This is a genomic window from Paenibacillus glacialis (assembly GCF_001637205.1).
Lineage (GTDB): Bacteria > Bacillota > Bacilli > Paenibacillales > Paenibacillaceae > Paenibacillus_AQ > Paenibacillus_AQ glacialis.
Genome location: NZ_LVJH01000070.1, coordinates 346,029 through 403,699, shown reverse-complemented (window position 1 = coordinate 403,699; position 57,671 = coordinate 346,029). Strand labels below are relative to the sequence as shown.

The following is a 57,671-nucleotide window of genomic DNA, read 5'->3' as shown; positions in this document are numbered from 1 at the left end:
GATTCCACTTCCTCCGAATTCTAAGAACATAAAAATTTATGCAAAAGAATGTACAGGTCTTGCGTGGGATTGGTGGAGAACAATTATAAATGAAACGAACGTTCCATTATCCAGCAATATAAAAGTTTCAATTGGAGGAACGACGTTATACCCGTCAGCTACGATTAGTCAATGATCATTTATGAAAGGGCCGTCTCAAAAGCCATGAAAATGGTCGAGGGACAGGCCCTTTAGTTTTAGGGTTGATCTTCTTTACTAAAGAAAGATAAAATCTTAGCACAAACTTGTCTGCTGACGGAGTTTTCTTTCTTGAAATTACGAGAAAGGTATGCCCTTTTGTATCCTAAGCTGTCACACATTTGTTCGATACCCAACGGTAACGCCACGGTTCTTCTGCATCTGAGATAGGACCATGCTATTCTGTTAATGTGCGATATACTGGAGTATAAACATATATCATTCCGTAACGGTTCTCACAAGTTAGTAATTGGTAATACGAATAAACGCTTGGTGCACGGATGACAGGAGCGGGATTTGGTGGTTGTACAGTGTCTTTAGTACATGAAGATTCCGTTGAGCAATTCTTGCAACAGGTCAGCGTTAAGTATCATGAAAGAATAAGCTTCAGAGCTGATTTCTATGTATGTAGCGTGGGCGATGGCATAACAGTAATCAAGGAGGAGATGTAATATGGCAATCTTAGTGACTGGTGGAGCAGGTTATATTGGTTCACACACCGTGGCAGCATTACTTGATCTTGGGGAAGAAGTTGTCGTGATTGATAATTTACAGACAGGACATCGCGAAGCCTTGCTTGGAGGCAAGCTTTACGAAGGAGATTTGCGAGATAAAGAATTACTTGCGAAGTTGTTCATTGAGAATGATATTGATGCGGTTATTCATTTTGCAGCGAGTTCTCTCGTAGGAGAGAGCATGCAAAACCCGGTTAAATATTATGATAACAATGTACTTGGTGCGTTATGTCTGCTTGAAGCAATGGATGCTGCTAACGTTCGTAAAATTGTATTCTCCTCTACGGCAGCTACCTATGGTGAACCTGAGAAGGTACCTATTGTCGAAGGTGATCGTACTGAGCCTACCAATGTGTATGGAGAGACCAAGTTGATGATGGAGCGCATGATGTCATGGTTCGATAAAGTGTTGGGCATTAAATATGTGGCACTGCGTTATTTCAATGCGGCAGGTGCACATGCGAGCGGCCGAATTGGTGAAGATCACCGCCCAGAGAGTCATCTTATCCCCTTGGTATTGCAAGCTGCACTGAAGCAAAGAGAGAACATTGCTGTATTCGGTGAAGATTATCCTACGCTAGATGGAACTTGTGTCCGTGATTACATTCACGTGAGTGATCTCGCTGATGCACATTATCGCGGGGTGAATTACCTGAGAAACGGTAATGAAAGTAACGTGTTTAATCTAGGTAATGGACAAGGGTTCTCTGTTAAAGAAGTCATTGAAACAGCGAAGAAAGTAACAGGTCTTGATATCCCCGTTGTGATGCAAGAACGCCGTGCAGGAGATCCTGCCACACTTGTTGCTTCATCGGATAAAGCTCGTACCATACTTGGATGGAATCCATCTCACGATAATTTAGACAGTATCATTCAAAGTGCTTGGAGTTGGCATCAGTTTCATCCACAAGGATATGAAGAATAAGGGGGATGAACATGAATATCGCAACAACACGAGCGCCTGAACAAGATGAAGCTTTACATGGGATGGAACGGTTAGTCCGTTTTGCCGTTGATCACCTTTTAATTAAAGAAGAGTATGACGCATGATCATTTCCAAGGTGGTCGTCATACGTTCCCGATTCAGAATGCTCCAAAAGAAGCAGTGTTTACGCATCATGAGTATCCTGGAGTTACGGTAAGTATTGTGAAATGGGTTGTTCATCGTACTGAAGATGGTGCTTATGAGAAGGATCTCGTACTACGTAACAATCGTACTAACGAACTGTATCAGGATGATATTTTCCACCCGCATAGAGAGATGCATCACATCAGGAAAGGTAATATAAGCAATCCTAATCTAATATAATAAGAAATCACGACCGTTCTTCCTCTAGAGGGAGGGCGGTTTGTTCATCTACTAGGAAAGGTTTATACTATAGAAATGATGTAATATCAGTCCAAGCGAATTGGTAATCTATCTGGAACTAAATAAATTTCATCATCGGAGGCGAAATATTTAATGATAGCATTTGAATTTAATAATCCTACTAAGCTAATCTTCGGAAGAGGAACGCTTGATGCACTTAAAACTGAGGTGCCTAAATACGGAAATAAAGTATTGTTTCTATATGGTGGAGGTAGTATTAAACGAAGTGGTCTTTACGACAATGTCATGACATTGTTGAATGAGATTGGGGCTGAAGTTACTGAGCAAGGTGGAGTAGAGCCTAACCCACGTTTGTCTACTGTACACAAAGGTGTAGATCTATGTAAAGCGAATGGAATTGAACTTATTCTAGCTGTTGGTGGCGGAAGTGTGCTTGACTGCGCTAAAGCGATTGCTGTAGGTGCGAAGTATGATGGGGATATGTGGGACTTCCTAGAACGTAAAGCAGCACCGAAGGCAGCTCTTCCTCTAGGGACTGTATTAACGATGGCGGCAACTGGTTCAGAAATGAACGGTGGGTCTGTAATCACCAATGAAGTGACACAAGAGAAGATGGGCTGGGGCAGTCCGTACGCGTATCCAGCATTCTCTATTCTAGATCCAGCACATACATTCTCCTTGCCTAAGGATCAGACGGTGTATGGTATGGTAGATATCATGTCTCATGTATTAGAACATTACTTTCATTCGGAGAGTAATACACCTGTACAGGATGGATTCTGTGAGACGATTCTACGTACAGTTATCGAGACCGCACCTAAGCTTATTGAAGATCTAGAGAATTTTGAATTACGTTCGACGATTATGTATTGCGGTACAATGGCATTGAATGGTGTATTGAATATGGGGATGACCGGCGACTGGGCTACTCATAACATAGAGCATGCGGTATCAGCTGTTTATGATATTCCACATGGTGGTGGATTGGCTGTCCTGTTCCCGAATTGGATGAAATATAACCAGAACGTTGATATTGCGCGCTTCAAACGATTAGCTATTCATGTATTTGATATTGATCCATCAGGGAAAAGTGATGAGCAGGTTGGAGCTGAAGGCATTGAGGCATTACGTGCATTCTGGAATTCCATTGATGCGCCAAGTCGCTTAAGCGATTATGACATTGATGCAAGTCAGATTGAAGTCATGGCGGATAAGGCGCTACGCTTTGGTCCTTTTGGTAACTTCAAGAAATTGAATAAAGAAGACGTGATTGAGATATACAACATGTCACTTTAATTGTTATAGTTGAATAAATTAAACTATTGATAGATGTTAACAAAGAGGGACTGATCCCCAAGGTCTGAATAATGACCTGCGGGATCAGTCCCTCTTATATGCAATGCATCTTCTATCGTATGTTGAATTCGTTCTGTACATGGTCACCTATCCTCGACTTGAACAATAATACTTCCGAACCACAACTTATTTATATAAACCATTAGCCTTACCTGCTTCGTAATCTCCTCCAGGATAAGCCTCCAATATGATGTTATCGCCAATGGAATAGGACGCATGAGGTTTCCATTTATCAGAAAGTTCGACGGCTTACTGACGATTACTTCCAAAGACAATGACGAAAAATAGAGCAAGAGATATAACTGAGGCTCCAATAATGGAACTAATAAAGATAGTTGTAGATCGGTCGCCAGGCTCTTTTTTATGGATGGGAATATCCCACATTATTAGGTTCATCATTTCTGTTGTGAACTGGGGACTATTGAATGGGGAAGATGATAGTTCGTTGTACCATTCTGGTTTCGCCTTATCTTTTTCTCCTTTCAATAAAAGTTCTACTTTTGCTCGGGCACGACGAAGTCTTGACTTCACTGTACCTTCCGCTATACAAACCATAGATGCAATCTCAGTATAAGAAAGTTGATAACGCGCCTCTAATACGATTATTTCTCTATATTTTGATAGGAAGTTGGAGTACACAATCCCATATTTGATTCACATTAAGTCGGTCTAATGCTTCTTTTTCAGCAGAAATTCCATTATAACGATGAGTAACGATGTCGGTTAAGGTCACCCTCTTCAGGAAGGAGGAATTTAAATAATTTAGTGATCTATTCCGAGTTATGGTTAGTAACCAAGTTTTAACAGAGCTACGATGTTCAAAGCGAGAAAGATATTTAAAGGCATTGAGAAACACATCTTGTGATATATCATCGGCATCAATCTTACTTTTGGTCAAAAAGTAGAAATAGTTCCATGGTTATTTACAATAGAGGAAATATTTGAAACAATAGGGTTGTGTAAACGTATAAGATAATATAGACATATAGAAATTCGACAGGAGGATACAAGATGGAGGCGCTTTATTTAAGTTGTCTAGCAGGAGGGGTGCTGTTTGCCATAGTAAGTGTGTTATTTGGAGACGTACTAAGTAACGCATTAGATGGTATTTTGGATTTCATGTCGGTAGATATTCTGAAGCCTATGGTAGTAGCGAGTGCAATTACGGTATTTGGAGGAGCGGGTGTTTTAATAACTCGGTATTCCGGATTTAGTGTGATACCGAACTTGTTATTATCAATCCTAATCGCCATCTGCATCTCTCTTCTCGTGTATTTTCTATATGTCAAACCGATGGAAAATAGTGAGAACTCTACCGGTTACTCCATCCATGATCTGGTCGGAAGAATTGGAGAGATCACCATTCCACTGCCTGAGCAAGGGTATGGTGAGGTGATGGTGAAGATGGGCGCAGGAAACGTGTTACATATCGCTTCAAGTCTTGAGGAACGTGTATTGTCCGCAGGTACACGTGTAGTTATTGTCGATCAAATAGACGGTGTGTTAAGTGTTGCGGAATTCGATGAGAACAGAGGAGATGACGTATGATGGAATCAATACCAGATTATTTGATTATTCCAGCTATTGTAGTTGCTGTCATTGTTGTGCTTGGATTGGCTTTCTGGGCACGTTACAAGACAGTGGGACCAGATGAGGCAATGATCGTTACAGGTTCTTTCTTAGGAAATCACAATATTTCAGACGAAGATGGTCGTAGAATTAAGATCGTTCGTGGAGGTGGAGCTTTCATTATTCCAATATTCCAGCAGTCGCAATTCATTTCACTTCTTTCTCATAAGCTAGATGTCTCAACCCCTGAAGTATACACCGAGCAAGGTGTACCCGTTATGGCTGATGGTGTAGCGATTATCAAAGTAGGGGGATCAATTGAAGACGTAGTAACAGCATCTGAACAATTTATAGGTAAACCTGTTGATGCGCTCAGAAGTGAAGCACAGGAAGTGTTGGAAGGGCATCTTCGAGCAATCTTAGGTATGATGACCGTAGAAGAAGTTTACAAAAACCGTGACAAGTTCGCGCAAGAAGTACAGGGTGTAGCTGCAAGGGATCTTAAGAAAATGGGTTTGCAAATTGTCTCTTTTACAATTAAAGATTTACGTGATAAGCACGGATACTTAGAAGCACTGGGTAAACCTCGTATTGCCACGGTTAAGCGTGATGCAGAAATTGCAGAAGCCGATGCTGTACGTGACGCACGGATTCAGAAGGCCAATGCAGAAGAGCAGGGGCAGAAAGCCGAATTACTGAGAGATACGAATATTGCTGAAGCATCGAAAGAGAAAGAACTAAAGGTAGCTTCGTTTAAGAAGGAGCAGGACACAGCTAAGGCTGAGGCTGACCAAGCCTATCATATTCAGGAAGCACGTGCTAAACAGATCGTGGTGGAAGAGCAGATGCAAGTAGAAATCGTCCGCAAAAACCGTGAGGTCGACTTGCAAGAAAAAGAGATATTAGTTCGTCAGTTGCAATATGACGCTGAAGTGAAGAAAAAGGCCGACGCGGATCGGTATTCCGTTGAGGTTGGAGCAGAAGCAGATAAGGCGCGTAGAATGCTTGAAGCGGATGCTTTGCAATACTCTATAGAGACACAGGCAAAGGCATCTGCATCACAGAAACGCTTGGATGGTCAGGCGATGGCCGATTCGGAACGGGCCAGAGGTACCGCAGATGCGGATGTTATCCGCCTTCGGGGGCTAGCAGAAGCAGAAGCGAAGGAGAAGTTGGCTGAAGCATTCCATAAGTATGGAGAAGCAGCAATACTCGACATTGTGATGAAGATGCTGCCTGAATTGGCAGGCAAGATTGCACAGCCACTAGCTTCTATTGATAATCTGACTGTAGTCGATACAGGCAAAGGTGAAGGAGCTGCTCGAGTAAGTAATTATGTGACAGAATTAATGGCCACTGCTCCGGCAATGCTAAAGAGTGTTTCTGGCCTCGACATAGAGAGCCTGATTAAAGGGTTTACTCAAAAGCAACCTGTAGTGCAACAATTAACACCAGTGCCTACTGATCCACCGACACAAGAATAACGGATGTACAACAAGCTCATGTAATGGTAAACATTACATGAGCTTGTTTCATATTTAGACCTCATCTTCTTTTTGTAGTTGACGAATGAGTAGATATTTGTTAATATCTCATAGCTTAAGGGTATATTAATGGGGTGCTAAATATGAGCAATATACAAGTATTTAAAGTTCTAAATAACAACGTGATTATTGCAAATCATCCACAATTTCAAGAAGTTGTAGTTATTGGTAAGGGAATAGGTTTTAACTGTAAAGTTGGTGACGATTTACCACTAGCGTCCGTTGAGAAAATGTTTATTTTAACCAATGAGCATGAACAAGAACAGTATAAACAATTAGTCCCTCAAGTAGCAGAACACCTAATAGAAATAGTGAATGAAGGTATTCTATACATTAAAGAGCATAGTAAGGTCCCTCTGAATGAGCATATACACATCGCATTAACGGATCATATTTCGTTTGCTATTAAACGTTATGATCAGGGCATTGTACTACAGAATCCGTTTATATTCGAAACAAAAGAAATGTATCCTGAAGAATACGCAATGGCCGAATACGTGGTTGAGTTAATTCGTAAGGGATTTAATGTAGATTTGGAAGAAGATGAAATCGGTTTCGTAGCGCTACATATTCACAGTGCGCTTACTGACCAACACGTTAATGAGGTTAAAAAACAATCGCAACTTGTTGCTTATTTGGTTGAGCTTGTCGAAAAAAGCATGGACTATAATATTCCGCGTGACTCATTGGACTATTCAAGGTTTATAACGCATTTAAGGTTTGCCTTAGAACGAGTACGTAGCGGTAAGATCGAAAAAGAGATTAGCTCACTTGATAAATTGCTGTATAAGGAATTTCCGGAGTTATATTCATTAGCTTGGAAAATGACCAAGATTATGGAACAAAAGCTACTTAAGCCGGTGTATCCTTCAGAAGTAAGTTATTTAACAGTGCATCTACAGCGGCTATATGAGAAAAAAACAGATGCAGATGATAAAAATAATGCATGATAAAAAAGTTGAAAAAAAGTAATAATGATGTTAAAATGTATTCGTAGTTCTACAAACTTAATATTTACTTACGTGTAACTGATTAATTCAGGCATGAGTTGTTTTAAAGTATTTTGATTGTTCCCCCCCTTAATTGGGTAATCTAACCTTAGGTTAGAAGAACAAGCAAAGGTACTGTAAAAAACTCATGCCTGTTTGTTTATGTACTAATTAGAAATGAAATAAGTAATTTACTGATTCCAAGAGACATGCTCAATCACGCTAGTGGGCTGAAATAAACGACATATGGTATGAGGGAGTTACATTTGGTGTAACGTGAAATCCTTAGCCATCTTCCTCGGCGAAATCCGAGAGACTGTTTCATGGGAGTGTTAGAAGGTGTTTAAAAAGATTTTTGGTGTTTTGCAAAGAGTGGGTAAGGCGTTAATGCTGCCAGTAGCTATTCTTCCGGCAGCAGGGCTTTTGTTAGGGATTGGCAACATGTTGATCAATCCGGACTTCTTGAAGTATGCGACTGCTCTCGATACGGCGTGGGTTCATTCCATTGCTACCATTATGATGAATGCAGGACAGATTGTCTTTGATAATTTGGCATTACTGTTTGCAGTTGGGGTAGCAATAGGTTTGGCTGGAGGTGAAGGCGTCGCGGGTCTGGCAGCGATTATTGGTTATCTGGTTATGAATATTACCTTGGGAACTGCAGTTGGAGTGACACCAGCTATGGTTGGGGAAGTTGCCGGATACGCAAGTGTACTCGGAATTCCTACACTCAGTACAGGGGTATTCGGAGGAATCGTGATCGGTATAGTTGCCGCGGCGATGTACAATCGGTTCTTCAAAATCGAGTTACCGTCGTACTTAGGGTTCTTCGCGGGAAAACGATTTGTACCGATTGCTACATCTATAGCCTCTCTCATCGTAGGTTTGATTCTAGTTATTGTATGGCCACCGATTCAAAATGGGTTAAATACGGTATCACACTTTATGGTAGATTCGAATCCGACGTTGGCAGCATTTATTTTTGGCGTGATCGAACGATCTCTCATTCCATTTGGATTACACCATATTTTCTACTCACCATTTTGGTTTGAATTCGGAGAATATGTGAACCAAGCGGGCGTTCTCATCCGCGGTGACCAGCAAATTTTCTTCAACCAACTTCGGGATGGCGTAGAATTGACAGCAGGTACGTTCCAAGTCGGTAAATTCCCATTCATGATGTTCGGACTTCCCGCTGCTGCACTTGCTATGTATCATGAAGCTAAACCGGAGCACAAGAAGTACGTTGCTGGTATTATGGGGTCCGCAGCATTGACGTCCTTCCTGACGGGGATTACTGAACCACTTGAGTTCACTTTCTTGTTCGTAGCTCCTGTATTATTCGCAGTTCACGCGATCTTCGCTGGCCTATCCTTCATGACTATGCAAATTCTAGGTGTGAAGATCGGTATGACGTTCTCTGGAGGTTTTATCGACTTTCTCATTTTTGGTATCATACCAAATAGAACACCTTGGTTCCTTGTAATCGTCGTTGGTTTGATACTGGCGGTCATTTATTATTTTGGATTCCGCTTCATCATTCGGAAATTCAATTTGAAGACACCCGGACGTGAAGAGAAGAGTAGTGAAGAAAATGCTGTTTCTAAAGGAACGTCCGAGGAGCTTCCACACCATATTCTAGAAGCATTTGGAGGTTCCTCGAACATCAAGCATCTTGATGCATGTATTACCCGTTTGAGAATTGAAGTTAACGACAAATCTAGCGTTAACAAAAATCTTCTGAAACAACTTGGCGCTGCAGGCGTACTAGAAGTAGGAAACAATGTTCAGGCTATCTTTGGTACCCGCTCTGACACCATTAAGTCGCAAATGCAGGATATTATGGCAGGTCGTACACCTGCACCTGTAGTCATCGAGCCTACTCCAAATGAGGAGAAGGCAGTTGGAGAATCCGGTGAGGCGATTGTGGTTGAAGATATTGTTATGCCGGTAAATGGAGAATTGATGGATCTCTCTCATGTGCCGGACGCTGTATTTTCTCAAAAGATGGCAGGTGAAGGTTTTGCGGTTCTACCACATGATGGTAAGATTAACTCTCCTGTCTATGGTAAAGTGTTCAATGTGTTTCCTAGTAAACATGCCATTGGTATTATGTCCGACGGTGGTAAAGAGGTATTGGTACACATCGGTGTGAATACCGTCAAGCTGAAAGGACAAGGCTTTAATGTTTTGGTTCAAGTGGGCGATTTGGTATCTGCAGGTCAACCCATTATGGAGGTGGATCTGGCGTATGTGAAAGAGAATGCACCGTCCATTATTTCTCCGATCATCTTCTCCAATCTGCCTGAGGGCGCATCTGTCACCTTAAATAAGACGGGCGTGCTGAGAGCTGGAGAAGAGAATATTATTACGATAAATGATTAGCTAGATATATTGAACTAAAGACGGACCCTCATATTCATGAATTTCTTAAGAAATGATTGAACTTGTGAGCGCGAACTTTAGTTCAATATATATAAGTGTTTAACTTCAACAAAATGGATAAGCACAGAAAACAATAAACTATTATGAGAGTAGGATGAATATTATGCAAAAAACATTCAAAATTGTGGACGAAGACGGAATTCATGCACGCCCAGCAACAGCTTTGGTTAATACTGCGACTAAATTTAAAACAACTGAAGCTTTTGCAGAATCTAACGGCAAAAAGGTAACTTTGAAATCGATTCTAGGTGTACTTTCTTTAGGATTGGAAATGGGAGATACATTGACACTTATTGCTGAAGGTGAGGAAGAAGCAGCAGTGTTAGAGAAACTTTCAGAAGTAATGATCAAAGAAGGGTTAGGCGAACTTCATGAATAAAATATCGGGCATTGCAGCTTCAGCAGGAATTGCCATTGCCCGAGCGTTCATCTTAGAACATCCTGATTATTCTGTACAAAAGAAGCAAGTGAATGATACCCAGGCAGAATTGGATAAGTTGGACGACGCGCTACAACAATCAAGTGTTGAACTTGAGGCAATTAAAGAACGTACCCTTCAAGAATTAGGTGAGAAGAAGGCGGAGATTTTTGAATCTCATTTACTTATTTTAAATGATCCCGAATTCATTGATCCTGTGAAGAGTCTTATCACTACTGAATCTATTAATGCTAGCTATGCACTTAATGAGATTGCTAACCAATTTATTGGAATGTTCGAAAATATGAAGAGTGCATACTTGCAAGAACGTGCTGCGGATATGCGAGATGTGTCGAAACGGATTCTTAAACACTTACTTGGCATTAGCCAAGTAAGTCCTGCTGAAATCGCTGAAGAGACGATTGTAATTGCGGAAGATTTAACACCATCAGATACTGCACAATTAAATCGTAGATATGTTAAAGGGTTTACTACAAATATTGGGGGTAGAACTTCTCATTCTGCAATCATGGCACGCTCTCTTGAAATCCCTGCTGTTGTTGGAACACAAAATGTGTTGGCCCAAGTGACAAGTGGTGATCTCGTTATTGTAGATGGATTAGCTGGTGAGGTGTTTATTAACCCTTCAGAGGAAATCGTTGCTGAGTATCGTATCAAACAGCAAGCGTATGATCTTCAAATTGCAGAGTGGAAAAAGCTGCGTGACTTACCTACGCTGACCGAAGACAATGTACAAGTTGAATTAGCGGCTAACATTGGAACGCCTGCAGATGTAGAAGGCGTTCTAGAGAATGGTGGAGAGGCTGTTGGCTTATACCGAACAGAATTTCTATACATGGGTCGGGATAAGCTTCCATCTGAGAATGTTCAATATAATGCTTATAAGACTGTTTTAGAAAAAATGAGTGGTAAGCCAGTGGTTGTTCGTACGTTGGATATCGGTGGGGATAAGGAATTACCTTACTTGGAGATGCCGAAAGAAATGAATCCATTCTTAGGATTCCGTGCTATTCGGTTGTGTCTAGATCGTCAGGATATCTTCCGCGTTCAGCTTCGTGCTCTGCTACGTGCAAGCGTGTATGGTAACCTGCGCATTATGTTCCCGATGATTGCTACATTAGGTGAATTTAGAGCGGCTAAGGCAGTGTTACTGGAAGAGAAGGAGAAACTAACTTCTGAAGGTATTGCGGTGTCTGAAAATATTCAACTTGGTATTATGGTGGAGATTCCAAGTACTGCTGTATTGGCAGACCAGTTTGCTAAAGAAGTGGACTTCTTCAGCATTGGTACCAATGACCTTATTCAGTATACGATGGCTGCAGATCGAATGAATGAACGTGTATCTTATCTATATCAACCGTATAATCCATCTATATTACGGTTAATTGATATGGTCATTAAAGCCGCACATAAACAAGGTAAATGGGTTGGCATGTGTGGTGAAATGGCTGGGGACGAGACGGCTATACCGCTCTTGATTGGTTTAGGTCTTGATGAATTTAGTATGAGTGCCTCATCTATTCTTCCTGCGAGAAGCCTTATTTCTAAGCTTTCTACGTCTGATATGAAGCAACTAGCAGAGAAAGCACTTGAGCAAGCTACTGCAGAAGAAGTTGTGGAATTGGTAAAGGCTACAGTGAGTAAGTAATAGTTATTCATATATGTATGAACAAAAAGGAGAGGTCCGCATATGGGCCACTCCTTTTTGGTGTGTTATAAATTCATATATGATATGTTCTGTGAATAAGAGGGCTGCCCTACAATAAAATATTTTTATCTCCATTGTTCGCTATTCTTAAATGTAGTTGTGAAGCGTATAATCCTTTAAATTAGATAAATAAAGTTGATTTCTAATATTTATAATCACTAATTGTATAATTATGTAAATATCGGATAGAGTTTATTTTCCTATAATTCGATAAATGCATAAGCGATATTATAGGATATAGCCCTTACTAAAGGAAACCATATTACATATAATATGGTGAACCTGGTATGTGATCTGTCGTAAGGTTTCCTAATATTAGGCATATGATGGTGGTGATACGCTATGATCGATATAACATGTTATTATGAAGGTCGAGATTTGGGTTGCAGTTATGCCCCACAAGGTTGTTCGTTTAAGGTGTGGGCGCCTACAGCAAGTCTAGTGTCGCTGGTTCTATATAAAGATTCAGGTCATTATAATACGCAAGGTCTCGTTACAGATCATAGTAATGGTCATGAGATGAAGATGGAGAAGGACAGAAGCGGAGTATGGTCGAGTTATTATAGTGGGGATTTGAAAGGGCTATTCTATATGTACAAAACGGAGTTCAGCGATGGAACCGTTTACTATGCAGTGGATCCTTATGCAAAAGCAGTTTCCGCCAATGGTGCTAGAACAGCGATAGTTGATTTGTTATCAACGAATCCTGTAGGTTGGGATGAAGACGTAAAGCCTCCTCTATGCCATCCAACGGATAGTATCATTTACGAACTGCATGTAAGGGATTTCTCTGCTCATGGCGATTCTGGGATGTGTCATAAAGGCAAATATAAGGCATTTACTGAGATAGGGTTAAAAGATGTCCATGGAAATGCGTTAGGAATCGACCATTTGGCGGAACTAGGTATTACACATGTACATTTACTTCCGGTTTTTGACTATAAGACGGTGAATGAGCTACAAGTTGATGATAGTGACACTGACACTTCTGTATCCCTGTATAATTGGGGGTATGATCCACAGAACTTTAATGTTCCGGAGGGCTCTTATGCGAGCGATGCCAACAATCCTGTAACACGGATTGTTGAATTCAAAGAAATGATCCAAGCTTTTCATCGCAAAGGGATTCGGGTCATTATGGATGTCGTGTATAATCATACATTTACGGTGGAGGATGGTCCCTTCGAGCCGTTTGTACCCAGATATTTCTACCGAACAGATAATGCAGGAAGATTAACGAATGGATCTGGAGTTGGGAACGAGGTTGCTTCGGAACGTCCAATGGTACGCAAATATATAAAGGATTCTGTTCGGTATTGGGCAGAAGAATATCACATAGACGGATTCAGATTCGACCTTATCGGTCTTACGGATACACAAACGGTCAAGGAAATTACAAATGAACTGATTGAAGAAGTAGATCATACGCTGATATTTTATGGTGAACCTTGGACAGGAGGGGTAACACCACTTACCCACCAGACCTTAAAAGGAACGCAAAAGGGTGAACGATTCGCACTATTTAATGACCATTTCCGTAATGCTATTAAAGGCGATAGTGATGGTTGGGGGCGTGGGTTTGCTACAGGTGAGCGTGGTAAAGAATTGGAGATCATGATGGGGGTGAGTGGATCTATTCATGATTTCACCTACTCTCCAAGCGAGACAATCAATTACGTGACAGTGCATGATAACCTGAATTTGTGGGATAAAGTGTTGACCACAGAAGGGCTATCCCAGGAAGCGGGACTTCTTAATAGTGGCGGAGGGTTATTCACGCATAGTTATGATAATGTAGGAATGAATACTGCAGATCCATACAAAAGTGTTAATAAAAGAAATATACTCGGAAGCGACACGGTGCGTCGGACCATTCTTGCAAACGGTATCGTATTAACTTCTCAAGGTATTCCTTTGTTTCAAGCTGGTGACGAGATGTTGCGTTCCAAATTCGGTGATCATAATAGCTATCGTAGTGGTGATCTTATTAATGCGATACGCTGGGATAACAAGCGTAGATTTCGCCCTTTGTTTGAATATTATAAAGGTTTGATTGCTCTTCGTAAGAGTCATTCTGCATTTCGGATGCATACTAGGGAGCAGATTGAAAAACACTTAGATGTATTACAATGTGGAGGCAGTGTGGTAGCATATCGACTAAGGGATCATGCGAATGGTGACATTTGGCGTAATATCATCATTATCTACAATGGAAATATGGAAGAGGTAGAAGTTGAAATTCCCGTATCATCATCAGGGTGGAATATTGCAGTTAATGATCGTGCTGCAGGAACGCAATCCATGGCGATGGTATTTGGAGATTTGGTTACCGTTCCAAAGCTGTCGATGATGGTGCTATATGAAGAAAAGGATGCCAAACCCTATCCAACGCGTAATATCGAAATCCACTATGAAAGACCTAAAGGTGATTATGAAGGATGGAATCTATGGGTTTGGGGTAAGGGAATGCGAGAACATCAGGTGAATTTTGAGGGAATAAGGAATGGTAGAGCTGTGGCAGTGATTCCTGCATTACCAGGTGCACGTCAGATCGGATATATTATCCGCTTAAATGATTGGGAGAAAAAAGATGTGGAAAGAGACCGTTATATTGATTTAGGTACAGGTAAAGGTGATTTACAGGTCATCGTTAAAAGTAGCAGGAATCAGTGGAAAAGAACGAGCTAGATCCGACTAATAAATTTGATAATAGACGACAAAATAACACCCCGTCCAACTATCGGAAGGGGTGTTTGGTCATTTCTAAGACATGGCTTAAGATGATGGATTTCTACTTAGCTATTCTTATATTATTTTTTGAAAATACCGAATGGAGCTCCAAGAGGTAGAAATACACGTCCGAAATGAGCGTTAAGGACAGAGGCTCCACAGCCATATAGTGAAACGATAGCAATTCCTATCTCGGCATAGGCTGCAAGCGTATGAAAGATATGTGGCGCGATACCAAAAGCATCGAGCGTTAACCCTAAGAAGAGTAGATCAATGAGTGCAAATATGGTGAATAGCACTTTATGAGTCTCCATAGCACCGATGGTCATAAATAACGTGAACACCAAGTAACCAAGGAAGGCAAATCCTAGTTGCTTACCGTCTATATCACCCATGAGTTCGGGACCGAATACGCCAAGTTTCATCAGCCAACTGCTGGCTACACCAAGCCAGAATAGACCATATGCGCCGAATGCTGTCATTCCGAAGGTATTGTTATGTTTGGCGTCTTGGACACAGGCGAATAATTGAGCAAAAGCACCTAGAAAAATAGCCCAAGGAATAATGAAGCTGAACCCTGAAGTAAGTTCAAGCTTTTGTGAAGATGCAACCAGCGTGACGATGGCAAGTCCGAATAAGCCAATCCCGCTTGGATCTGCACTCACAATTTTTACAGTGTGATTGGTTTGTGATGACATAGAAGCCTCCAAGTTGATAAATGTAGGACTGAGGGATCATCAACACTGACGTCCAAACAGCCTTCGACATCATAACATAATGCAAGGTCAATGTGTGTAAAAAAATAGAATTAAAGAGACAAAATTATGTACGATATTACAAAAAGTGATTGAATCCGATCTAGAATGGGTAATTGTTAGATAAACCGGGTTCATGGCGGAAGAAATTGTTTGAAAACAGGAGGAATTATTATGACATCTCATTCAAGTCAAGTACAGCTCCACGTGCTGTACTTGAAGAGGATGCTGAAACGACGGAAGAGGCTACAGCGAAGAATGAAGAAACAGAAGTACAAGAGTAAAAGAATTATCCTAAGAACAATAAAGGGAATAACACTAAGAACCCCGACCATAATGGTTGGGGTTCTTAGTGTCTGTTGAGGGTAATGTCTACATGTTTAATAAGAGGCTTTGTCTCAAGAAAGCGACCTATTCGTTATTTTGCATTGTATCCATCCATTGTTCGAACAGTGCATCTAATTGTTCCTGAACTTCTACGCGTTCCTGCTGTAGAATATGAAGCTGATTTGCATCATGACAGATGTCTTGGCTTAGCATTTGGTCATCGAGGTGTTGAATCCGTTCTTCATGTTCCACAATTTGGAGCTCTAAGGAAACATGTGAAGATTTGATTGATGAATTACGTTTACTTTTGGATGTCTTGGTAACAGATCTATCGGTAGTCTGTTTAGCTTTTGAAGACCGAATATCTGTGTTAGTACGATTGCTCAGTTGTTCAGAAGTGTTAACAACTTGCCTAGCTTGAATCGCTTTATAGTCGTCGAAGTTCCCGTGAATAACATCAAGTGCCCCTTGTTTCAGAACCCATATTTTACGTCCCATCCGATTGATGAAATAACGATCATGAGAAACGGCGAGTAGCGTACCTGGGAACTCCTCCAATGCTTCCTCGAGTGCTTCTCTTGAATCAATATCCAAATGATTCGTAGGTTCATCGAGAATAAGTAAGTTAGGCTTCTGGTACATAAGAATGGCGAACCTTAATCGTGTCCATTCACCACCGGATAGGCTACGAACATCCTTGAATACGTCAGGGCCATAGAACAGAAAGCGTGCTAGTTCACCACGGGCTTCGCCTTCTTCCATCCCGACTTGTTCACGGAAATACTGTAGAATGTTCTGTTTCCAGTTCTGAGGTGTCTCTTCTTGGGCTAAATAACCAACACTTACGCGTGATCCAAGAGTGACTTCACCGCTTGAAGGTGTCTCCATTCCAAGTATTAATTTTAGGAGGGTACTCTTGCCACTACCATTATCACCTAATAGCATCGCGGACTCACCATAATGCAAGATTTCATGGACATGTTCAAAAAGAGTGCGTCTGTCATATGATTTACTCAGCGCCTTTAACACTAATACCTGTTTCCCAGAACGATCCTCTTGAGACAATTGGAGATCCATGGATTTACGCTCCAAGATAGGTCGTTTTAACTTTTGAATACGATCTAACGCTTTCTGCATCGATGCAGCACGACGATGAAACCCTGGATTAGGTGGATTAGAGCGGTTGCCCCATTCTATTAACTGTTTAATTGAATCTTGCATTTTTTTGATCTGTTTCTGTTGTTCTTGATAATCAGCAAATTGTAATAGGAGGCGCGTTTCTTTCTCCTTCATATAGCCACTGTAATTTGTATGATAGGTAAAGGCTTCGCCATCTTCGATCTCTATGACTTTGGTAACGATTTTATCAAGAAAATATCGGTCATGGGATATGGCAACGACACTACCGGGATATTCTGTAATGAATTGTTCAAGCCATTCAATGGCTGACATGTCCAAATGGTTGGTCGGTTCGTCTAGTAGTAAGATATCTGGTTGTTTCAAGAGGAGAGAGGCAAGACCCACCTTCGTCTTCTCACCACCAGAGAGGGAAGAGAAGGATCTATGATACTGATCGGCAGCAATTCCAAGGCCTTTCGCAATACGATCAATAGAAGCTTCCATCTCATAGCCACCAGCCTGCTCAAATTGCTCCTGTAGACGTCCATACTCCTGAAGCCATCCTTCATACAAATTCTCATGATTTGCACGTTGTGGTTCAGATAGCAACTGCTCCAGTTCTTTCATTCGAGTTTGCCATTCAAGGGTTTCCGCAAAGCTACCTAATAATTGTTCATATGTGGTACTACCTGCAGTTTCAGTAGGTATCTGATCTAGAAAACCAATTCGAGCTCCTTTACGTATGGAGATGTGGCCTTGGTCAGGTCGATCATTTTCTATTAAAAGATGGAGCAGCGTGGTCTTTCCGCAACCGTTCCGGCCGATTAATCCGACTTTCTCACCTGCTCGTATATCCATCGTAATATCGTTCAAAACAAGCTGAGCACCTTGGTATTTCTGGACATTTTTACATTGAATCATCATGATTTATATTCCTCCATAGATGCCACTTAAGCTACACAAAAAAAGCCGCAGGGAAATGTCCCTGCGGCTAGATCAAACAACGTTTATTTCGAAATATAAGAAAGGATAAATTTCACCCTATATCAGAGTCTTATATTGTTCGCAGAACTGGATAATGTCCTTAAAAAAGGACTGAATATCCGGTTCTCACCGTTGAAGTCAAGGTAGGAGTGGCATTTCGCAATTTTGATTTAAATGAGAGACCTTATAAATAGACAGACGGGTAGCGTCAGTTGTCATTTTATAAAAAATGCCGAACATTGCCATCGGCAATTGGTTGACCTTCTCATTTGCAAAATTGCGTTTCACTCTTACCTCACCTCCCTTTTAATTAATTACAACTATTCTATAATCAATGCTTATAGAAATCAAGGCTAATATATAAAGTTTTGAAATTAGAATGGATTTGAATCGTAATCCTGTATATAATTAATAGCAGTCTAAGGAATGTTATATTTGATTAATAACTACTATTAGGAGGTATATATGACACAAATAACAGTCGGTATTGTAGGATATGGTAATTTGGGCAGAGGTGTAGAGAAGGCGATTCGACAAAATCCTGATTTCACTCTAGCTGCTGTATTTACCCGTCGTGAACCTCAAGGTGTAACTGCAAGTGTTCCTGTTCTTCATATTTCAGAAGCTGAAAAGTATAAGGGTACGATTGATGTAATGATATTGTGTGGGGGATCCGCAACGGATTTACCTGAACAAGGTCCTTACTTCGCTAAGATGTTCAGTACTGTAGACAGCTACGATACACATGCATTGATTCCAGATTATTTCGCTAAAGTAGATGCTGTAGCTACGGAAAATGGACATGTTAGTGTTATTTCAACGGGATGGGATCCAGGTTTGTTCTCATTAAACCGTATGTTAGCTGAAGCTATTCTGCCTGAAGGTAAAGAATATACATTCTGGGGACGGGGCGTCAGTCAAGGTCACTCGGATGCGATTCGTCGAGTTGAAGGTGTCAAGAATGGCGTTCAATATACGATTCCTGTAGAAGATGCTGTAGCTAAAGTACGCGCTGGAGAGAATCCACAGTTAACAACTCGTGATAAACATCTACGTGATTGTTACGTTGTGGCTGAGGAAGGTGCAGATCTTGCTCGTATTGAGCAAGAGATCGTACAAATGCCGAACTATTTCTCCGATTATGATACTACGGTTAACTTCATTACTGAAGAGGAATTAAAGGACAAGCACTCCACTATGCCTCATGGAGGTACCGTACTCCGCAGTGGACGTACAGGAGAGAATAGTACTCAGATTATTGAATTTGGGTTGAAGCTTGATAGCAATCCTGAATTTACTGCTAGTGTGCTCGTGGCTTATGCTCGTGCCGCTTATAAACTAGCGAAACAAAATCAGGCTGGTGCTAAGACAGTGTTTGACATTCCATTTGGTCTGTTATCACCGAAATCAGCTGAACAACTTCGTAAAGAATTGTTGTAGAAGTAATTATATTCTTACCTTAGTGGGTTGAAACGTAAAGAGGGGTATCCCAGTAGCCATCGAAATGGTTGCTAGGACACCTCTCTTTTTTCGAGTAAGAGTATAACGCTTATGTATGGTTGGGATGATGTGTGAAAAATTACAAATCGCACTCATTAAGCCTTCTAAGTCGCATGTAATAAAGCCATGTTCTGGCCAAGAACGAACCAAAGGTGAGGATAGCAAGCGCAAGTGAAATCATGCTCACCATTTGTATTTTACCTAAGTGGTTATCAAACGTCCATTCCATACTTATCCTTATATTTAAAATATAAACGAAAATCAAAGGAAGAAACATACATGAATAGGTGATCGCTATCCGTCTTGCATGTTTTAAATGATGTGATTTGTCACTGTGGATCTGTGGTCGTTCTTCGCCCTCTGAATATTCACGGCTCCATAAGGTCCATCTTTGAAAAGATGAATAGGAAATAAAAGCACTCTTCCAGCCAGCGTCTCTGTGTATGTCGAAGTAGCTTTCATCTGCAATATTTTGATAATCAGCACAATAACTCACCTTACGTGGGCAATCTATTATAAAATAAAAAGTTGTTCCTACTTTGCTCATACGATAAAGATGATATCCTTTTTCTTCCATCGTTTCGAGCCAGTGTTCAAGTTTATCCGGAGCATACATCCACCCAAATTTTCTTTTAACAACCATTTTTCCTGAACGTTTCAACTGTTTTTCTTTATATTTACTTAGTCTTTTTTCATCTGGATCTACCTTGTGTAGTTTGTTTTGTTGTATGTTTTCGCTACTTAATTGCTTGTTCGTTTTATTTATTTTGATAACAGAATAGATAGGAAGGGCTAGTACAGCACCTGTATGAATTTGGGCTTTATTGGATAAAAAAGAGTGTTCCATTGGTCGTATTAGACCGATGAAACACTCTCGTAGATCAACCTTTAGATTGAGAAATAACGTAGGAACATTTGGAACCACCTGTGGATAAGCACTCTGTACGATTCACGTCAACTTGCAGGAGTGATTTAAACAATTCTAGTTCACAGTGGCAAGCATGTTTATATTGATTAGCAATGTGAGAGATAGGGCAGTTGTGTTCTTTAATAACAAAATTCCCATCTTCACTTTCTTCACATTCCGCCATATATCCGTTCTCATTCTGAAGTTTCGTAAGCAGAACTACCTTTTCAGCTAGCGGGAGGCCAGTCATGTTGGTCGTATATTTCTTCTCTAATTTACTTTTACGTAGTTCGAAGAGATGGTTGATCATCTCTTCACCAGATTCTTGCTCAAGCTCACCAAGTAAATCAAGGGTTAACGTGTGATAGGTTTTAGGGAAGAAACCTGAAGCCAACTCACTCAGCCGATAGACCGCCGTAGGTCTGCCCATCGTTTGGCGAACCGTAAATGATTCAATATATCCATCTCTCTCAAGTGTACTTAGATGGCGACGAACGGCCATTTCAGTAATCTGCAATTCGTTCGTAATATCCTTGGCTGTAAGAGGCGCCTTTGTCTTTAGCATATGGACAATTTGTTCGCGGGTGGAGAGTTCAATTGGTCTGTTCATACGTACCCTCCATGGTTAAGATTGTTGTTTTGCTGGCATATTAGCAAAATTCTCTTCACAATCCGTTGAACAGAAGCTATTGTGGATTTCTTCACATTCTTCGCAACAAACATGTTTGGCATGACATAGGGTATAGGCACAATTAATATAACGGTCTTCTGGCTTGCCACAATGATGGCACGTAGCAACAATGATATCTTCATCGGTATGGTTAATAGGCACCGAGATGCGTTCATCGAACACATAACATTTCCCATCGAATAGTTTTCCTTGTACTTCAGGGTCCTTACCATAAGTAACGATCCCACCATCCAATTGAGCTACGTCATTGAAACCTTCATTCATTAAGAATCCCGTCAGTTTCTCACAACGGATTCCGCCAGTACAATAAGTCAGCACTTTCTTATCTTTGTATTGGCTTAAGTTCTCTCTGATCCATTCTGGGAATTCTCTAAAAGATTCCACATCGGGACGGATTGCATTACGGAAATGACCGATTTTATATTCATAATCATTTCTACCATCAATCACGACAACATCTTCTTGTTGAAGTTGCTCATGGAATTCGACAGGTGACAATCTTTTCCCGGTTATGATGTTGGGATCTAGTTCTTTCTCATATCGGAAAGTGACTAACTCCTGCTTGTGTCGAACGAACATCTTTTTAAATGCATGTTCATGAGATGGATCAATCTTGAAGATCATATCGGCAAATAGTGGATTTGCATGGAAATCATTCATATATTGCTCTGTTTGTTCCAATGTCCCTGACACGGTGCCGTTAATACCTTCCTCAGCAATGATAATACGTCCTTTGACACCGAGGTCCTTACAGTATTGTAAATGTTCTTCTGTAAACTGTTGTGGATCATTAATTTTTACAAATTTATAGAATAATAGTATATTGTACTGTGGTTGATCTTGAGTCATTTCTAATCACCTTGCCTAATAAATTTTTGTCCTATTAATTGTAGATGACCTTCACCTACTTAGTCAATATAGAAGTATAAAAAGGTAATAAATACACAAACATCGAGGAGTGTTGATCATCATGGAGATTTTTCTAGTTATATTAGTGTTACTTGCCATTATTGGCATATCTAATATATTAAATCGTTTCGTTCCGTTTATTCCTGTTCCCTTATTTCAAATCGGTTTGGGAATAGCAGTTGTCGTCTTACCCCCAGGCATTCACATGACTTTAAACTCCGAGTTGTTTCTTGTTTTGTTCATAGCACCTCTATTATTTAATGATGGTAAAAGAACACCAAGGCATGAGTTGTGGAATTTACGAGCACCTATTCTGATGCTTGCTTTGGGGCTCGTATTTGCTACGGTTCTCGTGGTTGGTTATATGATCCACTGGATGATTCCATCTATCCCCTTACCAGCAGCGTTTGCTCTGGCAGCCATTCTCTCACCGACAGATGCTGTAGCAGTTGGAGCTATGGCAGGCCGAGCTAATCTTCCTAAGAAAATAATGCACCTACTCGAAGGCGAAGCCTTGATAAATGATGCATCGGGTTTAGTTGCTTTTAAATTTGCAGTGGCAGCCATGGTGACAGGTGTATTCTCACTTGGAAATGCTACACTTAGCTTTTTTGTCATTGCTGTGGGCGGACTTGTCGTTGGAGCTATTGTGTCACTGTTTATTATTTGGTTTAGAGTATTTCTGCGCCGCCATGGTATGGAAGACATTACGATGCATATGTTAATCCAGCTGTTAACACCATTTATAATTTATTTGATTGCAGAGGAGCTTGGGTTGTCAGGAATCTTAGCTGTAGTGGCTGGGGGCGTTGTACATGCCATTGAGAGAGACCGCACAGAGTCCTCGTCCAATTTGAAGCTGCGAATCGTATCGGAGAGCACGTGGTCAATTGTTCTATACATCTTGAATGGATTAGTGTTTGTTATTCTAGGATTACAAATTCCAGATGTCACAAGTGTTATTTTTGAGAATAGATCATTTAATAATTTTCTGGTGATTGGATATATCCTCATCCTAACAGTGGCCTTAATCCTTCTACGTTTTGTATGGGTATATGTGTACTCAAGAGGATCGTGGGCAGTTACTAAAAGAGAGGAAATGGAGAAACCTACATTTCTAGCTGCGGTATTAACAGCCCTTTCGGGGGTTCGTGGCGCGGTGACCCTGGCAGGGGCTTTTTCTATCCCACTTGTACTTCAGGATGGAAGCCCATTTCCAGAGCGAGATTTAATTATATTTATAGCTGCGGGCGTAATTTTGTTAACCTTAATTATTGCAAGTATCACGTTACCACTACTTTCTAGAAGCGAAAAGGTTGCAGAGGAAGAAGATCCAGACGTTCTTCAACAAGCTTCCAAAATAAAAGTTCTGAAGGCAGCGATTCAAGGGATTAGAGGAGAAATTAACGAAGATAATGAAGCAGCGGCTTTATCAGTCATTTCGGATTACAAGAAAAAGATAGGACAACTGATGGGGCAGGAAGCTCTTCAGAATATGGATTCTAAATCCCGTCAATTGGTCTTTGATGTTCGACTTGTTGGGATACAAGCTGAACGCGATGAGATGGAAAGGTTGTTAGCCAAAAAAGAAGTCACGCAAGAGGTGGCAGACCGATTCCAAGAGATCATTAATCAGATGGAGGTTCTATTATCTCAACGATTAAAAATGCGTCTGTTAGTATCTATGTTTAGAATTAGACGACTCATTCTGAATATGGTACATTCAGAGAAAACGAAAGTAACGAATTCACAAGACCCTACAGAGTCATTAAAAGAAGTGAGTATTCTAACGGCTAAGGCTGCAATCTCAGCCATTCATAATCGTATGAATGAAGCCAATAGAGACGCATCGTTACGTGTCATTTCACAATATAATCGTACGATTGAAAGATTAAGCAGTAGAGAATCTAAGCAATTAAAGGAAGATGAAGAGTTCCAGAAGCATAGGGTTGAACTCCAATTTAAAGCGATTCAGATTGAAAGAGACGAAGTTCAAGAGATGTTCGAATCAGGTGAAATTTCGCGTGGGGCAGCTAATCAATTGCGTCAATTTATTAACTATTTAGAAGCAGGTATGTTAGATGAAGATGATTTGTAATAAGATGGAATGTGGAGGGGTTGTTGTGGCAATTGAAATATAATTGAGGGGGAACGGATATGGGTTTCTTAGATGGTCTTATGGGGAATGCTACTCAAGTTGATTTATCCGCGGTACAGAAGGAATATGCTCAAATATTGGCACCACAAGAGAAGATTGAGAGAGCTTATAAGTTGGTTAGAGATATGTTCATATTCACCGACAAGAGACTGATCCTGATCGATAAGCAAGGGATAACAGGGAAGAAGTTGGAGTATCACTCGATACCCTACAAGAGTATTTCGCATTATTCAGTTGAGACAGCCGGGCATTTCGATCTTGATGCGGAACTCAAAATTTATATTTCAAGTAGCACGGTTCCTATTGTAAAGACATTTAACAAGAATGTTAGCATTTATGAGGTACAAAGCGTTCTGTCGCAGTATATTTTAAGATAGATGTCGTCATAAAGAGCAAAAGAGCAGGAAACATTATGTTTCCTGCTCTTTTGCGTTTCTTTTTGTTAGATAAATATCAACATTATTTACGTTTAATAAGTTCTTGTCTTACGAGTTGCCAACCTATAAATATGAGTGCCACAATCTGTGGTATAAATGTTTCCCATGTGGGATACATACCAAGCCAAGCGATGGAAGGCAATTGTTCGACAGCGTGTGCCGATAGTTTCCCTGCAATCTGGAGAGAGTGAATGCTCTCACCGAGGAAGCGGAATACAAGGTAGTATATAAGTACTGTTGCGGTAAGGAAGAAAGCGCGTAGCGGTAATCGTACACTCAATGCGATGATTGCATAACCTAATATAAACAGGATTACAAGGGCAATACCAATACCTAATAGTAGCTGATAGGGATCAATAGATGGTGCCATCCCAACATAAAATATGGTTGTCTCTGCACCTTCTCGCAGAATGGCGAGGGCGGACACGGAGAAAAGAGACCATAGGCTGCCCCGGGCAAGTGCGCTATCCACACGAGCACCTACATAGTTATTCCAAGCACTTGTATTTGACTTACTATGCAACCAATGACCGATGGTTAACATCATAACGACGGATACAAGACCGGTAATCCCCTCAAATAGCTCTCGTGCACTCCCAGAAGCGGCTTGAGAGATCGTGTAGATAAGAATCAGAGCCAGAATGGCACTACCTACTAATCCAGTTACAGCGCCAGTCCAGATCCATTTGCGACCTTTCGTATTATCACTGCGTTTCAAATAGGATAGTAACGCTGCTAAGACTAGAATAGCTTCTAGACCCTCGCGTAATAGAATAAGCGCTGCATCCCAAGCAGTATAGGTTTGTTCTCCAACAATAGGTTCAAGCTCAGCAATCATATTGTCCATGATTTGAATGGCCTCTGTAAGCTTTGGAGGATTGGATAAAAGCTGTCCTGTTACAAGCGCTGTCTCATTCTCAATGCGCGTGTAGGTTGATGAAGATGATATCTGCACTTTACCTTCGACCGTAGGCCATATGGTAATGAATTGCTCCATTTGTTTAACAGCTTCGGCGCTCTGTCCATTCTCTGTCTGTTGACGCGCCTCTTTAAGAATATTCAGTAATTCCTCGAGGGAATAAGTCTGGTTACTGCTGTTAGAACCCGATTCGATCGTCTTTCCTTGGGCATAGTCTGTCAGTAAAGTTAGAAGTGACTGCATTTCTTGATTAGCTTGTTCTTGCCTTGGTGGTTCAGCTTGAATGGCTACGCGTACAAGGGTAATCTTGGTTTCTAGTTGGCTGTATAATACGTTATTGTCTGCACGAATGGTGTTCTCTACCTCGCTCCATTCGTCAATCAATTGACGATAGTTCTGCTTCGCTTGAGACCAATCCTTTTCATTGATGGCATTTAATGAGTTTTTAGCTGCAGGAAGCAGTAGCTGAGCCGATGTAGGACCTGTCAGTTTGTTAGGGTCCACGGATTGTGTATCATTCTGAAGTGAAGAGACATAGGCATCGACGGCTTTAGCTAGGGTTGTTAATGCCTGTTTCGCTGGTTCTCCACCACCATCGTTTAACTTAGTAGTTGCTTCAGTTAATGCGGTGTCCACATTAGCTACCAATTCACTACTTTTTCCTTCTGAAGGGGTCTCCGCCGCTTTCACTGAATTCCACAAGGATTGAAGCTCTTCCAGATCAAGCGAGGCTTGCTTCCACTTTGCATGTCCTGCTTCGACGAGAATACTACCGACAGCGGGCATTAAATGATCTTGCTTGGAATCATCTGAAGCATAAGAAACAGGATTAGCCCAGTTACAAGTGGTTAGCAATATGATGATCGTAATGATTCGTATGATGAAACCTTTTCTCATGTCTACAATCCTTTCATTTGTGATTCGATGTATGTGGGCTAGACGTAAGGAAACCCTATTCTATATCCGACCGAATAGGGTTTCTCCAATAAATCCGCCTTCTGTCGTTCCAGGGAAGCAGGCAAAGACAGCACTACCCTTATGAACTGCGTATTCGTTTAACAAATCATTATTAGCTAAGCGTTGTTGGATGGGGATGAATTGCTTTTGTAAATCTCGTTGGAAACTGATAAAGAGTAAGCCGGCATCCAGTTGGCCTGTTTTGAGATCCATTCCACTTGAATAGGAGTAGGAACGACGGAGCATCTGAATACTACCGTCACCATGAGCTAATGCTACATGGGAGTTCGTAGGAATAACGGGTTGACCCTTTGAATCAACTTCATCCAACTTAAGGGTATCGAACTCATCCTTTGATCCAAGTGGAGCACCAGTATGACGATGACGACCGAAGGTGTTCTCTTGATCACTCAGGGTACTACGATCCCATACTTCAATACGCATACGAACTCGACGCACAGCCATATAGGATCCGCCTGTCATCCAACTCGTTCCATCGATAGACTGACTCCAGACAACTTCATTCATCAGTGTACTGTCCGTTGCGTCTGGGTTAGCAGTTCCGTCTTTGAAGCCAAGTAGATTTCGAGGTGTTGCAGATTTGGGATCAGCTTGAGCACTTCGTTGGAAGCCTTCTTGTGTCCAACGAAGTACAGCCGTTCCTCGAGCAATTCGGGCCAAGTTACGGATGGCATGGAAGGCTACTTGGAGATCATCTGCACATACCTGAACGCATAAATCACCACCACACCATTCCGGCTCTAGACTGTCAGCCTTGAAGAGTGGAAGCTCTTGGAATGAGGGAGGACGTTTATTCTGTAGACCAAATCGTGCATCGAATAGAGAAGGTCCGACACCAAAGGTTATTGTACAACGTGATGGTGAAAGCTCTGCAGCTTCACCTGTATCAGAGGGAGGAAGATTAGGATTATCGTTCACGTTGCCAATGAGCGATCCTGATGCGATAGATGCTGATGCTGTAGTCCATTTTTGAAACATCTTACGGATGTCACTGACATTATCTGCAATAACATCAAAAGCAGCAAAACAGATGAAGTTCTGTGACGGAGTTATGATTCCAGCCTGATGCGCCCCATAGAAAGGGATGGAATCTGGATCTTGATTAAGCGATGTTGAGGGGGAAGATTTAGTCTTAATCTCAGATGATAGAATGCTACCTATAGCACCACCGCCAAGTAATAGACCGACGCCACCAACACCAGCAAGCCGCAGCATATCGCGGCGGCTTAATTTTTTATTCAACATAAGATTACTTTGAACGTCGTTCTGTTTATCTTGTTCCATGGTTATTTACACTCCTAAAATGGTTCCCATATTGGATAGTGGTTCTGCTAGAGCATCAAGAGTCTGGCTGAGTTTACGAATTTGGTCTTCTTTAAGTACTTCGTATGAAACGTAAGCATCGTTGACTTTAAATGGTGCCAATTCCTTCTGTAAGGAAGCAAACCGCTCACCAATGTCCTTTTCCAAGTCAGCATCTTTCTTCTGTAGTTCCGGTTTCAATAATTCATATATTTTGGCAGCACCCTCTACATTGGCTGCGAAGTCATAAAGATCTGTATGGGAATAACGCTCTTCTTCCCCTGTTACTTTAGAAGAGGATACCTCGTTTAGAAGCTCAACGGCACCTGTAACAAGCATGCTTGCATTGATATCCACTGTTTCTACTTTAGCGCGAAGGAGTTGAGCGTCCTTGAGAAGTTGATCAGCGACTTCTTCTTCTCCCTTTGTTGTTCCATCTTCCCAAAGTGCTTTCTCAATGTGATGGAATCCACGCCATTCACTCGGATCGACATCGCCATCTCGGGCATCGATATTAGGATCTAAATCCCCAAGGGCTTCAGCAATCGGTTCAATTCGTTCGTAGTACATGCGGGTAGGTGCGTATAATGCCTTCGCTTCTTCAAGGTTACCTTTTTTTACAGCAGTAGTGAATTTCTCGGTTTCTTTCACGAACAGATCACATTGTTCAATGACATATGAACGATATTGATCAATAGCCGGTTGTAGATCTGGAGAAGCGGTAGATTGGGATGGGTTAGTATTCGTTGCTACAGTTTCGGAAGTGGTTGATTTATTCAACGCAGGCTCTGCATTATTTTTAGCACAACCTGTAAATAGAATAGAGGAAATCAATAGGCTTGCGGGTACAACATAACGTAAATTCAAAAAGAACACCCCTTGTTTTTTTATAAATGATAATGATTATCAATATCGGATAATCATTATCATAGAACGAGGTCCATTCCACTGTCAATACATTTTTCCCTACTGGTTCAAGATGCTCTCTTCTAATACAGAGGATTTATCTCCGTAGACTTTAGTCAGATGAGTATCTCCCCATGCACAGAGAGAGTTTAGAATATTTTGCAGACTCCACCCATATTCACTTAGCTCATAATATACTTTGGGTGGAACTTGATTGTAGCTAATTCGATTAATAATGCCATCTTGCTCTAACTCTCGTAGTTGCTGTGTTAGCATTTTTTGTGTAATGACAGGCATTAAACGTTTTAATTCACTGGTACGTTTTTTGCCATGAGTTAGATGACATAGAATAACGCATTTCCATTTGCCACCTATGACTTCGAGTGTAGCTTCAACTGAGATATTGTATTTCTTTTGAACCATTGTTAGCCTCCTAATTACAACCAAGGGTACTTTTTAGTGCCTATATCACTTTTAAGTACGTACTTCTCTATTTGGACGATATGATTCATAATAGCATTCACCGGCCGGTAATGATATCACAATTAAGGAGTACTTTAATGAATATAGATAACAAACGAAGTATATTGGCGCTATTGGCATTGGCAGTGAGCGCATTTGCGATTGGAACAACAGAATTTATTAGTGTGGGGCTATTACCTCTTATATCTCAAGATCTACACGTTCCTATCACGACTGCAGGGTTAACCGTCTCATTGTATGCTCTTGGGGTAACAATCGGAGCGCCCGTATTAACTTCGATGACTTCTAGTATGTCTCGTAAATCGTTACTAATGTGGATTATGGTTGTTTTTATTATTGGAAATAGTATTGCTGCAAGTGCTACAAGCATGGGGGTATTACTTGGTGCTCGTGTCATTTCAGCACTAGCACACGGTGTGTTTATGGCCATTGGTGCGACGATAGCTGCTGATTTGGTACCTGCAAACCGTAAGGCTAGTGCTATAGCCATCATGTTTACAGGACTTACTGTAGCGACGGTTACGGGTGTCCCTTTTGGTACTTTTATAGGTCAGCAATTGAGTTGGAGATTTGCTTTTGTTGTTATCGTCATTATTGGGATCGTTGCCTTAATTGCTAACAGCATTCTTATTCCATCTGATTTACGTAAAGGAACTCGTATGTTGTTCCGTGATCAACTTAAACTCGTTACCAATGGACGGTTATTACTTGTATTTGTGATTACAGCTTTAGGATATGGGGGGACATTCGTTGTCTTTACTTATTTATCCCCATTACTTCAAGATGTTACCGGATTTAAGTCAGGAACCGTTGCAGTTATTTTACTCGTCTACGGAATCTCTATTGCTATTGGGAACACAATTGGTGGAAAGCTAGCGAATCGAAACCCCATTAATGCATTATTTTATATGTTTCTAATTCAGGCTGTTGTACTCATAACCTTAACGTTTACGGCACCTTTTAAAGTAGTAGGTTTAATTACGATTATGTTGATGGGGCTATTTGCCTTCATGAACGTACCAGGATTGCAATTCTATGTCGTTACTCTAGCCGAACGTTATGTGCCAAGCGCCATTGAAATGGCATCTGCGATCAATATTGCCGCGTTTAATGTAGGGATTGCCTTGGGAGCGTATCTAGGTGGAGTAATCACAGATTCCATTGGACTGATACACACACCGTGGATAGGAGGAGTGATGGTTTTTGTAGCGGTGATACTTACAGGTTGGAGTAGATCCCTAGAGAGAAAGTTTCACGAAGAGTGATGAATTAGCAGCTTTTGAATGAGAGACAATATATATTCACGGTAATAGGTTAACAAAATCATTTAATCGGAGGAAATAATATGATAAGCACAACATTACAAGACACAACAACATTGCACAACGGTGTATTCATGCCATGGTTTGGTATTGGCGTATTTAAAGTAGAAGAAGGTGCTGAGTTAGTTCAGGCTGTGTCAATCGCTATTAAAGAGGGTTATCGCAGTATTGATACCGCAGCGATTTATGGAAATGAAGAGAGTGTCGGAGTGGGTATACGTCAGGGCATGGCCGATGCTGGAATTTCTAGAGAAGAATTGTTCGTAACATCTAAAGTGTGGAATGCTGATTTAGGATATGAAGCTACAATCGCAGCCTACGAAACAAGCTTAAAGAAGCTTGGTTTAGAGTATCTCGACTTATATCTTATTCACTGGCCTGTTGTAGGGAAGTATAAGGATGCATGGAGAGCACTAGAGACGCTATACAAAGAGGGAAAAGTAAAAGCTATCGGTGTCAGCAATTTTCAAATTCATCATCTTGAAGACGTCATGAAAGATGCAGTGGTTAAACCGATGGTAAACCAAGTGGAATACCACCCACTCCTAAGCCAGAAAGAACTGTTATCCTTTTGCAAGGAGCAAGGGATTCAATTGGAAGCTTGGTCTCCGTTGATGCAAGGTCAATTATTAGATCATTCAGTATTAAAAGAGATTGCTGATAAATATCAAAAATCGACTGCTCAAGTCATTCTTCGTTGGGATTTACAGAATGGTGTTGTGACGATTCCTAAATCTACGAAAGAACATCGTATCATTGAAAATGCAAATGTGTTCGATTTCGAGTTATCCAAAGAGGATATGGAACGTATTGATAGTTTAAATGAGAATCAACGCGTTGGTCCAGACCCGGACAATTTCGATTTTTAATAAAGAAGACTATACTTTAGTAGATGACTCCAATATGTGCGTTTGGGGTCATCTTTTTTATGCTCAATATCTGAAATAATAGTATAGTTTGATAATGTGTGTATATCCATATAATCATTAAATTGATATAATAGTTAAAATATTACTTATTTAAATTATTTACAATAAACTTTTTTTCTAACATATCACTCCATACCGAGAAGGGAGGTGAAACCAATGAAAAAAGTTGTCTTAATCGTATTTTTAGCTTTCTTCGCCTTCTCTACTAACGCATTTGCTGCCTATACTGCAACATCATATGATTTGACAGTTAGCCAAGTTGCTCAACATAAATTAAGTGTTGGCCTTTGGAGTTCCACGAATGAAACCGTTGAGTTAACGCTCTATTCCAAAGGGCCTCAGGGTCAACTTAGTCAAGTCTTCTCTACTACCGTGAATATTGGACCTACAACTCCAAGTCCAGTCGAGTATTCAGTAGGATACCTTGCTACAGGAACCTATGTCGTTAAAGGCGTATTTCAAGGATCTTATGGTAGTCTAGGACCGGTTGGTTTATATCAAGCCTATTAATAATAAGTTAAGAAAAAGGACAAGCGAACTGATATTTCAGCCGCTTGTCCTTTTATATGCCAGAGTTAATATTATATCTTGGGTAGCTTCTTGAGGTTGGTTTCTTCGAACTTTTCTTTGTAGGAGCCGAGAATGGAGTATAACCTCCAGTAAACATCGACCCTATCTTGCAACTGTGGGCTTTGGAGAGTTGTATTGGATCAGAGTGCCGTTCTTGTTCAAGTAGTTTCAATAGAATCTTCGCACATGCGCGAGCATCATCTAATGCTTCATGATGGTTGAGCGGAATGTCATAATAGTCAGCAATAACATTTAGTTTAAAAGAAGGCATGTCTTGCAACAACTTTTTGCTTAGTAAATAAGTACAGTAATATTGAAACGATGGGTAATCTATTACCGATTTATCTAAACAGTAACGTAAAACACTCATATCAAATGAGGCATTATGTGCAACAATCTGTTTTCCTTGCAGGAGAGGTTCAAGCGTTGGCCAGAGCTCTTGGAATGTAGGTTGTCCGCTAACCATAGCGGGAGTGATCCCGTGAATCTGTATATTTCGATAATCAAAAGGCTGCTCTGGATCGATTAACCAGACGTATTCTGATGTAATCATACCTCCTTGAACTTCTACAAGTCCTAGTGAACAGGCGCTTGATCGGTTCGCATTCGCTGTTTCAAAGTCAATTGCAACAAAATCCATATGTAAAAACTCCTTATTATTCGTATCAGGTATAAATAGCTATATCTAGTGTGTCTCTATTAATACTATCGTGACATACTAGAAAATACAATCAACTAAAACGTTCCAACCTCCATGTTAAAAATGACCCATAGCTCTCAATGGAGTAGCCATGGGTCGTTCTAATTCCATTCCAATATCAATATTAAGCCAACGCTCTCTTGAACTCTTCAGTCAAGAGTGGAACGACGACGAATAAATCACCGACGATACCGTAATCAGCCAATTTGAATATGGGTGCTTCAGGGTCTTTGTTAATGGCGATGATGATGCGGGATTGACTCATTCCAGCTAAATGCTGGATCGCACCGCTGATCCCACAAGCGATATAAATTTCAGGCGTGACCACTTTGCCGGTCTGACCGATCTGCAAGGCATAATCGCAATACCCCGCATCGCATGCTCCACGAGAGGCACCAACAGCTCCATTTAACACGTCAGCTAGCTCTTGAAGAGGTTTGAATCCATCGACGCTCTTAACACCTCTTCCACCGGATACGACGATTTTAGCTTCTGTTAGATCTACTTTACCTGAGGTTTTACGAATGACGTCTTGCACAATGGAGCGAAGGGATGAAGGCGGAACGTAGTCAATTGTAATGATTTGAGCATGTGAGTCGATAGTGTCAGCGGCAACGATATTGTTGGGGCGTATCGTCACGACTTGGGGCGTATGAGAGAATTTTTTCTGTTCAAAGGCTTTGCCTGCATAAAGCGGTCTGGTATATAGCACTTCTGTCTCAGACTTTTCAATGGCAATAACGTCAGAGAGCTGACCTGCCTCTAAATATGCAGCAATCATTGGTGCTAACTCACGACCAACAGCGGTATGTCCTAGAAAAACGGCATGAGGGTTCAAGGTGTTCAATACTTCTTTAATAAGAGGGAATTGAATTTCGGCGTTGTATGTCTTCAAATCCACATGGTCGATGACATAAACCTGTCCGCTCACGTACTGGGATAATTGTTCGGCAATAGCTGAAATCTGATGTCCCATTATAATGACGGAAACGGGATCGCCATCCTCCTTAACCAGAGCAACAGATTGAAATGCTTCCAAAGTCACCTGACGCAGCTTACCATCGCGTACTTCTGCGACGATAACGTATGATTTACTCATAAGGTCATCCCCTTTTATTGGATTAAATCCCTAACACATCAGATTGTTGAAGAAGGTGAACGAGTTGAGATGCTTGTTCGTTAAGTTCACCTTGTAATATGTGACCTGACTTGCGCGAAGGAGGGAGGAAGAGAGAGACACGTTGTGTTTTGGCAATGATCTCTGATGCTGTAAGACCTAAATCATCTATGGTGAAGTGGTGAAAGGGCTTCTTCTTAGCTTTCATAATTCCAGATAGTGATGGGTAACGTGGTTCATTCAGCCCTTGCTGCGCAGTGAATAGGGCAGGGAGGGTAACTTTCACGGTTTCGGTATCCCCTTCGGAATCACGCGAGACGATAGCATGGTCGTCATAAACATCTAACTTAATAATCGAAGCAACATGGGGAATATTGAGGAGTTGTGAGAGGCGAATACCCACTTGGCCCCCCCCGTTATCAATAGAGAAATTCCCCCCAAGAATGAGATCATAGGGTTGATTGTTGGCGAAATATGCGGACAATACTTTTGAGATGCTAAATTCATCACTCTCTATTCGATCATCAGTGATGAGAACAGCTTGATCGGCGCCCAATGCAAGAGCAGTCCTTAATGCTTCAGCTGTGCGACTAGGCCCAATGGAAACGACGGTGATGGAACCCCCATGTTGTTCCTTTTGGCGTATAGCTTCCTCGAGCGCATATTCATCATACGGATTAATGACATATTTAACTCCGTCGTCGGGAATATCCCCATCTTGAATAACAATTTTCTCCTCTGTATCGAACGTTTGTTTGAGAATGACATAGATATTCATGTGACCAAGCTCCCCTTCTAACGATTATTTCAAGCCTTTCAGTAAAAACTCAACCGTTTTGTCTACCTGGGCAGTTAACGAATATTTCCTTCCAGAGATGAGCCAAGAGGTAACGACCTCATCCATTCCTCCAAACAATAACAACCGTGTCAACTTAATATCGAGATCAGGTCGGAAGAGCTTCTCTTGAACGCCTTGTTCTAGAATTTCCTCAATCAGTTGAATGTAGGGTTTCACGGCAAGACCAATTGCTTTACGGAGTTCAAGTGAACTTTGACGGAGTTCGATCTGAGTCACATAAGCGAGATTTACGTTTTGCTCCAATTCTGTGTAATGGATCTCACAAATTTTACGTATCGCCTCTTCCGCCGAATTTGTTTTGCGAATGCTGCTATTGAACATGCTGACCAAGTCACCCAATCGTTGTTGAAAGAGGGAAATGAGAATATCTTCTTTGTTTTTAAAATAAAGATAGACTGTACCGTCAGCTATACCTGCCTCCTTAGCAATTTTGGATATCTGAGAACGATGAAAGCCATTCTCAGCAATGACCTTTAATGCAGCTTCCAGAATGAGTTCAAATTTCTCGTGTTTTCTACTTATCATGGAGCACCTCGGTGTTCGTGTTTGGAAAATGAATGAATCCTCATTCATTTTTTTATAATCATATGCATGAAGTGAATGAATTATCTATATAGATTGAACTAAAGACTAAAGTAGCTTTAGATCATTCTATCTTTATAGATTGAACTAAAGGCGAAATTGGGGTGTGAAAGGAGGGGAGAGATGGGTTGGCAGATGGCGAATTTCCTTTTATTCCTGATGATAACAGGCTATGGCATCTATTTATTTTATAAAGCTGTGTATCATCGCTATCTATATCTAAAGCTTGGAGGACCAGCAGACTTCCGACAACGTGCTGAGGGAAGATGGACGGAGTTTCTGTCACAGGTATTCGGTCAGAAGAAGTTGATGAAGGATCCTAAGAGTGGATTGATGCACATCGTTATTTTTTACGGATTCATTATTTTACAGTTTGGTGCATTGGATATTATCGTCAAAGGCTTAACAGGTGGCAAACACTTACCGATTCCGGGATATGCAGTGTTTGGGCTTATGCAGGAAATAACGGTTGTTCTAATCTTGGTTGCTATGGGATACGCCGCTTATCGTCGTTATGGGGAGAAACTTACCCGATTGAAAAAAGGATGGAAGCCAAGTCTCGTCATCTTGTTCATCTTCTCCTTGATGTTATCTGTCGTTCTATGTTTAAGTTTCGAACGTTTATGGCTGGGTTTAGCGTTTTCTAATTACTCACCGATATCCTCCTTTATCGCATTAGCTTTAACTGGAATTTCAAGCTCTACAGCATATGGATGGTTCATGGTGTCCTGGTGGATGCATCTATTGATTTTATTAGCATTTCTGGTCTATGTTCCCCAGTCGAAGCATTTTCATATTATGACCGCTCCGCTTAACATTTGGTTCCGTCGTAGCGCACCGGTCGGTCAGCTCACAAAGATAGATTTGGAAGATGAAGAAGCGGAAACCTTCGGCGTTGGTAAGATCGAGGAATTCTCGCAGAAGCAAATGCTCGATTTCTACGCCTGTGTGGAATGTGGACGATGTACTGAGGTGTGTCCTGCGAGCAGTACTGGTAAGGTGTTATCGCCGATGCACCTCATTACGAAGCTTCGGGATCATATGGTGGAGAAGGGAACATCGATAACGGGGAAATCGCCTTGGGTGCCCCAATATTTGTTTTCTACTAGTGGTGCTCATGCACTAAATCTAGAGAAGAAAGAACAGGTTGGATGGCATACAAATGATATCGGTATCACGAATATCGTGCCAACACTTGACTGGCATAAATCAACATGGGTTGAACAGGACAAGAAACCTGAAGAGCTAGAACTTATTGGTGATGTCATATCAGAAGAGGAAATATGGTCTTGTACGACCTGTCGTAATTGTGAAGATCAATGTCCGGTAAGTAATGAACACGTTGATAAAATTATTGATTTGCGCAGACATTTGGTGTTGATGCAAGGTAGTGTTCCTCATGAGGGACAGCGCGCGATGCAGAATATTGAGAGACAGGGAAATCCATGGGGCTTAAATCGGAACGACCGTGCCACATGGACTGGAGATATCGGAGGGATTAAAGTACCAACGGTGAAGGAGAACCCTGATTTCGAATACTTGTTTTTTGTTGGATCGATGGGTTCATATGATATTCGTAGTCGTTCCATTTCCAGAGCATTTGCAAGGTTATTAAATGAATCTGGCATTTCCTTCGCCATTCTGGGGAACGAGGAGAAGAACTCAGGAGATACACCACGTCGAATGGGCAACGAGATGTTGTTCCAACAGCTATGCACCGATAACATTGGCATCTTTCAGAAGTATGGTGTTCAGAAGATTGTCACCGCCTGTCCGCATACGTTCAACACATTGAAGAATGAGTATCCTGAATTCGGACTTGAGGGTGTTGAAGTCACCCACCACACGCAGCTACTCGACAAGCTCATTCAAGAAGGGAAGTTGAATCCCCGACATGAAGTGAAGGAACGGATTACGTATCACGACTCCTGCTATCTAGGTCGTTACAACAATGTCTATGACGAACCACGCAATATCCTGAAAGCTATACCTGGCGTAGAAATGGCTGAAATGAAGCGGTCTCGAGAGAATGGCATGTGTTGTGGTGCTGGTGGTGGCATGATGTGGTTAGAGGAGACGTCTGGTAAGCGGGTGAATCTGGCTCGAACTGAGCAGGCGTTAGAAGTGAATCCGACAGTCATTAGTAGTGCTTGTCCTTACTGTCTGACGATGATGGAGGATGGTACGAAGATGAAGGAAGTTGAGGAACGTGTCAAAGCGAAAGACATCGCAGAAATTCTGGAGCAATCCGTATTCGGGGATCATCCCATTCGTTAAATAGAACTGAACTGGAGGAAAGTAAAAGATGAACAAAACCATTCGTAAGGCGGCAGTCATCGGATCGGGAATTATGGGTTCAGGCATTGCGGCTCATCTAGCTAACGTTGGAATTTCATGCATATTGTTGGACGTGGTACCGAAAAACTTGACGGATGAGGAAACACAAAAAGGATACTCCCTCGAACATCCTGCTGTCAGGAATCGGTTGGCTACAGGAGCCATTGCGAAATTAAGAAAAAGTACGCCCTCGTCCCTTTATGACGATACATTCGCGGAGAGGATCACAGCTGGGAATCTGGAGGATCATCTTTCGCACATATCGGAAGTCGATTGGGTAATCGAGGTTGTTGTTGAGAATCTTCAAGTCAAAAAGGATCTATTGAACAAGGTAGAACGCTATTGGAAGCCCGGAACGATTGTAAGTTCTAATACGTCAGGCATATCGATTCAAGAGATGGTCGCTGATTGTAGCGAACCATTTCAGGCAAGCTTTCTAGGTACGCATTTTTTTAATCCACCCCGCTATATGAAGTTGTTAGAAATCATTCCAGGAACCAAGACCGACCCGGGGATTGTTCAGCAGATGAAAGTATTTTGTCAGAATGTTCTAGGAAAAGGTGTCGTTCTGGCTAAGGATACTCCGAATTTTATCGCAAATCGAATTGGGACATACGGACTTCTCATTACATTGCAAGAGATGCTGAAGAATGGTTTCACTATAGAGGAAGTAGATGCGGTCACCGGACCTGCGCTGGGACGCCCCAAAAGTGCCACCTTCCGGACGTTAGATATGGTCGGACTTGATACATTCGTTCATGTGGCAGACAACGTGTACGCTAACATAACAGATGAAACGGAGAAAGCAGCTTTTGCGGCTCCAGATGCGCTGACTAGTATGGTCGCACGAGGTTGGTTTGGTGAGAAGTCTGGCCAAGGATTTTATCTGAAGAAAAAAGGGACTAACGGTAGTGAAATATGGTCGCTTGATCTCGTGTCCATGGAATATTATCCACAGAAAAAGGTGACCTCCGGCTCGCTAGAAGCAGCGAAACTAGCAAAAGGTGCTAGGGGGAAAACAAAGGCATTAATCGCTGCAGGTGACCGCTATTCTGAATTCGCATGGAATATTCTCAAGCAGGTACTCATTTACTCCGCTGAAAAGGTCGGCGAAATCGCGAACTCCATTCATGAAATCGACGAAGCGATGAAGTGGGGGTTTAACTGGGAATTAGGTCCGTTTGAAACATGGGATGCTATGGGGTTGGTCAGATCTGTTGAACGTATGGAAAGGGAAGGGTTGAGTGTTCCATCGTGGGTGAAGGAATGGATCGCAGCAGGTAATCAATCCTTTTATCAGAAGGAGAAAGGCACCTTATATTATGTATCTGAACAGAGCTTGAAGTTAGTAGAACAGCCACCGGAAATCATTACACTGAGTAGCTTGAAGGAGCAGAACAAGATTGTCAAAGGAAACGATGGTGCGAGCCTGATTGATCTTGGAGACGGTGTAGCTTGCCTCGAATTTCATTCACCTAACAATGCCATCGGTGCAGATATATTGATGATGATCCAGCAAAGTTTGGTGGAAGTGCGAAATAACTTTGAAGGTATGATCATCGCTAATCAGGGGCGGAATTTCTGTGTAGGTGCGAATATTATGTTGCTGTTGATGGAAGCACAAGATGATGAATGGGATGAAATTGATAGTATTATTCGCATGTTCCAGAACACGATGTACAAAGTAAAAAGATTTGAAAAGCCTGTTGTCGCCGCTCCACATCGGATGACCTTGGGTGGAGGCGTAGAAGCTTGCATGCCTGCGGATCAAGTTATTGCTGGGGCTGAAACGTATTACGGTTTAGTTGAAGTGGGTGTTGGGCTAATACCTGGAGGTGGCGGATGCAAAGAACTAGCGCTGCGGATAAGCCAGCATGTGGGACATTCGGATGTGGATCTTCAACCATATATCAATCATATTTTTGAAACCGTAGGAATGGCTAAAGTCTCAACCAGTGGTCATGATGCTAAAAAGTTAGGTTATCTTCGTTCAACAGATCGAATTATTGCCAATCAGGATCACTTAATATATGAAGCTAAACAGGCTGTTCTACGGATGAGCAAAGCAGGTTATGAACCGATCCCAGAAGAGAAGATTCGGGTCGCTGGTTCAGAAGGTAAGGCAGTGCTACAACTGGGGGCTATTGGGATGAGAGAAAGTGGTTACATTAGTGATCACGATCTGTTGATTGCAAAGAAACTGGCTCATGTACTGGCTGGTGGTGATTTACAATCGGGTACGCTTGTGAGTGAACAGTATATGCTCGATCTGGAGCGGGAAGCATTCCTGAGCTTGTGTGGGGAGTTGAAGACCCAACAACGGATGCAACATATGTTGACGAAAGGTAAAGCGCTTCGAAATTAATCTTCGAAACAGAAGGGTGAGGATTCAATGAAAGAAGCTGTAATCGTATCCATGGCACGTACTGCAATCGGGAAATCCAAAAAAGGAAGCCTAGTGCAGACGCGTGCGGATGAGTTGGGGAAAATCGTTCTGGATGCTGTTATCGATCGGGCACCTGGTCTCAGGAAGGAAGATGTAGAAGATATCATTATCGGTTGTGCTATGCCAGAAGGTGCACAGGGATTGAACTTTGCCCGTATTATGTCATTGTATGCTGGATTTCCAATCACGGTTCCGGCGCTGACAATCAACCGATTCTGCGCTTCGGGCTTACAGTCTATCGCTTTCGCAGCCGAACGGATCATGTTAGGGCATGCCGACATCCTGATCGCGGGTGGAGTAGAGAGTATGAGTCAGGTGCCAATGACAGGATTTAAGATATCACCTAATCCAAGAATTGTTGAGGAAATGCCGGAAGTATATATCGGTATGGGGCATACGGCCGAACGAGTTGCGGAAAAATTCAATATTTCTCGTCATGATCAGGACCTATTCGCAGCACGATCGCATGAGAAAGCAGCACGGGCGATAGCGGAGGGGAGATTTAAAGATGAGATTATTCCAGTTCAAGCGGAGCTGAAGAGTGTAGATGAGAGCGGTCATCTATCGATTAAGTCTTTTATTTTCGATACCGATGAAGGTGTTCGAGCGGACACAAATGTTGAAACACTGAGTAAGCTGAAACCAGCGTTTAAATTAGGAGGCACGGTTACGGCAGGGAACACGTCTCAGACAAGTGATGGTGCAGCTGTAGTCGTCATGATGAGTAAAGAGAAAGCTGACGAACTTGGTTTGGAACCACTGGCAACGTTTCGGTCGTTTGCAGTAGCGGGAGTGGAACCGGAATTGATGGGTGTAGGGCCAGTCAAAGCGATCCCGAAAGCGTTACAAATGGCTGGAATCACGCTTGAAGACGTTCGTTTATTTGAAATCAATGAAGCCTTTGCTTCTCAATGTGTGCATGTCATCCGGGAGCTTGGTATCGATGAAGAGAAAGTTAACGTGAACGGGGGGGCGATTGCCCTTGGACATCCACTAGGGTGCACAGGTACTAAACTTACGACAACATTAATTCAGGAACTGCGAAGACGTGGTGGGGGTTACGGTGTCGTCTCAATGTGTATCGGAGGTGGGATGGGCGCAGCGGGGGTCTTTGAAGTTCATCCTCAATAAAATTCACTCATGAGGGTAAAGGAGAGGGAAACGATGAGCAAAGTGTTGGGTGGAAGTTTCATGATTGAGGATATCGATTTTCTACAAATCATAACGCCAGAGGACTTTACGGAAGAGCATCGTATGATTGCGGAGACAACGGAACAATTCGTAAGCGCTGAGATTACGCCTAGAGATGAAGAAATTGAAAAGCTTAACTATGGATTGACGGTTGAATTGTTGCAAAAAGCCGGTGAGATTGGCCTCCTCGGTGCTGAAGTTCCAGAGAACTATGGAGGCCTAGGACTGGATAAAGTAAGTGCTACATTAATTAGCGAGAAGCTGACCAAGGCTTCATCATTCGCGTTATCTTTCGGGGCACATGTAGGGATTGGGACACTTCCGATTGTTTACTTCGGAACAGATGAGCAGAAGCAGAAGTATTTGCCCGCGCTTGCTACAGGTGAGCAAATTGCCGCTTATTGTCTGACGGAACCCTCATCTGGATCGGATGCGCTCGGGGCCAAAACAACGGCTACGCTTACGGAGGATGGTCAGTATTACGTTCTGAATGGGAGTAAGCAATTTATTACGAATGCGGGTTTTGCTGACATCTTTATCGTGTATGCGAAAGTGAACGGCATGGAGTTTAGCACTTTTATCGTGGAGCGTACGATGGAAGGACTTAGCATCGGTCCGGAAGAGAGGAAGATGGGAATCAAGGGTTCGTCTACCTGTCCGTTGATCCTGGAGGACGTCAAAGTTCCGGTTGATAACCTATTGTGGGAAGTCGGTAAGGGACATTTGATTGCTTTTAATATATTGAATATTGGCCGCTTTAAATTGGCTGCCGGATGTGTCGGTGGTTCGAAAGACTCGATCGAGTACGCAGCCAAATATGCTAATGAACGCACACAATTTGGCCGTAAAATCTCATCATTTCCTCTCATGGGCAAAAAACTGGCAGAAATGAACATACGTACGTATGTGTTGGAAAGTATGGTTTACCGGACAGCGGGTCTGTTCGATATCGGCTTAGCTGATGTGGACTATGATAGTCCGAATGTGGGATACCAATCTGCCAAAGCCATTGCAGAGTATCAGTTAGAATGCTCCATTAACAAAGTATTCGGTTCTGAAACGCTCGATTTCATCGTGGATGAAGGTGTTCAGATTCACGGAGGGTATGGATTCATTCAAGAATATAGTGTTGAACGTAATTATCGCGATTCCCGGATTAATCGTATTTTTGAAGGGACGAATGAAATCAATCGTCTACTCATCCCGGGTACGTTGATTAAGCGGGCTATGAAGGGAGAATTACCTTTAATGCAAAAAGCGGTAGCCTTACAATCAGAATTGTTAAGTCTAGTTCCTGGTCAACTATTCGAAGGTACTCTCGAGCAAGAAACACATATACTATCCATGACAAAGAAAATATTCCTAATGGTTGGTGCGCAGGCCGTACAAAAGTACCAATTGAAGTTAGAACAAGAACAAGAAGTACTTAGTCATCTAGCAGATATAATGATTACAGTGTTCGCAATGGAAAGCGCTTTACTCCGCACAAAGAAGAGTATCAATCAAGTGGGAGAAGCGAAAGCGAGCAATGCCATTAACATGACGATAGCCTTTATACATGAAGAATTCGATCGGATCGAATGTTGGGCGAAAGAGACGCTCGCAGCGATGGAATCCGGAGATACACTTCGAACTGGACTTTCAGTGTTGAAAAAGATGACCAGAAGAACACAAGTTAACACGTTAGGATTGAAACGGAAAATTGCTGCGAAAGTGATTGAAGCGGAGAAGTACGTATTATAAATACGTGTTCAAAAAGTCAGATTTTCAGCACCTGAAATGTTTCCGGAGGAAACATACTTCGAAAGCTTATGCTAGGGGCCCGGATGAATTCAAGATTCGATATCGATTCTACTCCATGATTTACTTCGTGATCAAAAGATGACTTTTTGAACAACCTCTTTAGTGGATTCTTGAGAATGGGGTGACCATCATGGTAGATAAACCTTGGTTAGAACATTATCCAGTTGAAGTACCCACAACATATGATTATCCGAAGCAAAATTTGGCGCAGTTTTTGGTCGATTCCGCACAATTGTATCCAGAGCATATTGCTCTGGATTTCCTAGGGAATAAGATGTCTTACAAAGAACTACTGGACTCGGTTTACCGTTTCACAAATGCCCTGCTCAAGCTGGGCATTTGTAAAGGCGACCGAGTGGCCGTCATGTTACCGAACTGTCCGCAGGCTGTGATCGCTTATTATGGAACGCTTCTGATGGGTGGCATCGTTGTAATGACGAACCCACTATATATGCCACGCGAGTTAGAGTACCAGTTGAAGGACGCAAGTGTCCAAATGATTGTAACGCTGGATATCCTAGTTGATCGGGTGAAGACAGCAACGGAGAAAGACCCGTTAGATTATATTCTGGTGACTTCCATTAAAGATTACTTGCCAATTCCTAAGAATTGGTTATACGCATTGAAGACTAAAAAAACGGGAAAGCCAATCATATATGATAACAGTGTCTTATCTTTCCGTTTGTTCTTAAAACAGTCGACGGGGACGCCTATTCAAATTCCAGTTGAAGCTGAAGAAGATTTAGCACTCATTCAATATACGGGAGGGACCACGGGCTTCGCTAAGGGCGTCATGCTGACACATATGAATCTGGTGGCTAATACCGTTCAGGGTAAGCTCTGGTTCTATCGTGCTGAAATCGCGAAAGAACGATATTTAGCTGCACTTCCATTCTTCCATGTCTTCGGGATGACGGTGTTACTTAATCAATCCATTCATATGGCGGGTACGTTGATATTAATGCCACGGTTCGACATTAATCAAATTCTTAAAACGATGGGCCGATTGAAGCCAACTGTATTTCCTGGAGCACCTACCATGTATATTGCAGTGATCAATCACCCTGATGTTCACAAATTCGATTTGTCCTCCGTCAAAATATGTATTAGCGGTGCAGCATCTTTACCGGTTGAGGTGCAGGAGCGCTTTGAGAGTATTACAGGGGGCACGCTGATCGAAGGTTATGGACTGACAGAAACGTCACCTGTAACACATGCGAACAACCTTTGGGAGAAGCGCAAAGTCGGTTCTGTGGGCATTCCTTTTCCTGATACAGATGCTCGTATCGTCCATCCGGAGTCCGGAGAAGAGATGCCACTAGGCGATATTGGTGAACTCATTATCCGAGGTCCACAGGTCATGAAGGGATATTGGCAGCAACCAGAAGAAACGAATAAAGCGCTTCGCGATGGATGGCTATACACGGGAGACTTAGCAAGGATGGATACGGATGGGTTTTTCTATGTTTTGGATCGTCGTAAAGATTTGATTATCGCCGGAGGGTACAATATTTATCCGCGAGAAGTGGAAGAGGTGTTGTTCGAGCATCCGGATGTGGAAGAAGCGGTTGTCGCTGGGGTGGTGGATCCTTACCGTGGTGAGACAGTAAAAGCGTACATTATTCTGAAAGAGGGATCTACTGCCAATGAGGAAGATTTAAAACGCTGGTGTAAAGAGAAATTGGCCGTATATAAAGTTCCCAAAATATATGAGTTTCGCGATACTTTTCCAAAAACATTAGTGGGTAAAGTGCTTCGACGGAAGTTAATTGACGAAGATAATGACAAGATGCCTAAGTGACGATCATATAGATATAATAAAGTGTAACAAGTAAGGAGGATCTAATTATGAAAGCGGATTCGGAAAGTGGGCATCCTGACTTGGAACATTGGGGGAAAATAGCTGAATCTACGTTTTGGGGATTCTTGGGCTGTGAACTAGAGGAGTTAAGCGAGAAGAGGGTAGTCGTTTCCATCGACATTAAACCACATCATCTCAATTTAATCGGTATTCTTCATGGAGGTGTCCACGCGACATTAATCGACTCCGCAATGGGATTAATTGCGATGATTGCAAGACCCCAGGACAACGTAGTTACAAGCAATCTATCGATTAATTACTTGGCGCCAACGGAGAGAGGACGGGTTTTGGTAACGGCAGAACTCATCCACAGTTCTCGTAAAATGATTACAACACAAGCTTTCGCAAGGACGGAGAATGGGGAGTTATGTGCTTTTGGAACGGGAACCTTCCGTGTGATTAATAAACCGGTCTAATGTAAATGAATCATGAGATGCACCGCTTAGAATATGCATTTAAAAACCCCATGGGTATATTTGCAAATGAGATTCTAGCAGGTGCATTTTAATGATTCTTAGGAACAAAATACACAAGTGTAATCGTGAAATACTGCAAACAGTAGCAAGCGGTTACATTATTAAAAAAAGATATAAAAAAATATTGATTATTTGTAATTCATCCTCTATGATATTGTCAACAGGATGAATCGAAAATTAAAGCACTTTAATTTTCAAACAAACAGATAGTTGGTTAGCAATATACTAGGGAGATAATTGCTCTATAAAGTTAAAGCGCTTTAACTTTAATATGCAGAAAGGTTGGTATTTTTATGACCCACCGGGATAGCCGGCGACAGACGATTTACATGTATTTATTCATTGCTCCTTGGCTCATCGGCTTCTTTGTATTCGCTCTGTATCCTATTTTATCATCATTGTATTTCAGCTTCACGGATTATGACATCATCCACCCGCCAGTGTTCGTTGGACTTGCGAATTACACGGAGATGTTCAGTAATGATCTTTTTTGGAAATCGGTTACGGTCACGCTTAGGTATACGATCATCAGTGTGCCTATCCAGCTTGTGCTAGGTCTGGGATTTGCTTTGCTACTTCATCAGAAAATTCCCTTTCGTGGATTTTTTCGAACAGCGATGTATTTTCCGAGTATGGTATCAGGAGTAGCGATGTCGCTTCTTTGGTATTGGATCTTCAATCCTCAGATTGGGTTGTTCAATTACGTGCTTTCTTGGTTCGGTATTAAAGGACCTGCATGGCTCATGAATCCGGATACTTCACTGTATGCCCTGATTATTATGTCCTTATGGACGGTAGGTACTGGCATGATACTGTTTCTTGCAGGGCTTCAAGGGGTTCCAGCAAGCTTGATTGAAGCGGCCAAATTGGATGGGGCAGGAAGGTTCAAGACTTTTCTGAATGTGACATTGCCGATGATCTCACCGGTATTGCTCTTCCAACTCATCATGGGTGCGATTGATTCTTTCCAAGTGTTCACACAAGCTTTCGTTATGACCCAAGGTGGTCCGAACTACTCAACCTGGTTCTACGTCTACAACCTGTACACCAGCGCCTTCAAAGAATATCGTGCAGGTTACTCGTCGGCTCTGGCCTGGGTACTATTGATCGTCGTCATGCTGTTCACAGCACTAGTGATGAAGTTCTCGAACCGTTATGTGCATTATGAAGGAGGCGGAAATAAATGAGTACGATACCTTCTACCAGTCCCAAATCTCCGTCCTCTACAGTAAGACACAAACGCAAATTCGATGCAGTAAGTGTAATGAGTTTTATTTCACTAGTCATTGTTACCTTTCTTATGTTGTTGCCATTATTCTTTATGGTATCTACCTCGCTGAAGTCAAAGCGGGAGATGCTTAAGTTCCCCCCGACGTTTCTTCCGGAGACTTGGCAATGGAGCAACTATAAGGATATCTTCGACACTTTGCAGTTCGGGACATTATATGGAAATAGCTTACTTATTGGGGGATTGACCGTATTAGGGACGCTATTGTCTTCATCCCTTGCTGCTTACGGGTTCGCTAGATACAAGGGGAAAGGTAGAAATGTCTGGTTCATGCTTCTGCTTAGCACGATGATGCTTCCTTATCCTGCTATTATGATCCCGCAGTTCATTCTCTTTTCCAAAATGAACTGGATCGACACGTTCCTGCCGCTCATCGTTCCTGCATTCTTCGGCTCAGCTTATAACATCTTTCTGCTGCGTCAGTTCTTCACCACGCTGCCCGATGAACTGTTCGACGCGGGACGTATTGATGGTTGTGGAGAGTTCCGAATGTGGCTTAAGATTGCCCTTCCGCTCTCCGGGCCAGCACTCGCTACCGTAGCGATCTTTGCATTTATCTACAGCTGGAATGACCTGCTCACCCCGGTGCTCTACTTAAGTTCATCGGAGAAATTCACGCTTCCGGTCGGCATGGCTTCACTCACATCGTCGCGGTTTCGTATTCCGCCGTGGCATCTGTTGATGGTCGCATCGGTGCTTGCAATGGTACCGATCGTCACATTGTTCGCCATAGCTCAGAAGAAATTCGTTGAGGGGATTGTACTCACAGGCATCAAGTAACCTACTTACCGCATAGGCGGCAGAAACCACTTGAACTAATGGAGGAATTGACCCATGAATAAGAACAGGAAAAGAAAAACACCAGCACTATTGCTCGCTACGGTAATGTTTGTCGTACTTGCAATGTCAGGATGCAGTGGCGGTAAATCTGCAGGCGAAGTAGATAGCAGTGGTTCAGGTAAAGGAGAGAAAGTAACCATTACCCACTACACCATCGATTCGGAAGACCGCACGTTTATTGAGAAGCTTATTCCTGATTTTGAAAAAAAACATCCGAACATTAAGGTTAAGGTAGAGAAGGCACCTTATGAGCAATTTGACAGCAAACTTCAGACGTTGATTGCAGGAGATAAATCACCTGACGTAACGAGCCATTATGGATATGGCGGATTTGCAGAGTACTACAATAAAGGCATGCTACTCGATCTGACAGACATCATTAAAGAAGATGATTTCAAAGCAGGGGATTACAACATACCGGAAGATCTGATGAAAATTTACACGGTCAAAGATCGCACTTACGGTATACCCGTCAACATGTACGTAACGCTCATGCTCTATAACAAAGACATGTTCGATGCGGCGAGTCTGTCTTACCCTTCTAGTGACTATGAGGATAAGAGTTGGACATTCGATAAGATGGTTGAAGACGCTAAGAAAATGACTGTAATATCTGATGACGTAGGTAAGACGCAGTATGGTGTTGACTTCACCTGGGCTGAGCGCGATATGCGCCCACTGTATTTTGGAGCCCAGCCTTACTCTGAAGATACATGGACGAATGGTGGTGTTCCTTCAGCTACTCACTTTGATTCCCCAGAAGTGATTGCGGCTTACAACAAATTGTTCGGACTCATAACGAAAGAAAAGGTCTCTCCTTCTACGGAATGGAGTAAGAGTGTAGCGGGACAAAATGGTGATCCGTTTGTCGCAGGGAAGATTGGTATGTCTGTCACGGGCTCATGGAGTCTTGCAGGTGCTAATGACTTTCCTTTCAAAATCGGTGTAGCTGCTGTGCCTTGGGAAGGTGACAATAAAGTACGTAGTACATTATTCGTTGATCCACTGCTGATCCTAAAAGGATCTAAGCATCCGAAGGAAGCTTTCGAATGGGTTAAGTTCCTAGTTACAACTGAAGTTCAAGAGAAGTCCATCGAACTAAGCGGAGGCAACCCACCGGTCAATACCAAAGCAGCAGAAACATACTACAAACACTTTGAAGGTATCGATCCTGCAGACGTGAAGAAGGTATACGAAGGCGGCGTCAAATACGGATTTGAATCTTATAACCACTTGGTCACGAATTACTCGCAGATTAATGACATGTTCATTAATGAAATGCAGCCGATCGAGACTGGACATAAGACGGTTGAAGAAGTAATGCCGACAATTCAAAAGAAAATAACGGAAATCATCAAACGCTAACCATGCTCCTATTCCACCGTCCCGCAAGGGACGGTACAAATGTTTAGCGGTCAGCCTTCCGTACATGTATACTAAATATAAGTTTCTATGTACGGAAAATCTGCCGCAAGGAGAATGATTATGAAGGTAAGTATTTTTGATGTAGCCAAAAAATCAGGAATGTCAGTTGTGACAGTCTCCCGTGTGTTAAATGGAGCACAATCAGTACGTGAAAAGAACCGCCAAAAGGTACTTGACGCTATCAAAGAACTGGATTACCGGCCGAATGCGGCTGCCCGCAGCCTTGCCCGCGGTAAAACCGGTATTATCGGTTTAATCGTGACTACGCTACAGGATGCATTCTTTGATGCAATTGTTAAGGAACTCAATGAAGTGCTCGCACTCCACGGTTATTTCCTTGCAGTGTCAATATCAGAAGGTAGCGGTTCGGATGGAAATCACTATCTTATCCAAGAAGATCGGGTCGACGGTTTAATTTTACTCTCGCCTTTAGAAGAAGATAGTTATATTATGGAATTAAAGCGTCGGAATATCCCGTATGTTCTGATCGATAATCAGAAGCCTGAGAATGATGCTTTCTCGGTGACTATAGATAATTTCAAAGGCGGATATGCAGCAACCAAACATCTGCTCGATCTAGGTCACACCTCAATTGCCCACTTGTGTGGTAATGAAATGTTCCGGAGTACGCGTGAACGCCGCAACGGATTTCTACAGGCCCTTCAAGAAGAGGGGATTACTCCGTTTGAGATGGTACAAGGGGATTTTGAAATTGAATTTGGTTATGAGGCCTGTTGGAAGTGGGTTAGAGATGGTAACCTACCTACTGCCGTGTTCGCAGGGGATGACAATATTGCCCTCGGTGTGATCAATGCCTTGATGGAAGCCAGAATCAGCATACCGGAGCAGGTAGCTATTGTTGGTTACGATGATCAAAACATTGCCTCACAGTTTCGTCCGCACTTAACAACGGTCCGTCAACCGGCTGATCGGATTGGTCTGGCTGCTGCTGATATGTTGCTCAAGCGCATAGACGGAACGATGAAACGAGCATCGAGCCTTAAAATTGATCCAGAGCTGATTGTTAGGGAATCCACCATCAAGAGTAAATTATCTTCTAGTGAATAGATCGAAATAGTGAAATTTTTCTGATATTTTATTAATAATAGGAGTGACGATCATTGGCTTACTACTTGGGAATCGATGGGGGCGGAACGAAGACTTACGCCCTGTTGACCGATGAATTTGGAAATGTACTCGGTAAAGGTAAGAGCGGTAACGGTAACCACCAGATTAACGCTACAGTAGCTACAAATAGTATCCGAGAAGCAACTTTAAGTGCTCTTTCAGAGGCTGGTATCGAAATCGAAGACATCACTCATGCTTACTTAGGCCTTGCAGGAGCGGACCGCGAAGCGGATTACGATATTCTACATCCGTTGATTCGTAGCATTGGATTTACGAACTATACTATTAACTGCGACACCATGATCGGACTTCGAGCGGGTACCAACCGACCATATGGTATCTCCCTCATTTGCGGCACAGGAACCAATTCCGCCGGAAGAAATCCACAGGGTGAACATTATCAATGTGGTGGATTTAGTTATATGTTTGGTGATTTTGGCGGAGGCGGAGGATTGAATATTGAGGTGTTCCGTTCTGTTATCCGAGCATGGGACGGCCGTGAGCAGCCAACGCTACTGACGGGCTTACTACTTCAACTTCTTGGTTACAGCACCGTTGAAGATATGTTTAATGATTTTCAGGATAATGGAAGAAGTGTTCCGGTGGATGCTGCCAGATTACTGTTTGAAGCAGCAGCTGGAGAGGATGCAGTTGCTCTTGAAATCTTAAATCATCAGGGTGTGGATTTAGGTAAATCTGCAGCTGCTATCGTGCAAAGGCTGAGTATGGCTAACGATACATTTGACGTTGTACTTGTAGGCAGTCTGCTAACTAGAGGCGATCAGGGCTGGATTCGTGGCCCGATTGAGCAGTCATTACATAAGGTTGCACCTCACGCGTCTGTCGTTACATTAACTACTGAGCCAGTTGTGGGTGCACTGTGGTCTGCTATGGAAGAAGATGGACTGACAATTAGCCAAGAAGTATTTGAGAACATGCGGGTTTACAGTGATTTTGAACTTATAAAATAAACTATACGATGGGATGTGGCAATAATGGCAACAAAACAAGGATTGAAAATAGCTGTTATCGGTGGGGGATCTTCGTATACTCCAGAATTGGTAGAAGGATTTATTCTTCATTACAATGAACTTCCAGTACGTGAATTATGGCTCGTTGATATTGATTCTGGATTACACAAGTTGAACATTGTCGGTAATTTAGCGAAACGTATGGTTGAGAAATCAGGACTACCGATTGAGGTACATCTGACGACAGACCGCCGTCAGGCTATTGCCGGAGCTGACTTTGTGAGTACCCAGATGCGTGTAGGGATGTTGGCAGCGCGTGGCCGTGATGAATCCATTCCATTGAAATATGGCGTCATCGGACAAGAGACTACGGGTCCTGGTGGGATGATGAAGGCACTACGTACCATTCCTGTCCTGTTGGACGTTTGTAAGGATATAGAAGAGCTTGCTCCTGATGCATGGTTGCTTAATTTCACCAATCCTGCAGGTATGGTAACTGAGGCAATTATCAAGTATTCTAATGTCAAAAGTATTGGATTATGTAATGCGCCAATCGGTCTAATCAAACAGGCTTCAGCTAAGTATCAGGTTGCACCTGATCGCGTGTATGCTGAATTTGTAGGACTAAACCATCTTCACTGGATTACCCGTATTGATGTTGAAGGTGAGGACAAATTGGACGAGATGTTGGCAGATACTGCTGGTTATAGCGCTAAGAATGTTCCTGCTTGTGAATGGAATCCAGAATTCTTGCAGTCCCTTCGAGCTTTGCCATCATACTATTTGAAATATTTCTACATGACGGATGAAATGCTAAAAGAACAGCTTGATTCCCACAATAAAGGTATCAATCGTGCTGAAGTCGTGAAGCGCGTAGAAGAAGAATTGTTCGAGTTGTACAGTGATGTTGATCTGCAGGATAAACCTAAGCAGTTGGAGCAACGTGGAGGAGCATTCTATTCTGAAGCAGCTGTAAACTTGATGAGATCTCTTTACAACGGTACAAACGATATTCAAACGCTCAATGTGGCGAACAATGGTATTCTTGACTTCCTACCAGATAACGCTAGCATCGAAGTTAACTGTGTTGTTACGAAGAACGGCCCTCTTCCTCTTCCTTTAACGAAGATCCCGCCTTCTGCTGTAGGTCTTATCCATGCAGTCAAAACGTATGAGCAACTTGCTATAGATGCAGCTGTAACAGGAGATCGTGGCCTAGCTATTCAAGCTATGGCTCATCATCCGCTCGTTCCATCCGTAGGAATAGCTATTAAAATGTTAGATGAAATGTTGGAAGCGAATAAGGAATATTTACCTCGCTTTTTCACTCCAGAATCAGTCTGAGTATTTCATTAAATAAATAATGGCAGTCCCGAACAGGAGGTTTCGAGTTCGGGGCTGCCATTGTTTTATGATAGAAGCGTGATGAATATCACATACAGTTTTATGGCTGGTCATGGATAATATATTTGATTTTAATATTTTAATATAAAGATACTGTATGGGCAGGTGGGGAGACATGATGATAAGTAGCAAGGTTAAGGTTGGGGTATTGGTGTTTCTTCTGTTTGTAGGAGCAGGGATTGGATTATTCTATTGGAATGATAGTTCGAGCAAGAGTGATCTAACTAGCGAGTCGGTGAAGAAGACACTTTATAAATTTGCTACCGTGATCAATCTGAAATTATACGGCGATGATGAAAGTGAACGGCATTTTAAGGCAGTCGAGAAGATGCTTGATGATATTGATCAACAGATAAATATGTCGAATAAAGATAGTGAGATACATGCCATTAATGAGGCAGCAGGAAAAAAAGCAATTAAGGTCTCCAAAGGGACATTTGATCTTATGAAAGTATCTATTGAATATGCGAAAGATACGCAAGGAGCATTTGATCCAAGTATCGGACCACTCGTTAGTCTATGGAAGATTGGAAACGGCGGCGAGCATGTCCCAGACGTAAACCTTATTAATCAAGCGAAGTCGCTCGTCAATTATAAGGATATCATAATGGATGAAGCTAATTTGACAATTAAGCTAGCAAAGGAAGGGATGTCCCTTGATCTTGGTGGTATTGGAAAGGGGTACGCCGCTGACTTAGTAGCTGATTATTTGCATGAAGAGCAGGTTGAAAGTGCGATTATTGATCTCGGAGGCAGCAGCATCATTGCCATTGGTAGAAAGCCAAGCGGGGAGCAGTGGCGGATTGGGCTTCAGGATCCAGATCGTGAGCGTGGCGAACAACTAGCACTCATTCAACTTGATAACGAGACAATTGATTCATCGGGGGTATATGAGCGTTTCTTCATGGAGAATGGTGTGAGATATCATCATATTCTAGATCCGAAGACGGGCTTTCCTACGAAGAATGGGTTGAAAAGTGTAACCATTATAGGTGGGACGGCGACTGATGCGGATGTACTTTCGACGGCCGTAGTCGTTATGGACTTAGAAGAAGGAATGGCGTATATGAAGCAGAAACAGAATGTGGAAGCGATGTTTATTACAGAGGATAATCGCATCTATATGACTCCTGGATTAAAAGGGAAGATTAACTTGACGAATACGAGATATACTCTTGTAGAATAGCTTGTACAGAAACCCTTAGTATCTGTAATGTGAGATATTAAGGGTTTTTAAAGTGCGATTATGGAAATATGACGAAATGGTTAATAGTTCGACAAATTACAACATTATATGAGTTGATAATACAAATTAATGCAAAATAAACCTCTATCTTAAACGGATTAAAAAAACTACTATTAGAGATAGATTGTGAAAATAAAGCTCTGTAACCACTAGTAGGAAAAGGAATTATGTATTAAATTTAAGGACTAAGTTATGAGTGTTTATCATTATACGTACTCATCGGATATGAAATGAAACGTATAAGTGCAAATACCGTATCAGAATTATCATGGTTATGAGGAGGAATGGATAATGGTGGATAATGGGATGGGTGTCATCTTATTTGAAAAAATGCCAGATGGTGAGCTTCGTGTCATTGAGGAGCGCACATGGAGCATGAATATGATTGCTGCATTGGAGCATGTCAATTATCTTGTGGTGGGTACCAAAGAATATGAGACAGTGGAAGGGCGCCTGAATGTGGACGAAGGGAAGCTGGAGCTTCTCCTTGTACCGATGCGCACCGAATAAATAATGTCATGGAAGGAGGATGTTGTGGTGACTAAAGATGAAAATGCTAAAGAACTAGCTATATCGAAGTTGTTCACCCCTGAAGGGAAGCCGATTCGTGTATTATCTACCTCGCTCGGTATTGCCCTTTTGGCGAATGCACTGTTTGTTCCGGCTGCTGTAGGAGCCAGTGGTAGTACTTCTGCGGATGAGCCTCAGCTTGTGTCTTGGTCTACTGAAGAGGTCAAAACGTATTTTGACAAAAATGTAGATTGGAATATTCCGTATCCAGATGAGGGTACGAAAGAGGTTGTGAAGCAGGAGCAGGGGGTAACGACCTCCAATGGGACGACTGTAGTGAACAACTACGGCGGTTATAATTCAGGCTTCGGCTGGGATGATTTGTTATTGTATCACATGTTGTTCAACAGTGGCTCTAATTACTCTTCAAGAGGGTGGTACAACGACCGTCCAACCTATTATCCAGGGACTAAGAATACGTATAAGCCTAACACCTATAGCAACGATAAGTTTCAAAATAAGAATGTTCCTGGTTCTGTGGTCAAACCGAAAACATCAACTTCATCCAGCGGCTCTATTACAAGAAGATCAACCTCATCCAAAGCCGGAGGTATCGGAGGGAAATCCAGTGGTCTGAGCTCGTCCAGTAGTTCTAAATCGAGTTCTGGTTCTGTATCCTCCTCGAGGTCAAGCTCTGGTAAGAGTGGTTTTGGAGGATGATCCATCCTCAAAGGGTATTTGAATTCCTAGATCAATCCACTCTTGAACGAGTACCGCGGGTAGAGCAGTTGCATGAGCTCGGATTTACTTGGGCGGACCTTGAGGGTGAGGAATATTGGCTAGATGCAGTTGTCGTTATGCGAAGTGAAATCTACGAAGAGCTTGAAGAGGCATCCAGAATGCTTTGGAATATTCTTGACAAAACGGTTCGCTACGTTCATCTTAAGCATGATTTGTATGACTTGATCGGTATCCCTCCTGTCTTGTGGGAGATGATTGATCAATGTCCTCTACCAGAGAAGGGGCTAATAAGCCGTTACGCACGCTTTGATTTTGCCGTGTCTGATGACGGTACCATTAAGTTGCTGGAACTGAATGCAGATACGCCTACTGGTTATGTGGAAGCATCTATAGCGACGCCTTGGATATGTGAGCAAGCAGGGGAAGGGATATACAGCCCAAATACCGCAATGAAGGATCTTCTTGTAGCGGCGTGGGGGGTAGAGCGTCCAGATACTGCAGCATGTGTTGCTTATGGATCTCATCAAGAGGACTCTGGCACGATTGAAGCGCTTGTACGGCACAGTGGCCTCGATATTCAATGTGTAGATTGCCTTGACTTATCGATTGATCATGGCGTTGTAAAAGATGGTGATGGTCGTATTATTAAGCGGATGTTTGCCTTGTATCCTAAGGAATGGATGGCTATTGATGAAGGCGGCGAAGCCTTGGCGTATGCGATTGAGACTGGACATCTAGAAATTTTCAATTCACCACACAGTATACTATTGCAATCCAAAGGACTCATGGCGGCAGTGTGGGGGATGTATGAGCTAGGTCTGCTATTTGATGAAGAAGAGCGTAAGGCTATTGAAAGCTACATCTTACCTACATATAACAAACCCGTGTTTTCCGGAAACTTTGTATCTAAATCAGTATTTGGCCGTGAGGGGGGTTCTGTACGTCTCTTTGATGAGGGTGGTACGTTGGAACTTCAGGATGAGGAAGGCTTTGATAGCAGTGTGTTATTTCCCTCTGTTTATCAAAAAAGAGCTGAGTTAGCTCGGATAAATACAACAGAAGGTGAATTTCATCTGTTGACCGGTATGTTCATGATTAACGGAAAACCTTGCGGGCTACTCGGCCGGGCAGGTGGACTGATTACAGGCAATGCTAGTCAATTTATTGCGTTGGGAGTGAGATAATTACTATGAAGAAGGAAAAAGACATGCGAGTCCATATGTTAATACGAACATGGAGAAACGGAGTGACCGTTTGTTGTGTGCTTCTAACATTGTTTTTGTTAAGTGCATGCTCGGGTAGTCAGGATAGTGTATTCCATACAGATTCTACCGTAGAGACCACAGATAGCGTATCGCGAGTGCCTTGGGATTACCGAGTTGTAGAGGGCACTGTGGGGGATTTGATCGGTAGTGATATGACAGTCTTGCCTGATAACGGTCTCCTGCCTAATGATGGGAACTATGCAACAGGTGATAAGATCTGGACCTTGCAGTTCATGGATGCTGAGTTGGTAACAGCTGCCGATAAGCGTAATGAAATCCGCTTGTCCTCATGGACCGCTATCAAATCCTACGGAGACCAGAAGACAGCTGCAGCGGATCTGACGAATCTCAAAGTGTCGATAACAACGGATGTTGATCTTGTAGGGGTTTACAAGACGAAGCTAAAGGATAAGACGAGAAACTTTGCTGTGATTCAGCTACCTTCCGGTAACCGGATCAAGCAGCCGATTGACGACAAGCGTTATACAGCATTAGAGAAACAAAAGACCGTATCCGTGGTGTTGGAGGAAGTACATGATTTTGCCGATTATGATTCGGCCTATGCGAAATTTAGGGGGTGGGCTAATTGATGATCGTTGTTAATTTAGTAGTAAGTGTTCTTGTCATCATTTTTCTTCAATTGATAGGTATGGTCATATTTAGCTGGATGACTCCATTCAAAGACATGGAAGAGTTGAAGAATGGGAATGTAGCTGTAGCTCTGGCTCTCGGTGGCAAGTACATGTCAACAGCAATCATTCTGGGTGTAGCTGCTTATACGAATACATCGATATGGTTTATGATGCTGTGGTTCGCTGTAGGTTACCTATGTCTAATAGCAGCTTATTGGATCTTTGAATTATTTACTCCTGGGTTTAGAATTTCTGATCATCTACAAAAGGGCAATGTAGCTGTAGGGCTTATGCTCTGTCTGGTGTTCATCGGGACAGCATTTGCCGTGAGTAGTCTAATCATTTAATTCGAAAATTGCATGTTCAAAAAGATAAGGCTAGCCTCTTGAGTGAATTCACTCGAGAGGCTGTCTTATTAGAGATAGAGAAGGGGTGAACAAGTGCATTTTATTATCAGGATATCCACGAAGATGATGCGCTTAAGAAAAAGGGCCATCGGGCTGATTATCCTACTCTTTATCGTTATGAGTGCATCCATCGCGTATGTACTGGAGCCAAACACCTTTGACAACTGGTTTAATGCATTGTATTGGGTTATGACAACGATGGCTACGGTCGGATATGGTGATTATTTTGCCAAAACGGCAATCGGCAAAGCATTTACAATGTTTCTATATATATTTGGCATCGGTCTGTTAAGCTTGGTCATCGGTAAGGTGATTGACTCTATCGGAGAGTTGCAAAGAAGGAGAGGGGCGGGAACATTGAGCTTTCGTGGTAGGGATCATGTC

At 42.2% G+C, this 57,671-nt stretch carries 52 protein-coding genes and 4 pseudogenes (2 of these 56 cut by a window edge); 38 read left to right on the top strand and 18 right to left on the bottom strand.

The window, feature by feature from the left end; translation table 11 throughout:
- On the top strand, nt 1–175 hold the 3' end of the coding sequence (locus PGLA_RS24575) for a thiol-activated cytolysin family protein (RefSeq protein ID WP_068537825.1). The gene continues 1,334 nt to the left of window position 1, outside the view; 175 of the gene's 1,509 nt are visible here — the last part of the coding sequence; the start codon falls outside the window, past its left edge; its stop codon occupies nt 173–175.
- Between the two features lie 115 nt (nt 176–290).
- Here the strand turns inward: PGLA_RS24575 and PGLA_RS29290 are convergent.
- Nucleotides 291–383: pseudogene (locus PGLA_RS29290) on the bottom strand (AraC family transcriptional regulator); the annotation flags it as partial.
- 120 nt (nt 384–503) lie between these two features.
- Between PGLA_RS29290 and PGLA_RS27735 the strand changes: the two are divergent.
- The 4 genes and pseudogenes from PGLA_RS27735 to PGLA_RS24560 all read left to right on the top strand — a co-directional run.
- A pseudogene (locus PGLA_RS27735) lies at nt 504–689 on the top strand (galactokinase); the annotation flags it as partial.
- A 1-nt stretch (nt 690) separates the two neighbouring features.
- Nucleotides 691–1,677: a UDP-glucose 4-epimerase GalE gene (gene galE / locus PGLA_RS24570; protein ID WP_068537824.1), complete on the top strand. Its 987-nt coding sequence runs from the start codon at nt 691–693 to the stop codon at nt 1,675–1,677.
- Between the two features lie 114 nt (nt 1,678–1,791).
- A pseudogene (locus PGLA_RS24565) lies at nt 1,792–2,040 on the top strand (UDP-glucose--hexose-1-phosphate uridylyltransferase); the annotation flags it as partial.
- A 174-nt stretch (nt 2,041–2,214) separates the two neighbouring features.
- Nucleotides 2,215–3,378, top strand: a complete 1,164-nt coding sequence (locus PGLA_RS24560; RefSeq protein WP_068537822.1) for an iron-containing alcohol dehydrogenase — start codon at nt 2,215–2,217, stop codon at nt 3,376–3,378.
- Nucleotides 3,379–3,687: 309 nt separating this feature from the next.
- Here the strand turns inward: PGLA_RS24560 and PGLA_RS29285 are convergent, their stop codons facing one another.
- From PGLA_RS29285 to PGLA_RS29275, 3 genes and pseudogenes are all read right to left on the bottom strand, one after another.
- Nucleotides 3,688–3,969: a hypothetical protein gene (locus PGLA_RS29285; protein WP_245700342.1), complete on the bottom strand. Its 282-nt coding sequence runs from the start codon at nt 3,967–3,969 to the stop codon at nt 3,688–3,690.
- 24 nt (nt 3,970–3,993) lie between these two features.
- Nucleotides 3,994–4,077, bottom strand: a pseudogene (locus PGLA_RS29280) (hypothetical protein); the annotation flags it as partial.
- Entirely contained in the window at nt 4,049–4,294 is a 246-nt protein-coding gene (locus PGLA_RS29275) for an RNA polymerase sigma factor (protein WP_245700340.1), read from the bottom strand. The gene PGLA_RS29275 and the pseudogene PGLA_RS29280, both read right to left, overlap by 29 nt.
- Nucleotides 4,295–4,449: 155 nt before the next feature.
- Between PGLA_RS29275 and PGLA_RS24550 the strand changes: the two genes are divergently transcribed.
- From PGLA_RS24550 to pulA, 7 genes are all read left to right on the top strand, one after another.
- Nucleotides 4,450–4,986, top strand: a complete 537-nt coding sequence (locus tag PGLA_RS24550) for an NfeD family membrane protein (protein ID WP_068537820.1) — start codon at nt 4,450–4,452, stop codon at nt 4,984–4,986.
- Entirely contained in the window at nt 4,983–6,491 is a 1,509-nt protein-coding gene (locus tag PGLA_RS24545; RefSeq protein ID WP_425415419.1) for a flotillin lipid rafts scaffold protein FloT, read from the top strand. The genes PGLA_RS24550 and PGLA_RS24545 overlap by 4 nt, the downstream gene beginning before the upstream one ends.
- A gap of 143 nt (nt 6,492–6,634) precedes the next feature.
- Entirely contained in the window at nt 6,635–7,501 is an 867-nt protein-coding gene (gene glcT, locus PGLA_RS24540) for a glucose PTS transporter transcription antiterminator GlcT (protein WP_068537819.1), read from the top strand.
- A 378-nt stretch (nt 7,502–7,879) separates the two neighbouring features.
- On the top strand, nt 7,880–9,925 hold the full coding sequence (gene ptsG, locus PGLA_RS24535; RefSeq protein WP_068537818.1) for a glucose-specific PTS transporter subunit IIBC: 2,046 nt from the start codon (nt 7,880–7,882) through the stop codon (nt 9,923–9,925).
- Between the two features lie 163 nt (nt 9,926–10,088).
- The gene (locus PGLA_RS24530; protein WP_068537817.1) at nt 10,089–10,364 is read left to right on the top strand and encodes an HPr family phosphocarrier protein; all 276 of its coding nucleotides are present in this window, start codon (nt 10,089–10,091) and stop codon (nt 10,362–10,364) included.
- Nucleotides 10,357–12,072, top strand: a complete 1,716-nt coding sequence (ptsP, locus tag PGLA_RS24525) for a phosphoenolpyruvate--protein phosphotransferase (protein WP_068537816.1) — start codon at nt 10,357–10,359, stop codon at nt 12,070–12,072. Before PGLA_RS24530 ends, ptsP begins: the two co-directional genes overlap by 8 nt.
- A 402-nt stretch (nt 12,073–12,474) precedes the next feature.
- The gene (pulA, locus tag PGLA_RS24520) at nt 12,475–14,820 is read left to right on the top strand and encodes a type I pullulanase (RefSeq protein WP_068537815.1); all 2,346 of its coding nucleotides are present in this window, start codon (nt 12,475–12,477) and stop codon (nt 14,818–14,820) included.
- Between the two features lie 122 nt (nt 14,821–14,942).
- Here the strand turns inward: pulA and PGLA_RS24515 are convergent, their stop codons facing one another.
- A complete protein-coding gene (locus PGLA_RS24515; RefSeq protein ID WP_068537814.1) occupies nt 14,943–15,560 on the bottom strand; it encodes an acetate uptake transporter in 618 nt (205 codons plus the stop codon).
- A gap of 173 nt (nt 15,561–15,733) precedes the next feature.
- Between PGLA_RS24515 and PGLA_RS27730 the strand changes: the two genes are divergently transcribed.
- Nucleotides 15,734–15,901: a SpoVR family protein gene (locus PGLA_RS27730; protein WP_145939658.1), complete on the top strand. Its 168-nt coding sequence runs from the start codon at nt 15,734–15,736 to the stop codon at nt 15,899–15,901.
- Between the two features lie 127 nt (nt 15,902–16,028).
- On the opposite strand, the gene abc-f is transcribed toward PGLA_RS27730, so the two are convergent.
- Nucleotides 16,029–17,987 (bottom strand): ribosomal protection-like ABC-F family protein, encoded by a 1,959-nt coding sequence (gene abc-f, locus PGLA_RS24510; protein ID WP_068537813.1) that lies wholly within the window; start codon nt 17,985–17,987, stop codon nt 16,029–16,031.
- A 198-nt stretch (nt 17,988–18,185) separates the two neighbouring features.
- Complete coding sequence (locus PGLA_RS28275) at nt 18,186–18,335, bottom strand: hypothetical protein (RefSeq protein WP_161487994.1); 150 nt, start codon at nt 18,333–18,335, stop codon at nt 18,186–18,188.
- Nucleotides 18,336–18,512: 177 nt separating this feature from the next.
- On the opposite strand from PGLA_RS28275, the gene PGLA_RS24505 reads away from it, so the two are divergent.
- Entirely contained in the window at nt 18,513–19,487 is a 975-nt protein-coding gene (locus tag PGLA_RS24505; protein ID WP_068537812.1) for a diaminopimelate dehydrogenase, read from the top strand.
- Between the two features lie 139 nt (nt 19,488–19,626).
- On the opposite strand, the gene PGLA_RS24500 is transcribed toward PGLA_RS24505, so the two are convergent.
- The 3 genes from PGLA_RS24500 to trhO are packed head-to-tail and all read right to left on the bottom strand — an operon-like array spanning nt 19,627 to nt 21,994.
- Entirely contained in the window at nt 19,627–20,394 is a 768-nt protein-coding gene (locus PGLA_RS24500) for a DUF2812 domain-containing protein (protein ID WP_068537811.1), read from the bottom strand.
- 34 nt (nt 20,395–20,428) lie between these two features.
- Nucleotides 20,429–21,064 (bottom strand): helix-turn-helix transcriptional regulator, encoded by a 636-nt coding sequence (locus PGLA_RS24495; RefSeq protein WP_068537810.1) that lies wholly within the window; start codon nt 21,062–21,064, stop codon nt 20,429–20,431.
- A gap of 15 nt (nt 21,065–21,079) precedes the next feature.
- Entirely contained in the window at nt 21,080–21,994 is a 915-nt protein-coding gene (trhO, locus tag PGLA_RS24490; protein WP_068537809.1) for an oxygen-dependent tRNA uridine(34) hydroxylase TrhO, read from the bottom strand.
- Nucleotides 21,995–22,115: 121 nt separating this feature from the next.
- Here trhO and PGLA_RS24485 point away from each other — a divergent pair, with 121 nt between their 5' ends.
- Together PGLA_RS24485 and PGLA_RS24480 are read left to right on the top strand one after the other, a co-directional pair.
- Nucleotides 22,116–24,152, top strand: a complete 2,037-nt coding sequence (locus tag PGLA_RS24485; RefSeq protein ID WP_068537808.1) for a Na+/H+ antiporter — start codon at nt 22,116–22,118, stop codon at nt 24,150–24,152.
- 59 nt (nt 24,153–24,211) lie between these two features.
- Nucleotides 24,212–24,589 carry a PH domain-containing protein gene (locus PGLA_RS24480; RefSeq protein WP_068537807.1) on the top strand — a complete coding sequence of 126 codons (378 nt, stop codon included), beginning with the start codon at nt 24,212–24,214 and terminating at the stop codon, nt 24,587–24,589.
- A gap of 82 nt (nt 24,590–24,671) precedes the next feature.
- On the opposite strand, the gene PGLA_RS24475 is transcribed toward PGLA_RS24480, so the two are convergent.
- The 4 genes from PGLA_RS24475 to PGLA_RS24460 all read right to left on the bottom strand — a co-directional run bounded on the left by PGLA_RS24475 (nt 24,672) and on the right by PGLA_RS24460 (nt 29,177).
- Nucleotides 24,672–26,465 (bottom strand): FTR1 family iron permease, encoded by a 1,794-nt coding sequence (locus PGLA_RS24475; protein ID WP_068537806.1) that lies wholly within the window; start codon nt 26,463–26,465, stop codon nt 24,672–24,674.
- A gap of 60 nt (nt 26,466–26,525) precedes the next feature.
- Nucleotides 26,526–27,830 carry an iron uptake transporter deferrochelatase/peroxidase subunit gene (gene efeB / locus PGLA_RS24470; RefSeq protein ID WP_068537805.1) on the bottom strand — a complete coding sequence of 435 codons (1,305 nt, stop codon included), beginning with the start codon at nt 27,828–27,830 and terminating at the stop codon, nt 26,526–26,528.
- 6 nt (nt 27,831–27,836) lie between these two features.
- On the bottom strand, nt 27,837–28,715 hold the full coding sequence (gene efeO / locus PGLA_RS24465) for an iron uptake system protein EfeO (RefSeq protein ID WP_068537804.1): 879 nt from the start codon (nt 28,713–28,715) through the stop codon (nt 27,837–27,839).
- Between the two features lie 99 nt (nt 28,716–28,814).
- Nucleotides 28,815–29,177: a winged helix-turn-helix transcriptional regulator gene (locus PGLA_RS24460; protein WP_068537803.1), complete on the bottom strand. Its 363-nt coding sequence runs from the start codon at nt 29,175–29,177 to the stop codon at nt 28,815–28,817.
- A gap of 137 nt (nt 29,178–29,314) precedes the next feature.
- Between PGLA_RS24460 and PGLA_RS24455 the strand changes: the two genes are divergently transcribed.
- The 3 genes from PGLA_RS24455 to PGLA_RS24445 all read left to right on the top strand — a co-directional run bounded on the left by PGLA_RS24455 (nt 29,315) and on the right by PGLA_RS24445 (nt 31,998).
- Nucleotides 29,315–30,502 (top strand): MFS transporter, encoded by a 1,188-nt coding sequence (locus tag PGLA_RS24455; RefSeq protein ID WP_068537802.1) that lies wholly within the window; start codon nt 29,315–29,317, stop codon nt 30,500–30,502.
- A gap of 83 nt (nt 30,503–30,585) precedes the next feature.
- Entirely contained in the window at nt 30,586–31,428 is an 843-nt protein-coding gene (locus tag PGLA_RS24450) for an aldo/keto reductase (RefSeq protein WP_068537974.1), read from the top strand.
- Nucleotides 31,429–31,644: 216 nt separating this feature from the next.
- Nucleotides 31,645–31,998: a hypothetical protein gene (locus tag PGLA_RS24445; RefSeq protein WP_068537801.1), complete on the top strand. Its 354-nt coding sequence runs from the start codon at nt 31,645–31,647 to the stop codon at nt 31,996–31,998.
- A gap of 52 nt (nt 31,999–32,050) precedes the next feature.
- On the opposite strand, the gene PGLA_RS24440 is transcribed toward PGLA_RS24445, so the two are convergent.
- The 4 genes from PGLA_RS24440 to PGLA_RS24425 all read right to left on the bottom strand — a co-directional run bounded on the left by PGLA_RS24440 (nt 32,051) and on the right by PGLA_RS24425 (nt 35,259).
- Nucleotides 32,051–32,698, bottom strand: coding sequence for a 3'-5' exonuclease (locus tag PGLA_RS24440; protein WP_068537800.1), 648 nt, complete (start codon nt 32,696–32,698; stop codon nt 32,051–32,053).
- A gap of 184 nt (nt 32,699–32,882) precedes the next feature.
- Entirely contained in the window at nt 32,883–33,857 is a 975-nt protein-coding gene (locus PGLA_RS24435; RefSeq protein ID WP_068537799.1) for an electron transfer flavoprotein subunit alpha/FixB family protein, read from the bottom strand.
- A 22-nt stretch (nt 33,858–33,879) separates the two neighbouring features.
- Nucleotides 33,880–34,653, bottom strand: a complete 774-nt coding sequence (locus PGLA_RS24430; RefSeq protein WP_068537798.1) for an electron transfer flavoprotein subunit beta/FixA family protein — start codon at nt 34,651–34,653, stop codon at nt 33,880–33,882.
- A 24-nt stretch (nt 34,654–34,677) separates the two neighbouring features.
- Entirely contained in the window at nt 34,678–35,259 is a 582-nt protein-coding gene (locus PGLA_RS24425) for a fatty acid metabolism transcriptional regulator FadR (protein WP_068537797.1), read from the bottom strand.
- Between the two features lie 180 nt (nt 35,260–35,439).
- Here PGLA_RS24425 and PGLA_RS24420 point away from each other — a divergent pair, with 180 nt between their 5' ends.
- From PGLA_RS24420 to PGLA_RS24330, 19 genes are all read left to right on the top strand, one after another.
- A complete protein-coding gene (locus tag PGLA_RS24420; RefSeq protein WP_068537796.1) occupies nt 35,440–37,593 on the top strand; it encodes a heterodisulfide reductase-related iron-sulfur binding cluster in 2,154 nt (717 codons plus the stop codon).
- Nucleotides 37,594–37,621: 28 nt separating this feature from the next.
- Nucleotides 37,622–40,018 carry a 3-hydroxyacyl-CoA dehydrogenase/enoyl-CoA hydratase family protein gene (locus PGLA_RS24415; RefSeq protein WP_068537795.1) on the top strand — a complete coding sequence of 799 codons (2,397 nt, stop codon included), beginning with the start codon at nt 37,622–37,624 and terminating at the stop codon, nt 40,016–40,018.
- A gap of 27 nt (nt 40,019–40,045) precedes the next feature.
- Nucleotides 40,046–41,230 (top strand): acetyl-CoA C-acyltransferase, encoded by a 1,185-nt coding sequence (locus tag PGLA_RS24410; protein ID WP_068537794.1) that lies wholly within the window; start codon nt 40,046–40,048, stop codon nt 41,228–41,230.
- Nucleotides 41,231–41,263: 33 nt separating this feature from the next.
- Nucleotides 41,264–43,033: an acyl-CoA dehydrogenase family protein gene (locus PGLA_RS24405; protein WP_068537793.1), complete on the top strand. Its 1,770-nt coding sequence runs from the start codon at nt 41,264–41,266 to the stop codon at nt 43,031–43,033.
- Nucleotides 43,034–43,223: 190 nt separating this feature from the next.
- Nucleotides 43,224–44,894 (top strand): AMP-binding protein, encoded by a 1,671-nt coding sequence (locus PGLA_RS24400; RefSeq protein ID WP_068537792.1) that lies wholly within the window; start codon nt 43,224–43,226, stop codon nt 44,892–44,894.
- Between the two features lie 47 nt (nt 44,895–44,941).
- Nucleotides 44,942–45,370, top strand: a complete 429-nt coding sequence (locus PGLA_RS24395; RefSeq protein ID WP_068537791.1) for a PaaI family thioesterase — start codon at nt 44,942–44,944, stop codon at nt 45,368–45,370.
- Between the two features lie 353 nt (nt 45,371–45,723).
- A complete protein-coding gene (locus tag PGLA_RS24390; RefSeq protein ID WP_068537790.1) occupies nt 45,724–46,617 on the top strand; it encodes a carbohydrate ABC transporter permease in 894 nt (297 codons plus the stop codon).
- Complete coding sequence (locus tag PGLA_RS24385) at nt 46,614–47,498, top strand: carbohydrate ABC transporter permease (RefSeq protein WP_068537789.1); 885 nt, start codon at nt 46,614–46,616, stop codon at nt 47,496–47,498. The genes PGLA_RS24390 and PGLA_RS24385 overlap by 4 nt, the downstream gene beginning before the upstream one ends.
- A 54-nt stretch (nt 47,499–47,552) precedes the next feature.
- Nucleotides 47,553–48,923 (top strand): ABC transporter substrate-binding protein, encoded by a 1,371-nt coding sequence (locus PGLA_RS24380; protein ID WP_068537788.1) that lies wholly within the window; start codon nt 47,553–47,555, stop codon nt 48,921–48,923.
- A 120-nt stretch (nt 48,924–49,043) separates the two neighbouring features.
- A complete protein-coding gene (locus tag PGLA_RS24375) occupies nt 49,044–50,051 on the top strand; it encodes a LacI family DNA-binding transcriptional regulator (RefSeq protein WP_068537787.1) in 1,008 nt (335 codons plus the stop codon).
- A gap of 53 nt (nt 50,052–50,104) precedes the next feature.
- Nucleotides 50,105–51,082, top strand: coding sequence for an N-acetylglucosamine kinase (locus PGLA_RS24370; protein WP_068537786.1), 978 nt, complete (start codon nt 50,105–50,107; stop codon nt 51,080–51,082).
- Between the two features lie 24 nt (nt 51,083–51,106).
- Nucleotides 51,107–52,426 carry a 6-phospho-beta-glucosidase gene (locus PGLA_RS24365; protein ID WP_068537785.1) on the top strand — a complete coding sequence of 440 codons (1,320 nt, stop codon included), beginning with the start codon at nt 51,107–51,109 and terminating at the stop codon, nt 52,424–52,426.
- 175 nt (nt 52,427–52,601) lie between these two features.
- The gene (locus PGLA_RS24360; RefSeq protein ID WP_068537784.1) at nt 52,602–53,672 is read left to right on the top strand and encodes an FAD:protein FMN transferase; all 1,071 of its coding nucleotides are present in this window, start codon (nt 52,602–52,604) and stop codon (nt 53,670–53,672) included.
- 351 nt (nt 53,673–54,023) lie between these two features.
- Nucleotides 54,024–54,242, top strand: coding sequence for a hypothetical protein (locus PGLA_RS24355; protein ID WP_084411470.1), 219 nt, complete (start codon nt 54,024–54,026; stop codon nt 54,240–54,242).
- Between the two features lie 27 nt (nt 54,243–54,269).
- The gene (locus PGLA_RS24350) at nt 54,270–54,962 is read left to right on the top strand and encodes a hypothetical protein (protein ID WP_068537783.1); all 693 of its coding nucleotides are present in this window, start codon (nt 54,270–54,272) and stop codon (nt 54,960–54,962) included.
- Nucleotides 54,959–56,167 (top strand): glutathionylspermidine synthase family protein, encoded by a 1,209-nt coding sequence (locus PGLA_RS24345; protein WP_068537782.1) that lies wholly within the window; start codon nt 54,959–54,961, stop codon nt 56,165–56,167. The genes PGLA_RS24350 and PGLA_RS24345 overlap by 4 nt, the downstream gene beginning before the upstream one ends.
- A 35-nt stretch (nt 56,168–56,202) precedes the next feature.
- A complete protein-coding gene (locus PGLA_RS24340) occupies nt 56,203–56,838 on the top strand; it encodes a signal peptide protein (protein ID WP_425415421.1) in 636 nt (211 codons plus the stop codon).
- Complete coding sequence (locus PGLA_RS24335; protein WP_425415420.1) at nt 56,838–57,227, top strand: DUF350 domain-containing protein; 390 nt, start codon at nt 56,838–56,840, stop codon at nt 57,225–57,227. The genes PGLA_RS24340 and PGLA_RS24335 overlap by 1 nt, the downstream gene beginning before the upstream one ends.
- A gap of 123 nt (nt 57,228–57,350) precedes the next feature.
- Nucleotides 57,351–57,671, top strand: partial view of a potassium channel family protein gene (locus PGLA_RS24330; RefSeq protein ID WP_342671708.1) — the start only. The gene runs 663 nt beyond the window's last position; 321 of the gene's 984 nt are visible here — the first part of the coding sequence; its start codon is at nt 57,351–57,353; its stop codon lies off the right edge, out of view.

Coding starts and splice junctions, on each gene's coding strand:
- galE (WP_068537824.1), top strand. CDS start 691: ATGGCAATCTTAGTGACTGGTGGAGCAGGTTATATTGGTTCACACACC.
- PGLA_RS24560 (WP_068537822.1), top strand. CDS start 2,215: ATGATAGCATTTGAATTTAATAATCCTACTAAGCTAATCTTCGGAAGA.
- PGLA_RS24550 (WP_068537820.1), top strand. CDS start 4,450: ATGGAGGCGCTTTATTTAAGTTGTCTAGCAGGAGGGGTGCTGTTTGCC.
- PGLA_RS24545 (WP_425415419.1), top strand. CDS start 4,983: ATGATGGAATCAATACCAGATTATTTGATTATTCCAGCTATTGTAGTT.
- glcT (WP_068537819.1), top strand. CDS start 6,635: ATGAGCAATATACAAGTATTTAAAGTTCTAAATAACAACGTGATTATT.
- PGLA_RS24530 (WP_068537817.1), top strand. CDS start 10,089: ATGCAAAAAACATTCAAAATTGTGGACGAAGACGGAATTCATGCACGC.
- ptsP (WP_068537816.1), top strand. CDS start 10,357: ATGAATAAAATATCGGGCATTGCAGCTTCAGCAGGAATTGCCATTGCC.
- pulA (WP_068537815.1), top strand. CDS start 12,475: ATGATCGATATAACATGTTATTATGAAGGTCGAGATTTGGGTTGCAGT.
- PGLA_RS24515 (WP_068537814.1), bottom strand. CDS start 15,560: ATGTCATCACAAACCAATCACACTGTAAAAATTGTGAGTGCAGATCCA.
- abc-f (WP_068537813.1), bottom strand. CDS start 17,987: ATGATGATTCAATGTAAAAATGTCCAGAAATACCAAGGTGCTCAGCTT.
- PGLA_RS24505 (WP_068537812.1), top strand. CDS start 18,513: ATGACACAAATAACAGTCGGTATTGTAGGATATGGTAATTTGGGCAGA.
- PGLA_RS24500 (WP_068537811.1), bottom strand. CDS start 20,394: ATGGAACACTCTTTTTTATCCAATAAAGCCCAAATTCATACAGGTGCT.
- PGLA_RS24495 (WP_068537810.1), bottom strand. CDS start 21,064: ATGAACAGACCAATTGAACTCTCCACCCGCGAACAAATTGTCCATATG.
- trhO (WP_068537809.1), bottom strand. CDS start 21,994: ATGACTCAAGATCAACCACAGTACAATATACTATTATTCTATAAATTT.
- PGLA_RS24485 (WP_068537808.1), top strand. CDS start 22,116: ATGGAGATTTTTCTAGTTATATTAGTGTTACTTGCCATTATTGGCATA.
- PGLA_RS24480 (WP_068537807.1), top strand. CDS start 24,212: ATGGGTTTCTTAGATGGTCTTATGGGGAATGCTACTCAAGTTGATTTA.
- PGLA_RS24475 (WP_068537806.1), bottom strand. CDS start 26,465: ATGAGAAAAGGTTTCATCATACGAATCATTACGATCATCATATTGCTA.
- efeB (WP_068537805.1), bottom strand. CDS start 27,830: ATGGAACAAGATAAACAGAACGACGTTCAAAGTAATCTTATGTTGAAT.
- PGLA_RS24460 (WP_068537803.1), bottom strand. CDS start 29,177: ATGGTTCAAAAGAAATACAATATCTCAGTTGAAGCTACACTCGAAGTC.
- PGLA_RS24455 (WP_068537802.1), top strand. CDS start 29,315: ATGAATATAGATAACAAACGAAGTATATTGGCGCTATTGGCATTGGCA.
- PGLA_RS24445 (WP_068537801.1), top strand. CDS start 31,645: ATGAAAAAAGTTGTCTTAATCGTATTTTTAGCTTTCTTCGCCTTCTCT.
- PGLA_RS24440 (WP_068537800.1), bottom strand. CDS start 32,698: ATGGATTTTGTTGCAATTGACTTTGAAACAGCGAATGCGAACCGATCA.
- PGLA_RS24435 (WP_068537799.1), bottom strand. CDS start 33,857: ATGAGTAAATCATACGTTATCGTCGCAGAAGTACGCGATGGTAAGCTG.
- PGLA_RS24430 (WP_068537798.1), bottom strand. CDS start 34,653: ATGAATATCTATGTCATTCTCAAACAAACGTTCGATACAGAGGAGAAA.
- PGLA_RS24425 (WP_068537797.1), bottom strand. CDS start 35,259: ATGATAAGTAGAAAACACGAGAAATTTGAACTCATTCTGGAAGCTGCA.
- PGLA_RS24420 (WP_068537796.1), top strand. CDS start 35,440: ATGGGTTGGCAGATGGCGAATTTCCTTTTATTCCTGATGATAACAGGC.
- PGLA_RS24415 (WP_068537795.1), top strand. CDS start 37,622: ATGAACAAAACCATTCGTAAGGCGGCAGTCATCGGATCGGGAATTATG.
- PGLA_RS24410 (WP_068537794.1), top strand. CDS start 40,046: ATGAAAGAAGCTGTAATCGTATCCATGGCACGTACTGCAATCGGGAAA.
- PGLA_RS24405 (WP_068537793.1), top strand. CDS start 41,264: ATGAGCAAAGTGTTGGGTGGAAGTTTCATGATTGAGGATATCGATTTT.
- PGLA_RS24400 (WP_068537792.1), top strand. CDS start 43,224: ATGGTAGATAAACCTTGGTTAGAACATTATCCAGTTGAAGTACCCACA.
- PGLA_RS24395 (WP_068537791.1), top strand. CDS start 44,942: ATGAAAGCGGATTCGGAAAGTGGGCATCCTGACTTGGAACATTGGGGG.
- PGLA_RS24390 (WP_068537790.1), top strand. CDS start 45,724: ATGACCCACCGGGATAGCCGGCGACAGACGATTTACATGTATTTATTC.
- PGLA_RS24385 (WP_068537789.1), top strand. CDS start 46,614: ATGAGTACGATACCTTCTACCAGTCCCAAATCTCCGTCCTCTACAGTA.
- PGLA_RS24380 (WP_068537788.1), top strand. CDS start 47,553: ATGAATAAGAACAGGAAAAGAAAAACACCAGCACTATTGCTCGCTACG.
- PGLA_RS24375 (WP_068537787.1), top strand. CDS start 49,044: ATGAAGGTAAGTATTTTTGATGTAGCCAAAAAATCAGGAATGTCAGTT.
- PGLA_RS24365 (WP_068537785.1), top strand. CDS start 51,107: ATGGCAACAAAACAAGGATTGAAAATAGCTGTTATCGGTGGGGGATCT.
- PGLA_RS24360 (WP_068537784.1), top strand. CDS start 52,602: ATGATGATAAGTAGCAAGGTTAAGGTTGGGGTATTGGTGTTTCTTCTG.
- PGLA_RS24355 (WP_084411470.1), top strand. CDS start 54,024: ATGGTGGATAATGGGATGGGTGTCATCTTATTTGAAAAAATGCCAGAT.
- PGLA_RS24345 (WP_068537782.1), top strand. CDS start 54,959: ATGATCCATCCTCAAAGGGTATTTGAATTCCTAGATCAATCCACTCTT.
- PGLA_RS24340 (WP_425415421.1), top strand. CDS start 56,203: ATGTTAATACGAACATGGAGAAACGGAGTGACCGTTTGTTGTGTGCTT.
- PGLA_RS24335 (WP_425415420.1), top strand. CDS start 56,838: ATGATCGTTGTTAATTTAGTAGTAAGTGTTCTTGTCATCATTTTTCTT.